Origin of the sequence: Brevundimonas sp. DC300-4 (assembly GCF_049897365.1) — a bacterium.
GTDB lineage: Bacteria > Pseudomonadota > Alphaproteobacteria > Caulobacterales > Caulobacteraceae > Brevundimonas.
In genome coordinates this window covers 1-54,683 of record NZ_JAFCWC010000002.1, presented here as the reverse complement: position 1 = coordinate 54,683, position 54,683 = coordinate 1, and the positions used below count along the sequence as shown (strand labels likewise).

The window sequence follows — 54,683 nt, the reverse complement described above, 5'->3', positions numbered from 1 at the left end:
TGGGCTACGCGTCCGAGGAGTTGTGGTTCACCGAGTGGGAATACGGCAGCACCGTCTACGACAACCCCGAGGGTTATGAGCGCTTCAACCCGGTGAATCACGTGTCGGAATGGAAGACCCCGATGCTGGTGGTCCAGGGCGACCGCGACTACCGCATCCCGACCGCGCAGGGCCTGTCGACCTTCACCGCCCTGCAGCGTCGTGGCATCGAGAGCCGCCTGATCGTCTTCCCGGACGAGAACCACTGGGTGCTGAAGCCGCAGAACAGCCTGCAATGGCACAACGAGGTGTTCCGCTGGCTGGACCAGCACCTCCAGCCCCAGGACTGAGCAGGTGACCGCACCCTCCACCGAAACGCCCGACGGCCAGCTCGTCGGGCGGGTGATCGCCATGCCCGCCGACACCAACCCCGAAGGCGACATCTTCGGCGGCTGGCTACTGGCGCAGATGGACCTGGCCGGCTCGACGCCCGCCTTCGACCTGGCCCAGGGGCGCTGCGCCACCATCGCGGTCGACGCCATGGTGTTTCACCAGCCGGTCTCGGTCGGCGATGAGGTGTCGCTCTACGCCACGGTCCTGAAGACGGGCCGCACCTCGATCCGCGTCCGCGTCGAGGCATGGAAACGGCCGCGCTCGACCCACGCAGTCTCCCGCGTGACGGAGGGCGTCTTCACCTATGTCGCCATCGACGAGGACCGGAAGCCGAGACCCCTCCCGGGCCAAACTTGACCCTCCCGGCCCTCGCGCCTACCTGACGCCCATGGCCATTCGACGTATCCTGACCATCGACAACGCGCCCGACCTGGCGATCCTCAAGCAGGTGTCAAAGCCCGTGGAGATCGTCGACGACGCCCTGCGCGCCCTTATGGATGACATGCTGGAGACCATGTACGACGCCCCGGGCATCGGCCTGGCCGCCGTGCAGATCGGCGAGCTGAAGCGTGTCGTGGTCATGGATCTGGGCGACGGCCCCCTGCCTGAAGGTGCCGAGGAGCCGGCCGAAGGCGAAGAAAGCCGCGTTCCCAATCCGCGCGCCTTCGTCAATCCGGAGATCCTCTGGGCCTCGGACGAGACCTATTGCTACGAAGAGGGCTGCCTCTCGATCCCCGAGTATTTCGACGAGGTCGAACGCCCCGCCCGCGTCCGGGTCACCCATCTGGATCGCGACGGAAACCGCATCGAGGAAGAGATCGAGGGCCTGTACGCCGTCTGCTACCAGCACGAACTCGACCACCTGAACGGCGTCCTGTTCATCGACCACCTGTCGCGTCTGCGCCGCGACCGCGCCATGTCCAAGGTCAAGAAGACCATGCGCCTGAGAGAGGACGCCTGATGTCCCGCCGCAAGTCCTACGTCATCGATCCCACCGGCCGCCGTCGCCTGACCCGATCCGAAAAGATCGGCATCGGCTCCGTCGCCACCCTGATCGGCGTCGCCGCGCTCGGCATCATCGCCGGCGTCCTGCTGGACCGTCTGCTGGTGTTCGACGACGCGCTCGACGCCGGCGGCGAATGGGACGAGGGCGGCGGCGTCTCCACCCGCTGGCAGTAAGCGTTTCGACAGAAATCGCTTTCGTGGTATGATCCAGACATGGCTCAACCTGAACCTGAATATGTCCCTCTGCTTCTGCGACCCGATCTGATCGAAGAGGTCAACCGGATGGCGGCGCACGTTCGTTCGCCTGAGGGCCAGGCGGAAATCGCTGCATGGGTGAAGGCTTGCCGAGAAAGCCCGGAAGAACGTCATCTGATGGAGGATTGGCAGTCGATCGCTGACACGTCGGGTTGGGAATGGGACGGGGAACTTTAGTCGTCGCGGTTTTCCCGCGCGATTTCGGCAAGCCGCGACCGGCTCTGATCGTGCAGGCCAATGCCTTTGATCAACTTCAAAGCATCACTCTGTTGCCGCTCACGAGCGACCTGAGTCGAGACGCGACGTTCCGGGTGACTGTGCTTCCATCCGATTCGAATGGGTTGAAGCAGCGATGCCAAGTCATGGTCGACAAGGCGCAGACCGTCTATGCCGACAAGATCGGCCGCCGCATCGGGCATTTGGATAAGCGCACGCTCGATCAAGTCGATACCGCGCTCGCCCTGTTCCTCGGCCTGGCCTGACGCTAAAGCCCCTGTCATGCGCCTCGCCTTCATGGGTACCCCCGACTTCGCTGTGCCGTCCCTGGCCGAGCTCATCGCCTCGGGCCACGAGATCGTGGCCGTCTTTTCCCAGCCGCCCCGACCCAAGGGGCGCGGTCAGAAACTGACGCCGTCGCCGGTCCACGCCTTCGCCGAGGCCATGGGGCTGCCGGTCTTCACGCCGGAGTCGATGAAGGCCCCCGAAGCCATCGAGACCTTCGTCAGCCTCGACCTCGATGCGGCCTGCGTCGTCGCCTACGGCCAGATCCTGAAGCCCGCCGTGCTGGAGGCTCCCCGTCTCGGCTGTTTCAACCTGCATGGGTCCCTGCTGCCTCGCTGGCGTGGCGCCGCCCCGATCCAGCGCGCCATCATGGCCGGAGACCGCGAGACCGGCGTCCAGATCATGCGGATGTCCGAGGGGCTCGACGAGGGCGCGATCCTGCTCAGCGAGATCCTGCCGATCCAGCCGGACGACACGGCCGCCAGCCTGGCTGAACGCATGTCGATGGTCGGCGCCACCCTGTGGACCCGGGCCCTCGCCGCCATCGAACGCGGCGGCGTCACCGAGACCCCGCAGACCGGCGAACCGACCTACGCGAAGAAAATCACCCCCGCAGAGGCCCGTATCGACTGGACCCGTCCGGCCGCAGAGATCGACTGCCACATCCGCGGCCTGTCCCCCTTCCCCGGCGCCTGGTTCGAAGCCTCTGGCCCTGACGGCCCCGTGCGCGTGAAGGCGTTGCTGTCCTGTCTGTCCAGCGAGGGCGCCGGCGAACCCGGCGAACTGCTCGAGGGCGGCCTGGTAATTGCCTGCGGAGACGGAGCCGTCCGGCTGCTCCGCGTCCAGCGCGAGGGCAAGGCGCAGTCGTCGCCCGCCGACTTCCTCAACGGCTTCGCCCTGCCGCTCGGGACGATCCTGGGCTGATGCCGCGCTATCGGCTGGACATCGAATACGACGGCGGCCCCTACAACGGCTTCCAGGCCCAGGACGGCCTGCCCACGGTTCAGGGCGCGATCGAGACGGCCATCCACGCCTTCTGCGGCGAGACGGTGCGCATCGCCGCCGCCGGCCGCACCGACAGCGGGGTCCACGCCACCGGCCAGGTCGCCCATGTCGACCTCGACAAGCACTGGCCCGCCGCCACGGTGATGAACGCCCTGAACGCCCATCTGAGCAGGGAGGGCGTCGCCGTCCTCGATTGCCTGGCCGTACCCGACGACTGGCATGCCCGCTTCTCGGCCACGGGCCGCAAATACCTGTACCGCATCCTCAACCGCCCCGGCCGCCCGGCGCTGGAGCGCGGCCGGGTCTGGCACGTCCGCAAACCGCTCGATGCCGGGGCCATGCAGGCCGGCGCCAACCATCTGGTCGGCCACCACGACTTCACCACCTTCCGCGACCTGGCCTGCCAGTCGAGGTCGCCGGAGAAGACGCTCGATGTGGCGACGGTCCGACGCGTGGGCGCGGAGGTGCATCTGGTTTTCGAGGCCCGCTCCTTCCTGCACCGTCAGGTCCGCTCCATGGCTGGCACCCTGGTTGAAGCCGGCCTCGGACGCTGGACGCCCGACGACGTGAAAGCGGCGCTTGAGGCCAGCGATCGCACCGCCTGTGGACCGGTCGCGCCGTCGGATGGGCTCTATCTGACCGGCGTCAGCTACGGTTCTTGACAAGGTTTGCCATCGGGCAGACGCTAACGTAATGGCCACGATGAACATATCCCTCCCCGACCAGATGAAGGCTTGGGTCGAGGCCCAGTCCTCAGATGGCCGCTATGCCAACTCCAGCGACTACGTCCGCGACCTGATCCGCAAGGAGCAGGTGAAGGCGGAGAAGATCGCCAGCATGCAGCGACTGGTCGATGAAGCCTATGCGTCCGGCGTTAGTGAAAAGAACTTCGACGAGATCATCACGGAGGCGCGCGCGGAAGCCGGGAGCCGCGCAGGTTCGCGGGCGGCCTGACCATTGCGGGTCCGCTACGCCGGGGCGGCTGAAGCCGATCTGAAATCGATCTATCTCAGCAGCTCGGAAATGTTCGGACGACGGCAGGCTGAAGCCTATGTTGCCGGCCTTCGGCGAGCTGTCCAACAGATCGCCGACTATCCTCTGGCGTCGCGATTGAGGGAGACGATCCAGCCGCCGATCCGCGCCCGTCCTTTCCAATCCCACGTGATCATCTACACGGTCGATGAGGCGGGCGTTCTGATCCTGCGTTTTCGCCACGGGCACGAGAATTGGCAGGATAACGCCATCGACGGCGAGGAGCACACCCCATGACCCACCCCATCCATGTCGGCATCGGCGGCTGGACCTTCGAGCCCTGGCGTGGCGTCTTCTATCCATCGGACCTGACACAGAAGCGCGAGCTGAAATATGCATCGCGGGCCCTGACCTCCATCGAGATCAACGGCACCTACTATTCGACGTTCAAGCCTGACAGCTGGATGAAATGGCGCGACGAGACGCCGGAGGGCTTTGTCTTTTCCGTGAAGGCCAGCCGCTACTGCACCAACCGGAAGGTCCTGTCCGAGGGCGGCGAGAGCTTCGCAAGGTTCCTCGACCAGGGCCTGACCCTGCTGGGCGACAGGCTGGGCCCGATCAACTGGCAGTTCATGGGGACCAAGAAGTTCGATCCCGAGGATTTCGAGGGCTTCCTGAAGCTGCTGCCCATGGAGCAGGACGGGGTCCGCCTGAGGCATGCGCTCGAAGTCCGCAACCCGACCTTCGCCACCGCGCAGTTCTACGACCTGGCCGCCAGATATGGCGCCGCCATCGTCTATGCCGTCGACGACGAGGAACCGACCTGGCCGCAGATCGATGAGCCGACCGCCGACTTTACCTACGCCCGTCTGATGTCCAGCCGCGAGGCCGAACCGACGGGCATGACCTCGGGCGAGCTGGACGCGGTAGCGCAGCAGACGAGGGCCTGGGCCGAACGCGGCGCGGTGTTCGCCTATTTCATCTCGGGGGCGAAGGTGCGGAACCCGGCTGCGGCGCAGGCCCTGATCGCCCGGCTTGCCTAGCTGCAGATTAATTGTAACCGCAGTTGATGCGAATTTGCTTGAACCAGCGCGATGCCATCCCTTTATATGAAACCGCTGCTGATGCAGTTGTAGATTTGCAGGGATTTCCCAATGGCTTTCGACTCTCTTTCCGCCCGTGACATTCCCCTGACGGACGCCGCGCTGGCCCAGGTCTTCACCGAGGCCCGCACGCGCAACGGCTGGACCGACCGTCCCGTGCCGACCGAGCTGTTGCACCGCCTGTATGACCTGACCAAATTCGGCCCGACGGCGGTGAACAACACCCCGGCCCGGTTTGTCTTCGTCACGTCGCCCGAGGCCCGGGCGCGCCTCGTGCCGCTGATGAGCGAGGGCAACCAGGCCAAGACGGGCCAGGCGCCGGTCACGGTCATCCTCGGCTACGACATGAATTTCCACGATCACCTGCCGCACCTGTTTCCGCATGCGCCGGGCGCCCGCGACTGGTTCGGCGAAGAGACCGGACGTCGCGAAAGCGCCTTCCGCAACTCCTCGCTGCAGGGCGGCTATTTCCTGCTCGCCGCCCGCGCCCTGGGTCTCGATGTCGGTCCCATGTCCGGCTTCGACCCGGCCGGCGTGAGGGCCGAGTTCTTCCCCGACGGCGATATCGAGCCGAATTTCATCATCAATCTCGGCTACGGCAACGACGACAATCTCTTCCCGCGCAGCCCCCGGCTGACCTTCGACGAGGCTGCGAAGATCGTCTGACGGATCAGGCGTGCAACCACGGCTTTCCGCGCAACCCGCCACAGGCTAGTGATTTCCCTGACAAAGGTTCGGCGCCAGACCGGACCGTCAGGGAAACAGGAACGCACATGGCTCGAGTGGCTCTCGTCACGGGTGGAACCCGCGGTATCGGCAAGGCGATCGTTCAGCGCCTGAAGGAAGACGGCATGTCCGTCGCCGCCGGCTATTCCGGTAATGCGGAGGCGGCCGAGGCCACGGCCCGCGAGCTGGGCGTCATGGTCGTGAAGGGCAATGTCGGCTCCTACGAGGACTGCGCCCGCGCCGTCGCCGACGTCGAGGCGAACCTGGGTCCCATTGATGTCCTGATCAACAATGCCGGCATCACCCGCGACGGCTTCTTCCACAAGATGAGCGCCGACCAGTGGTCCGACGTCATCCGCGTCAACATGGACAGCGTCTTCAACATGACGCGCCAGGTGATCAACGGCATGCGCGACCGCGGCTTCGGCCGCATCGTCAACATCTCCTCGATCAACGGCCAGAAGGGCCAGATCGGCCAGACCAACTATTCCGCCGCCAAGGCCGGGATGATCGGCTTCACCAAGGCCCTGGCGCTGGAAAACGCGCGCAAGGGCGTCACTGTGAACTGTATCGCGCCCGGCTATATCGACACGGAAATGGTAGGAGCCATGGACGAGAAGGTCCTGGCAGCCATCGTCGCCCAGATCCCCGTGGGCCGTCTGGGCAAGGGCGAGGAGATCGCCGACATGGTATCCTGGCTGTCGGGCGAGCGTGCCGGATATGTCACAGGCTGCACGCTGTCGCTGAACGGCGGTCAATACTTGGTCGGCTGACCTTTTCGTCGCCCAAAATCCGCCGCGGCTCCCGCGCAACGCTTTCGGCCATGAGTTCAAGGGTCAAGCACGAGACGGCGCGATCGCCGGTCCCGGCGACGATGGCGTTCGCCGTCGTCGTTCTGGCGATCATGGTCGCTTCGGCCGCCGAGGCCCAGGTGCGCGGCAACGCCCAGGCCGAGCAGAATGAGACCTTCCAGAACGACAGCCAGCGCGGCCTCCCTGCCAACGGCCTCTATGCGTCCGACGTCGGTGAGCGGTTCATCTTCGACGGCCGGGGCACGCGTCCGCTGTTCCGGTTCGAGCGCCGGGAAGAGACCTGGGTGTTGCGCTCGACACCCGCGCCGCGCGGCGACGTCATCTATCGCAACGACGGCGGGGCCCAGATCCTGCGTGTCACGCCGGACGGCGGCCTGACCCTTTACACGACCCGCACGCCGAACGGCTCTCCGGCCTCGCGCATCGGGGTGGCCCCGCCGCTTGAACTGCCGACGCTGGGCCCGATCCGGCTGTTCACCCTGATGAACCAGCGCGGAAGTCTGGTCAGCCAGGCCCTGGGCCGGCTGATCGTCGTCAACCTGACGGGCGGACAGTCCGAGGCCCTGATGGTCGACGCCCTGATCGTGACCACCGAGGCGGTCATCCGCATGGCCCGCACCCCGACCTTCCGCGACCGTGTCAACGGCCTGCGCAGCATCACCCTGGTCGAGGGTGCCCGCAGCTCCGTGACCTTCTCGCGCGGCGATCTGCGGGTCGTCGTCGATCCGCGTCAGGGACAGGCCGGACGCCCGTCGTCCTCCAGCATCATCCAGGCCGTCGCAACGCGGGACTAGCCGGCGAACGAATCCTTCGCTGCGCGACGCCGGGCGAACTCTTCCGCGTTGCCGGCGGTCAGGAACGGATTGAAGGCCCGCTCGATCTTCATGCTCGTCGGCACCGTCGGCTCGTCCCGTTGGCGCCCCGCGAAGATCGCCTCCGCATGCGCCTTCACCTCCAGCCGATCATCAATGCTGAGGGTGAAACGGGCGTTGGCAGCCGTATATTCGTGCGCCCCGTACAGCACCGTCTCGTCGGGCCAGGCCAGCAGGCGGCTCAGGCTGTCCCACATCTGCTCCGGCGTGCCCTCGAACAGCCGCCCGCAGCCCAGCGGGAACAGGGTGTCGCCGGTGAAGGCGATGGCGTCCGCCGCCGAACGGAAGACCACATGGCCCAGCGTATGACCCGGCGTCGCGGTCACATGCAGAGGCGTCTTGCCGATCATGACCATGTCGCCCTCCTCGACCACCCGGTCCAGCGGCGCGACCTTTCGCACCTCCTCCGGCCCCCAGATGTCGCAACCGGTCTCGGCCTGGAGCCGCGCGTTGCCCTCGGTGTGGTCAGGGTGCCAGTGGGTATTGATGATCCGGTCCAGCCTGCCCCAGCCGAGACTGGCGATCCCGTCCAGGATCACCTGGGCGTCTGGCGTGTCGATGGCCGCGACCGTCCCCGTCGCCTCGTCCCGCGCCAGAAAGGCGTAGTTGTCGGTCCGCGCCGGAAACAGGTGAACAGTCAGGGGCATGGGTCGTCCTTGGTTCGGTAAGCCTCATCGCCATATAGTCAGGACCATGCGCCGCGCCATCGAAGACCTGCGATCCTTCTACGGCGAGCCGACCGGTGCGCTGGTGCGTCGGCTGCTGGCGAAGCGGCTGGAGGATGCCTGGGGCGAGGCGACGGGCTGCGACGTGCTCGGCATCGGCTACGCCACGCCCTGGCTGGACGCCTTCGTCGGCGCCCGCCGGGTCATCGCCGCCATGCCCTCGGGCCAGGGCGTCGAGGTCTGGCCCGCCGCCGGGCGCAACCGCACCCTTCTGGTCGACGACAAGCGGCTGCCCTTCCCGGCCGGATCGTTCGACCGCGTGCTTCTGGTCCATGCGCTGGAGGAGGCGGACGATCCCGCCCAGCTGCTGACCGAAGCCGTACGCGCCCTGGCCCCGGCCGGACGGATTATTCTGGCCGCCGCCGCGCGGGGCGGGATGTGGGCCCGGGCCGAAAGCACCCCCTTCGGTCATGGCCGTCCCTTTACCCGGGGCCAGCTGGAACGACTGGTCCGCGCCGCCGGCCTGGAGCCGACCGCCTGGTCCCAGACCCTCTATGTTCCGCCATGGACCCCGCTGCTGGGCCTCGCCGACGGATTCGAACAGATCGGTCGCCGTATCGCGCCGGGCGCCGCCGGGGTGATTCTGCTGGAGGCGACCCGTCAGGCCTACGCCCGCATCCGGCCCTCGGGCGCGACCCTGCGCGTGCGCGCCGAGGCGCCCGGGCTCCAGCCCCAGCCCGTCACGCGTGGGCCGATCACCAGCAATCCTCTGTCTCGAAGACTGGATACAGACGCCGAACCTCTTTAAGCGCGGGCCCATGCACCGCCTGATCCTGATGCGCCACGCCAAGACCGAGCGGGCCGCCGAAAGCGGCCTCGACCGTGATCGCGCCCTGACGCCGCGCGGGCTGGACGACGCCGCCCTGATGGGCCGCATTCTGGCCGACAAAGGCCTGCGGCCCGACCTCGCCCTGGTGTCCTCGGCCACCCGGACGCGACAGACCTGGGAGGCGATGCACGACCCGCTCGGGGACGTCGAGGTCCGCATCGAGCCGCGCCTCTATGACGCCACCACCGACATCATCCGTCGCTTCGTCGAGGATGCGGAGGACAAGGCGGGATGTTTGCTGGTCATGGCCCACAATCCCGGCGTCCAGTTGCTGGCCATGGAATATCTGACCGAGAGCGCCGCCTCCCCGTCGGTGCTCGACCGGATGGCGGGTGGTTTCCCAACGGGCGCGGCGGCGATCTTCGAGGTCGATGTCGCCGGTCGCTGCGCCTACGACGGCTTCCTCACGCCCAAGGCCTTCGGCGGCGGGGCCGAGGACTGATGACCGAGACCGTCGCCTACAAGATCATCGACGCCGCCGAATGGCGCGAGGCTGTGGCCGAGGGCGTCTATGCCGGGTCCGCCGTCGATCTGGCGGACGGCTACATCCACATGTCGACCGCCGATCAGCTGGATGAGACCGCGCGCAAACACTACGCCGGGCGCGAAAACCTCGTGCTGCTGACCGTCGACCTGGCGGCCCTCGACGACACGATCGTCTGGGAGGCCTCGCGCGGCGGCGCCTTGTTCCCGCATATCTACGGCCTCCTGCCTGTGAAGGCGGTCACCGAGGCTGTGGCCTATTCCTCCCCCATCGGGGGAGGCGGACCGCGAAGCGGTGGAGGGGGCCAACCCCAGACACCGAATCCGGATCGGGCCCCCTCCGTCACGGCGCAAAGAAGCGCCGCGCCACCTCCCCCCACGGGGGAGGAATAGATGCCCGTCCCTGACTTCGGCGCCGCGATCCTGCGTCGGCTTGACCCCGAGACGGCGCACGGCCTCGCCATCCAGGCTCTGAAGACCATCCCCCTGCCCGCGCCGCGTGCCGACGACCCGATCCTGGCGACCCGGATCGCGGGCCTGAACCTGTCCAACCCGATCGGCCTCGCCGCCGGATTCGACAAGAACGGCGAAGCCCTGGGCGGCCTCGCCCGCCTCGGCTTCGGCTTCGTCGAATGTGGCTCGGTCACCCCCCTGCCCCAGGCCGGCAATCCGAAACCTCGCCTGTTCCGCCTGTCGCAGGACCGGGCCATCATCAACCGGATGGGCTTCAACAACACCGGGCTTGAGGCCTTCGCGGACCATTTGTCCGCCCGCCCCTCGGGCGCTGTGATCGGCGCCAATCTGGGCGCCAACAAGGACACAGACGATCGCGCGGCCGACTATGTCACCGGCCTCAGACGCCTCGCCGGCCTCAGCGACTATTTCACCATCAACATCTCCTCACCCAACACGCCCGGCCTGCGCGCGCTGCAGGGTCGGGAGGCGCTGGACGACCTGCTGGGCCGCATCGCCGAGGCCCGGACCACCGCCGCGCCCGTCTTCCTCAAGATCGCGCCGGATCTGACCTTCGCGGAGATCGCCATGATCGTCGAGGCGGCCCTGGTCCACCGGATCGACGCACTGATCGTGTCGAACACCACGCTCGACCGTCCCGACAGCCTGACCTCGCCCGACCGCGCCGAAGCCGGCGGCCTCAGCGGCGCACCCCTGCGCGGCAGGGCCCTGGCCGCGCTTCGGGACGCCGCCGAGGCCGCCGAGGGCCGCCTGCCCCTGATCGGCGTCGGCGGCATAGCCTCGGGCCAGGACGCCTGGGAACGGCTCCGTGCGGGCGCATCGGCCATCCAGATCTATTCCGCCCTGATCTACGACGGCCCCGGTCTGGTCGGCCGGATCAAACGCGATCTCGCGGCCCGACTGCGCGCCGAAGGTTTTTCCAGCGTCGCCGAGGCGGTTTCGGCGGGTCCGTTGACGGAGCGTTAGGGGCAAGCCGGGCATAGTCTTGCGATGCGTGGCGAAGACCGCGCGTTTTGTCGGGGGCAGAATGTCGGAGGCCAGTAAGATCACGTCGCCGACGTGGGCCCCTGCGGTCCGTCGCCGGCGCAAGGCTCTGCTGCAGCGCCTGGGCATGGGCGCTGCCACCGCCATGGTCTTCAGCCCCCTGTTCGGCTGGACCTTCTCGAGCATCTGGGTCGGAACCTACTTCATGGTCCAACTGCTGGACCTGATCGTTTTCGCCCCCATCAACAGCGGCAAGGTCGAGCGGATGGGACCGGTCCGGTCTACCGCCGGCGTCGCCATGCTGTTCCTCAACGCGGCGGCTTTCGGCAGTCTGTCGATCCCTCTCTGGCTGACCGGCGGCCCGATGGGCGGGGTCTGCGCCGCCGTGCTGGCCGCCTCGGGCGCCATCTATGGGGTGATCAATTCGCCGCGCTCCAAGACGGTGCTCGCGATCACCGTGACCCCGCACTTCCTCTACATGCTGGCCACGCCCGTCTGGATGGCCTGGTACGGCGCTTCGTCGTCGTTCGTCACCGCCGCCGCCGTGGCCTTCGTGGTCTTCGGCGTCTACTGCCTGTCGACCTGGCAGCGCATGAACCAGGCCGCCGACGCGGAGATCGCCGCTCGCCTGGAAGCGGATCAACGCCGGGCCGACGCCGAGCGCATCATGGCGGGTCGCTCCATCTTCCTGGCCACTGTGGGCCATGACCTGCGCACCCCCATCAGCGCCATTCTGACCGGCGCGGCCGAGCTGGAGCGCGGCGCGACCGACGGCGCCGCCCGCGCCCAGGCCGCGCTGATCACCGACGCCGGGATCATGATGAAGGCGCTGCTCGACGATCTTCTGGATCACTCCAAGCTCGACGCCGGCCGGATGACGGTCGAGGCCGTCGACTTCAACCTTCGCGGCCTGATCGCCCAGACCCTGATGTTCTGGCAGGGCGAGGCCCGCGCCAAGGGGCTGAACCTGCGCGTCGAGGGCGCGTCCAGCATCCCGCACTCGGTCAAGGGCGACCCCATGCGCCTGCGTCAGGTGCTGAACAACCTCGTCTCAAACGCGATGAAGTTCACGGCCGAGGGCTCGGTCACCCTGCGCCTTTCGGCCTGGCTGGAAGAGCCTGCGCACTATGCGATCCTGATCGAGGTGGCCGACACCGGCCCCGGCATGACGCATCAGCAGCTGACCCGGCTGTTCACGCCGTTCGACCAGACTGCGGAGGGTGTCAGTGCCCGCCACGGCGGCACGGGCCTGGGCCTCAGCATCAGCCGCGACCTGGCCGAATTGATGGGTGGCCGCCTGACCGCCCGCAGTTGTCCGGGAGAGGGCGCCGCCTTCACCCTGTCTCTTCTTCTGCCACGCGGCGACGCCAACGTCCTCGCACCGAAGGGTTTCAACCAGGAGAGCCGGGGCGACATCGTCCGCAGCCTGGCCCCACGGACGCCACGTCCGGCTACGTCCGCGCCCACCCCCTCCACGCCCTCCACGCCGGTCTTCGAGACCGCTCCTGCATCCCTCGACCCCGAGATCGGCCACGAGACCGGCAACGATCCCGAGCAGGTGGCGGACCGTCCCCTGCGCGTGCTGGTCGTCGATGACCACGACATCAACCGCCGCGCGGTGGAGCTGATCCTCGCTCCGCTGGGCTGCGACATCGCGACCGCCGCCGACGGCCTGCTGGCCCTGGCCCAGTGTGAGACCGCCGAGTTCGACGTCATCTTCATGGATGTGCGGATGCCCGAGCTGGACGGCCGCGAAACCACCCGCAGGCTCCGCGACGGCGGCGGATTGAACGCCGCGACCCCCGTGATCGCTGTCACGGCCGACACCTCGCCCGACGACATCGCCGCCTGCATGGCCGCCGGCATGACCTATTTCGTGTCCAAGCCCCTGACCCCGACCGCGCTGCTGGGCGCCCTCAGTCACGTCCTCGAGGGCGAAGAGCCTGAAGCCAGCGAGGCCGAGACCGTCGCCGCCTGACCGGTCACCTCGGCGAGCAGTTTCGACGCGGCGTCCGGCGCCTTCAGCCCACATTCCCAGACCGTGACGACATGCCAGCCGTCGTTGGTCAATTTGGCGGCGACTTGACGATCCCTGGCGACATTCCTCGCCAGTTTGGCGGTCCAGTAACCGGCATTGGCCCTGGGCTTTCGCGAGCCCCTCGCGCAGTCGTGGCCATGCCAGAAACAGCCGTGGACAAAGACCACCGTCCGCCGCCCCTGCATCACAATATCCGGCTTGCCGGGCAGACCTGAGCCGCCCAGCCGATAGCCGACCCCTGCCGCGCGCAGCATCCGCCGCACCGCGATCTCTGGCGCGGTGTCGCGCCCCTTGACCCGACGCATGACGGCGCTGCGCTTCTCCGAAGAGAAGACGTCCGTCATGCGCCGCTCGGCTTTAAAGCTGCGCCAGCAGGTGTTCCGCCGCCGACACCTTGAACTCGCCGCCCTGTTCGATGTTCAGCTGAGTGACGACGCCGTCCTTGACCAGCATCGAATAGCGCTGCGAGCGCTCGCCCATGCCGAAGCCGCGCGCGTCCAGCACCAGGCCGAGCGTGCGAGTGAAGTCGCCGCTGCCGTCGGCCAGCATGATCACGTCGTCCGGGGTCAGGCTCTGGCTCTCGGCCCAGGCGTTCATCACGAAGGCGTCGTTGACGGACAGGCAGGCGATCACGTCCACGCCCTTGTCCGCAAGCGCCGACTTGTTGTCGACATAACCGGGCAGGTGACGCGCCGAGCAGGTCGGGGTGAAGGCGCCGGGAACGGCGAAGAGGGCGACGGTCTTGCCTTTGAAGAACTCGTCGGTCTGGACCGGCCTGGGGCCTTCCGGAGTGCCTTGCGACAGGGTGGCCGAGGGGATGCGGTCGCCGATCTGGATCGTCATGGGAGGCTCCGGGAGGTCTGTGAGAGAGGCGCGTGCGCCGACTTCGGTCAGATAGGCGCACCCGTAGCCCTCGCCAAGCGTGATCGTGACCGCTGTCGCCTTGCGTAACGCCCCCCGCGCACCGATCATTCAGTCATGGACGACTTCCAATCCCTCGCGGGCCGGCTGCTGGTGGCCATGCCCGGCATCGGCGACCCCCGTTTCGAGCATGCGGTGATCCTGGTCTGCGCACACGGGCCCGACCATGCGATGGGCGTGCGCGTCGATCGCCCGGCCCCCGGCGTCGACCTGAAGGCCGTCCTGACCAAACTGTCAGTCAACGCCCCCGACGCGTCGAGGGGTCGCCCCGTCATGGTCGGCGGCCCGGTCGAGCGCGAGCGCGGCTTCGTGCTCCACACCGACGACTGGATGATCGACGACACCTCGACACCCTTCGGCGCGGGCCTTGCCCTGACCGGCACGCGCGAGGCGCTCGCGGCCATGACCGACCCCCTTACCGGCCCGCGCCGTTCAACCCTGCTGCTCGGCTATGCCGGATGGGGCGACGGCCAACTGGAGGAGGAACTGGGCGAGAACGTCTGGCTGACGGCCGACGCCGACCTCGACCTGCTGTTCGATACGGATTTCGACACGAAGTGGGCGCGGGCTCTGGCCGGCCTCGGCGTCGATGCGGCGATGCTGTCGGGACAGTCCGGCCGGGCCTAACCCGATCGCGCCTTCAGCGGCGCGACGCCGTCGGAAAGACTTTCGTTGAGATAGACCTCGGCCTCCTGCGCCGGCAGGGCGGGCGCATAGCCGAAGCCCTGGCCGTAGTGGCAGCTGGCGTCGAGCAGCAGGGCCGCCAGCCCGGCGTTCTCCACCCCCTCGGCCACGACCTCCAGGTTCAGGTCGCGACCCAGGTTGACGACCGACTTGACGATCTTCGCCGAACCCTCGTCCTTATCCATCGTCAGCACGAAATAGCGGTCGATCTTCAGCGTATCGAACGGCAACCGCGCCAGATAGGACAGCGACGAGAAGCCCGTGCCGAAGTCGTCGAGCGCAAGCGACGCGCCCACATCCTTGAGCTTCTGCAGGATGATCGCGGCCGAGGCCGTGTCCCGCATGATGTCGCCCTCGGTGACCTCCAGCTTCAGCGCGCCCCAGGGCAGGCCGGTTTCCTGGATTACGCGCGCGACATCCTCGACCAGGTTCGGCCGCTCGATCTCACCGACCGACAGGTTGACGCTGCAGAACAGCTTGCCGGCCGAGGGATGGCGCTTCAGCCACTCCGCCAGTTGGCGCGCCGACTGGGTCATCATCATCAGGCCCAGATCGTTCATCAGGCCCATCTCGTCGGTCAGGCCCAGGAACTCGTCCGGCGGCACCAGACCGCGCTTGGGGTGACGCCATCGGGCCAAGGCCTCGAACCCGGCCACCGCGCCGGTGTTCAGGTTCACGATCGGCTGGAAGAAGGGTTCGATCTCCCCTCGCACGAAGGCGTTGCGCAGGTCGGCCTCAAGCGCCAGGCGACTGAGGCTGTCGCTCTCCATCGCCCGTCCATAGGCGGCGGCCCCGCCGCGTCCGGCCTTCTTGGCGGCGCCGACAGCCAGTTCAACCCGGCGCAAAAGCTCTGCGGCGTCCGGCGCGTCCGGCCCACCCTCGAAGGTCACCGAACCGATCGAGACGGTCGGATAGATGTCGAAGCCCGCGACGCGGAGCGGCTGTTCCAGCGCATCCCTGAGCCGATCGGCGGCGTTGCCGACCCCGCGCGGCACCAGCACGGCGAATTCGTCCTCGCCGATCCGTGCCGGATTGGCGTCGAACGAGAAGGCGGCGGCCATGCGCGATCCAAGCGCGGAGATCACCATGTCTGTGCGCTCGTGGCCCAAGGCCTCGTTGAGGCGGCGCAGGCGGTCGATATCGGCGACGACCATGTCGTATTCGCCCGGCGCGGTCAGGGTCTCGGCGGCGCGATTGAGGAAGCTGCGGCGGTCCAGCAGGCCGGTCAGGACATCCTTGTCAGCGCCCGCGATCTTGGTTTCCAGCGCCACCATGCCGGCGGCGCGGAGGCCATCCTCAAGCCAGACGCCACGCCACAGACAGGTCTCGGCTCCACGCATGCGCAGACGCAAGGCGACTTCGGTCCCTTCGGCGGCGGGTTTCAGCACCCGTTCGGCCAGTGACCGGTCCTGGGGCAGGGCGAGGGCGATGAAGGCGGCGCCCGAACATTCCGGCGCCAACGGGCCCAGTCCCAGCGAACGGGTCGCGCCGGTGAAACGGATCTGATCTTCGCTCGGGGTCCATATCCACAGGGCGGAATCAGCGGCGGCCAGCGCCTCGATGGCCGTGGTCGCGTCCCAGGTCATGGTACGGGGTCGCGGGGTCACGGGTGCAGGCATTCCTTCAGGACACAGCGACGTCGTCCGCTACGAGGCCGAACAGGATATGATCTGCCCATGCGCCGTTAATTTTAAGATAAGCCCGCGCCTCGCCCTCCTTCAGGAACCCGGCTTTTTCCAGAACCCGGCGTGACGCCATGTTGGCCGGCAGGCAGGACGCCTCCAGCCGATGCAGGCGCACCGAGCGGAACGCGAACCCTGTCATGGCTCGCACGGCGGCGGTCGCCACGCCAAGCCCGGCGAACGGTTCCCCGACCCAATAGCCGAGGGTGCCGGTCTCTGCGACGCCGCGCCGCACGTTCGACAGTGTGATGGCCCCCATCAGGGTCCGCCCGGACAGATCGAAGACGAAGAACGGCCAGGCGTGGCCCAGCTCCATCTCGCGCGCATAGACGCCCAGTCTGCGCCGATAGGCAGCCCGGGTCAGGTCGTCGTCGGGCCAGGACGGCTCCCACGGTTGCAGGTAGTCCCGCGAATGCTCCCGGAGGTCGGCCCAGGCCGAATAATCGCCCGTGCGCGGCGGCCGCAGCAGCACGCCCGCGCCCTCGACCACGGGACCGGTCGCATCCGTCATCCAGTCCAGCAGGGCCATGGCCCACCCTAACCTTCCGCTCATCCCCGCGAAAGCGGGGACCCAGTGCTTTCGTGAGGTGCGGTGCGTTGGAGTGAGGGTCGGTTATGTCCGGTGGGGTCAGTTCGCCCAAAGAGCTGGGTCCCCGCTTTCGCGGGGATGAGCGGAGTTAGTGGGAAACTCTCTCAACAAACGCCCGCCCCGCCGGCACCGCCAGCTTGGGCCCCAGCACCGCCGTCGAGGCCTTGCCCGAGGCGAGTATCCGCTCGCCGACGGCCTTCAAGTCCGCGACCGTCGCCGCCTCCATCCGGGCGGCCGTGTCGTCCGACGGCACCGGCGCGCCGAACATCAGGGTCTGGGCGGCGTTGCGCCCCGCGCGGCTGGCCGGGCTCTCGTCCGACATCCATAGCCCGCCCTTCAGCACCGCCTTGGCGCGCGACAGTTCGGCGTCGGTCGGCCCCTTCAGCGTCAGGTCGCGGATCTCGTCGGCGCAGACCTGCGCCAGCTCCACCGCCCGGTCCGCCGCCGCGCCCGCATAGATCCCCAGCACCCCGCCGTCCTCATAGGGTTCCTGATAGGCGTCGATGGCGTACGCCAGTCCCCGCTCCTCGCGCGCGCTCTGGAACAGGCGGGACGCCATCCCCCCGCCGAGGATCTCTGTGAACAGCCGCAGCGCCGGAATGCCCGTATCGCCCGTCGCCAGCGACGGAAGCTGGAACACCAGATTGGCCTGTTCGATCTTGCGCGACAGGGCCGCCGTGCCGCCGACGAAGGTCGCGGGTTCCGGCGCATCTGCGGGCTGGGCCACAGCGTTGGCGAACCAGCGCTCGGCCAGGGCCAGCAGCTCGACCTCGTCCACCGCGCCGGACACCGCCACCACCATCCGGTCGGGCGAATAGAGCCGCGCGCGCCAGTCGCTGATGGTCGTGCGATCGACCGGCTTCAGGCTGGCGATCGAGCCGAGAATCGGGCGGCCCAGCGGCTGGCCCGAGAAGGCCTTGGTCTGGGCCATTTCGAAGACATGGTCGTCGGGCGTGTCGAAGGCCTCGGCGATCTCTTGCGCGACGACGTCCTTCTCGCGCTCGATCTCGGCGGCGTCGAGCGTGGGGCGGAATACCAGGTCCGACAGCACCTGCATCGCCAGCCCCAGCGATCCGTCGAGCGCCCGGATCTCGAAACTGGTCCGCTCATAGCCGGTGGCGGCGTTGATCGAGCCGCCCTCGGCTTCGATCCGTTCGACGATGTCGCGCGCGCCCATGTCGCCGGCGCCCTTGAATACGAGGTGTTCGAGCAGGTGCGACCAACCGGAGCGGCTCTCGCTCTCCCACCGTGCCCCGCCCTTGACCGCAACGGTCAGGGCCAGGGTGCGCAGGCCGGGCATGGGATCACAAACGACGCGGACGCCGTTGGACAAGGTATGAATAGAAGCGGTCAGGGGATGGGCTTTCGGTAGCGTCGGACGAGCACGGCCACATAGAAACCCATGAGGGCCAGCGCCAGCCCGTACCAGGTCAGGGCGTATCCCAGGTGGCTGTTCGAGAAGGCCGCGGGGGGGGCCGAAGCGACCAACGCCCCGATCTCTGGATTGGGCGATGCCAGGGCGAACAGGGTGAACTCGGACGGCGCGGCGGCCCTGAGCTGCGTGGCGATGGCGACGTTGTCGCGGCCGTAGAACCGCCCCTGCGACGGCGCCGGCGTCATCGCTCCGGGCGGAGGCGAACGTCGCAGCTCCACCGCCATGGCCAGAGGCAAGGTCGAGGCCAGCACACGGGGCCGCGCCGAGATGCTGTCGGCCACGAAGCCCCGATCGACGAGGAAGGTCTGGGTCATCCCCTCGGGCACGCAGGCCGAGATCAGCCGGCTGCCGGGCTGGCCGTCGTGGATCGACTGCAACTCAACATAGGCCGCGGTCGGCAGGCCGCGACACACGACCAAAGCCTTGCGGAACTCCGGATCGGCGGCGGTCAGAACCTCGGGCAATGGCGCGGGCGGCAGTCGGGCCGCCGCCTCGGCCTGCGCGATCAGCTGTTCCTTCCAATGCATCCGCTGCACCTGCCAGGTCCCGAGCCCGCACAGTACGAGCACGCACGCAGCGATGAACGCGGTCAGCAGGACGGGGAACCGCGCACGAACCAGATCCTCCGCCGTCGGGGGAGGCGGCTCGGAGCGAAGCGGAGGGACGGAGGGCGGCCGCTCCACGTTCGGCGTCCGGGGTTGGCCTCCTCCCCCCATGGGGGAGGATTGTGGATCTTGCTCAGTCATTGTTGCGCGTCTGTCCCGCCCGGTGGCGCATCTGCAGGGCGATCATCACCCCCTTGCCCGGCCGCATCAGTCCCAGCGACAGCCCCACGACCAGTGGCAGGGCGACGACCAGCATGGCCCAGATCGGCGGATCATAGGCGATCTGGACGAACAGCGCCGCGAACACCACCAGGCCGCCGGCGATCTGCATGATAAAAATGGCGGCCCCGTCGCCGGTGTTCAGCCGGGTGAAGTCGAAGCCGCAGACCGCGCAGCGCTCGACTACCTTCAGGAAGCCCGAGAACAACGGCCCCTTGCAGCAGTTCGGGCAGCGGCAAAGCAAACCGGCGCGGATCGGGTCGATCCGCGCCGGCGCAGGAGTGTCAGGTTGGAGTGGACCGCTGTCCAACGCCGTCCCTAGCCGAACGTCACATAGACGAAGGCGAACAGGAACAGCCAGACCACGTCCACGAAATGCCAGTACCAGGCGGCGGCCTCGAAGCCGAAATGCTTCTGAGGCGTCATCTGGCCGGCCAGCAGGCGCAGCAGGCAGACGGCCAGGAAGATGGTGCCGAGCAGGACGTGGAAGCCGTGGAAGCCCGTGGCCATAAAGAAGATCGAACCGTACAGGCCCGAGTTGGCGGCTTCCGCGTTGAAGAACAGGTTCTCGTGGATGATGTGCTGGTATTCGTAGACCTGAACCGCGGTGAACAGCGCGCCCAGGACCACGGTGATGATCAGGCCCATCTTGGCGCCGTTGCGGTCTCCGACCTGGAGGGCGTGGTGCGCCCAGGTGACGGTCGTGCCGGACAGCAGCAGGATGACGGTATTCAACAGCGGCAGCTGCCACGGATCCAGAACCTCGACGCCCTTTGGCGGCCAGGTCGACCAGGCGGCAGCGGTATCGGCCCAGTTGGAGATTTCCGGGATGTGGGCGCGGGCTTCGTTGAAGACCGCCATCTCGAAGAACATCCAGAAGAAGGCGGCGAAGAACATGATCTCCGACGCGATGAACAGCACCATGCCGTAGCGCAGGCCGATCGAGACGACCGGGGTGTGATCGCCGCGGCGGCTTTCCTTGATCACGTCCGACCACCAGCCAAAGGCCGAGTAGAGCACGCCGGCCAGACCGGCGAAGAACAGCCACGACGTGCCTTCCGGCAGGCCGAAGAGGCCCTTCATCCAGGCCACGGCGCCGACCATCATGACGGTCGTCGAGATCGAGGCGACCAGCGGATAGGGGCTGGGATCGACCAGGTGATAGTCGTGGTGTGGAGCGGCGTTGGCCATGCGTCGTGTCTCTGAATCGGCGAGAGAGGAGAAGTTCGAACGGGCTATAGCGTCGGCGTTCAGCCCGCGCCAGTGCCCCCGCGGGAGGCGTTCTGATTAGGAGCCCCCTGATCGTCCTGCACGGGATAGAAGGTGTAGCTCAGGGTGATCTCGTTGACGCCCGCAACCTCGCGGTCATCGACCATCTCTGGCGCGATGAAATACTGCATCGGGAACTTGCGGGTCTCGCCCGCCGCGATCGTCTGATCGTCGAAGCAGAAGCATTGCAGCTTCTGGAAATAGGCTCCGGTCTGCTCAGGCACGACATTGTAGCTGGCCCGGGCCAGGATCGGCTTGTCCGAAGTGTTGGTGACGTCGAAATACGCGATGCCGGTCTCACCGATCTTCACCCGCTGAGTGACCTGTTCAGCCTTGAAGACCATGGGTAGGCCCCGGACATTGGTGTCGAAGCGGATGGTGACTTCCCGGTCCAGCGTCTCCGTCGGAGCCTTGTCCGCCTTCATCGTCGTGCCGTTGAAGCCGGTGACCTGGCAGAACATGCGGTACAGCGGCACCGCCGCGAAAGCGGCGCCGGTCATGGTCACGACCACCCCGGCGCACAGCAGGGCGATCAGTTTTGCGGATCGGGGCGCGGCCATCAGTTGGAGGCCTCCGCCATCGACGCAGCCTGTGCAGGCGCGGACGCCAATGCGCGGTCCTGGGCCGTACGGGCCGTCATGTTCGCCTGCATCCGCATGAAGGTCGTGGTGAAGATCAGCACGATGAAGGCGACCAGCCCCACAGCGATCCACAGACTGCGCTTGTTGCGGGCCGCGAGTTGTTCAGACGTCAGATAGACGGGCATGGGCTCAGGTTCCGGGAACGACGAAGCTCTCGACCAGAAGGGCCGCGAACAGCGCCATCAGATACAGGATCGAGAAGGCGAACAGGTTCCGTGCCGGTTTGGCCTCGGCGCGGACATCATACAATGCGGCCTCTCGCCCCACGGCCTCGGCCTTGTCTGGCGCGTCCCCGGCCCGGGAGCGCCACAGGCGGGCGGCCAGGGCGAGGAAGGCCAGGCCGCCGACGATCGAGACGACCTTGTAGATCATCCCGCCCATGCCGACGAAGCCCGGCGCGATCGCGACCGGCACGAAGATCATGCTGTAGATCAGGATCTGCAGCCGGGTCGATTTGGCGCCCCGCGCTACCGGCATCATCGGGATGCCCGCCTTGGCGTAGTCGCCGGCCGAATAGAGGGCGAGGGCCCAACTGTGCGGCGGGGTCCACAGGAAGATGATCAGGAACAGCAGCCACGCCTGCCACGGCGCCGATCCGGTCGCGGCGGCCCAGCCGATCACGGGCGGGAAGGCGCCCGCCGCCCCTCCGATGACGATGTTCTGCGGCGTCCGGCGCTTCAACATCATCGTGTAGAATACGGCGTAATAAACGATGGTCATGGCCAGCAGACCGGCCGCGAACCAGTTGGTGTTCATGCCCAGGAGCATGACCGAAAAGACCGAAAGGACGATGCCGAAGGCGACGGCGTCGTTGCGCTTCAGTCTCCCCGCAGCGACGGGACGCCCTCGCGTGCGACGCATCAAGGCGTCGGTCTCGCCCTCGATAGCCATGTTCAGCGCGCCCGCCGCGCCCGCGCCGATGGCGATGCACAGGATGGCGATGGCGGCGACCAGCGGGTTGATCGAACCCGGCGCGACGACCAGGCCGGTTGCGGCGGTGAACACCACCAGCGACATCACGCGCGGCTTCAGCAGCTGGAAGAAGTCTTCCGGCTGGGTTGTCGACGGGACGTGGACCTGGATGGGGGCTGGGGCTTGAGTCATCAAATGAGAGGGGCCGCCTCCCGGGGTCGGAAGGCGGCCCTCATCCTAACACGGACGGGAGGGGTTAGTGGCTGTCGCCCTTCACCACCGGCAGTTCGTTGAACTGGTGGTGCGGCGGCGGCGAGGACAGGGTCCACTCCAGGGTCGTGGCGCCTTCACCCCAGGGGTTGGCGACACCCGGACGACGACGAACGGCGGCCTCGACCAGCATGATCAGGAAGACCAGCACGCCGACAACCGTGATCGCATAGCCGACCGAGGAGACCTGGTTCCAGAGGGTAAAGGCTTCCGGATAGTCGACGTAGCGGCGCGGCATGCCCTGAAGACCCAGGAAGTGTTGCGGGAAGAAGACGATGTTCACGCCGATGAACATGATCCAGAAGTGCGTCGCACCCAGATATTCGTTGTATTTCACGCCGAACATCTTCTCGAACCAGTAGTAGAAGCCCGCGAAGATCGCGAACACGGCGCCCAGCGACAGCACATAGTGGAAGTGGGCCACCACGTAATAGGTGTCATGCAGGCTGTAATCGATGCCCGCATTGGACAGGACCACGCCGGTCACGCCGCCGACGGTGAACAGGAAGATGAATCCGATGGCCCACAGCATGGGGGTCTTGAAGCTGACCGAACCGCCCCACATCGTGGCAATCCAGCTGAAGATCTTCACCCCCGTCGGCACCGCGATGATCATGGTCGCGGCGATGAAATAGGCGCGCAGGTTCACGCTCATGCCGACCGTGTACATGTGGTGGGCCCACACGATGAATCCGACGAAGCCGATGGCGACCATGGCGTAGGCCATGGCGAGGTAGCCGAACACGGGCTTCTTCGAGAAGGTCGAGACGATGTGCGAGATGATGCCGAAGCCTGGCAGGATCAGGATGTAGACCTCGGGGTGACCGAAGAACCAGAACAGGTGCTGGAACATCACTGGATCGCCGCCGCCCGCCGGATCGAAGAAGTGGGTGCCGAAGTTCCGGTCTGTCAGCAGCATGGTGATGGCGCCGGCCAGCACGGGCAGCGACAGCAGCAGCAGGAAGGCGGTGACCAGCACCGACCAGGCGAACAGGGGCATCCGGTGCAGGGTCATGCCCGGCGCGCGCATGTTGAAGATGGTCGTGATGAAGTTGATCGCGCCGAGGATCGACGAGGCGCCCGCGACGTGCAGGGAGAAGATCGCCAGATCCATGGCCGGGCCGGTGTGGCCGACGGTCGAGAGCGGCGGATAGATGGTCCAGCCGCCGCCGAAGCCCTTGCCCGGGCCGCCGTCGACGAACATCGACAGGCACAGCAGCACCCAGGCCGCAACCAGCAGCCAGAAGGAGATGTTGTTCATGCGCGGGAAGGCCATGTCCGGCGCGCCGATCATGATCGGAACGAACCAGTTGCCGAAGCCGCCGATCATGGCGGGCATGACCATGAAGAAGATCATGATCAGGGCGTGGGCCGTCACGGTGACGTTGTAGCCATGCTTGGAGGCTTCAACGATGCCCAGCTGCTCGATCAGGCCGCCTTCGACGAAATACTGGATGCCAGGTGCGGCCAGTTCCAGCCGAATCAGGCCGGACAGGAAACCGCCGACCAGGCCCGCCATGATGGCGAACAGCAGGTAGAGGGTGCCGATGTCCTTGTGATTGGTGGACAGGAACCAGCGGGTGAAGAAGCCCGGCTTGTGGTCATGCTCCGCATGGGCATCGTGGCCCGGATTGGAATGCGTGTCAGCGGTGATGTCGGTGGCCATTTCGGTCTCTGGCTCGCGGTTACTGGGCGGCCGGGGCCGCGGCGGCGGGGGCCGTCGCAGCGGAAGCGGTTCCGGCGGCGGGAGCCGTCGGCGTGGTTGCAGTCTGGGCGGTCGGGATCGCGCCGGCGACGGGAGCGGCCGCGTCGGTCGTGCCGATCGCGACCTGGGCAGCGGTGCCGCCCGGCGCTTCAGCGGCCGTGGCCGGGGTCATCGAGCCGCCCTTGGAGGCGACCCATGCCGCGAACTCGGCCTCCGTCACGACATTGATCTGGATCGGCATGAAGGCGTGGTCAACGCCGCAAAGTTCCGAGCACTGGCCGTAGAAGACGCCCGTACGCTCGGCGCGAAACCAGGTCTCGTTGACCCGGCCGGGGACGGCGTCGGTCTTCAGGCCGAAGGCCGGCAGGGCGAAGGCGTGGATCACGTCGGCGGCTGTCACCAGCACGCGCACGGTCTTGCCGACCGGCACCACGATCGGCTCGCTGGCGGCCAGGCGGTACGGGACGTTCTGGGCGCGGGCCTCGTCTTCCGGAAGCATGGCCGAGATGTATTCGGCGATGCCTTGGTCCGGGTACTCATAGGCCCAGTTCCACTGGTTGCCCGTGGCTTTCACCGTCAGGTCCGGCGTCGGCATGTCGTGATAGGCGAACAACAGGCGGAACGAGAACAGCGAGATGCCGACCAGGATCATGACGGGCAGGACCGTCCAGATGATCTCGATCAGGGTGTTGTGGCTCCACTTCGCCGGAACCGGATTGGCCTTCTCGTTGTAGCGGATGGCGATCCAGATGATCAGGCCCAGCACCAGCACGCAGATCGCGGTGATGATCGGCATCAGGATGGCGTCGTGGAAGATATGCGCCTGATGCTTCAGCGGCGACGCGGCCGGCTGCAGGCCGATGCCGCCCGGCGTCGGCTGGCCCATCAGGTCCTGCGCCCACGTCGGGGTGGCGAAGAAGACGGCGAGCGATGCGGAGGCCAGAATGCCACCGGCCTTGCTCAGGGCTCGAGTGCCCAGTCCCATGCGAGAAATCCTCATCAAAGTCATCTGCATCAAGTATTTGCGATCCACTCGCATATACTTGGCCGGGCTCTCTGGAGACGCGGCGTTTAAGGGCCGGTCCATATCGCCCCGGTTCGCGGTTGCCAAGCGATTGGGCGTCGCAGGCGCGATTTCGTCGCGGCGGCGCTGCGGAGCAGGATTCTTAAATCGCTGCCATGTTTGAACAGCTACCTTGCGCCGCAAGATACCTTGCGATAGCCTGTGGAAATCAAAGGAGGTGTTCGGACATGCCCGAAACCATAGAGATCCAGTTGAAAAAGGGAGTGCTCGGACTTTGTGTCCTGGCCCTCCTTGCCCGCGCCGACAGCTATGCCTACGAGATCGCCAGCCGCCTGTCGGATGCGATCGACATGGGCGAAGGCACCATCTACCCGCTCATGCGCCGCATGCAGACCGACGGGCTGGTGGAGACCTATCTGGTCGAATCATCGTCGGGGCCGTCACGCAAATACTATCGGCTCAGCCCGGCCGGGCGCGACGCGCTGGTCGCCCAGTCCGCCGAATGGACCCATTTCACTCGCGCCGTGGATGCGATCGTCGCCAACGACGAAGCACCCGTGGCTCCTGCTCCGGGAGAAGCAGCATGACACAAACCGAATTCCTCAGTCGCCTGAGGCAGGGCCTCGTCGGCCTGCCGATGTCCGTGGCCGCCGAGATCGTCGCGGACTACGAGACGCATTTCGTCGACGGCATAGCCGCCGGCCGCTCGGAGGCCGAGGTGGCGACCGCGCTCGGTGATCCGGCCCGCCTCGCTCGTGAACTCCGCGCCGAGGCCGGCGCCCAGCGCTGGCATCAGGAGAAGAACCCCTCCGCCGCCGCCGCCGCCGTCTTCGCGGTGCTCGGCCTGGGCGCCATCGACATCCTGATCCTGCTGCCCATCCTGATGGGCGTGATCGGCACTCTGTTCGGCATGTTCATCGCTGTGATCGCGCTGTTCGTTTCAGGTGGCGCCATCATGGTTGCGGGACCGTTCGCCGGGTTCCCGGGTGGCGTCGCCGCAGCACTGCTGGCGGGTCTGGGCCTGATGGCCGGGGCCGCCTCGTCCGGGGCCTTGCTGGCCATCCTCACCATCTGGCTGGTCAACGGCATCGTCTGGTTCGCCCGCCTGCACTACCGCCTGCTCAAGCCTGCGCTTGAGCCCCAAGCCAACGCTGTCACGGGAGACCCCGCATGATCCGTACCCTTCTCATCATCGCCGCCGCCGGTCTCGTCCTGGCCACGGCTTCCCTCGGCGGCGCCTTTGCACTCGGGGGCCGCGACATGGCTCGCCACGGCTGGGAGTGGACCTTCCACGACAAGGATGGCGACACCGTTTCCTTCGAACGCGACGACGGCACGCGCGGTCCGGATGTGACCCGGACCCTGGAATGGACCGGCGGCCAGACCCTGACCGTCGACCTGTCCGCCGACGTCGACTACGTCCAGGGCGCCACGCCGGGGGTCACCATCACCGGCCCCGCCCAGCTGGTCGAGCGGGTCCGGCTGGTCGATGGCCGCCTGAGCTGGGCGGATCGTGACGGCCCCAACCACGAGACGGTCGTCTTCGGCCGCCGCGAACATGGTCGGGGTATCTGGGTTCAGTCGGAAGCGGTGAAGATCGTCGTCACCGCGCCGAACATCAACACGTTCAACCTGGAGGGTTCGGCCAACCTGATGCTCCGCGACTACGACCAGGATACGCTGGCGATCGACATCTCCGGTTCGGGAGAGGTTACGGCGATGGGCCGCACCCGGGCCCTGGAAGTCGACATCTCCGGCTCCGGCGACGCCGATCTCGGAGCGCTCGCAGCCATCGACGCCAATGTCGCCATCGCCGGATCGGGGGACGCCGTCGTCGCCCCGACCGGCCGGGCCGACATCTCCATCGCCGGTTCCGGCGACGTGCAACTGAATACCCGGCCCGCGACGGTCAACCAGCAGGTCTCGGGCTCCGGCGAGGTGGACTACGCCAGCGTTTCGGAAGAGACCACCGTCACGACCAGACGTCAGATCGCCCAAGGCCCCGGCGTCTCGGTCAGCACCAGCACCACGGTTCCCGCGCCCTGATCGCCAAAATCCTCCCCCGTCGGGGGAGGTGGCGCGGCGCTTCTTCAGCGCCGTAACGGAGGGGGCCCGCCACAGACCCGGTGTCTGAAGCCGGCCCCCTCCATCACCTCGTGGTCGATGGCTCCCCCGACGGGGGAGGATTGGCGTCCGACGCCCCAGCGCCTACCTATATGAGATGACCGTCCACATCCCCCCGCCGCCTCTGCTCGAAACTTCGGGCGTCGATCCTGACGAAGCCCTGTCGATCCTCCGGGGGGCGCTGCACGGCGCCGACGACGGCGAACTGTTCCTCGAACGCTCCGAGTCCGAATCGCTCGTCTTCGACGACGGCCGCCTGAAGGCCGCCGCCTATGACGCCACCGAGGGCTTCGGCCTGCGCGTCGTCGCTGGTGAGACCGCCGGCTACGCCCACGCCAACGAGATCAGCTCGGCCGCCCTCCGACGCGCCGCTGATTCGGCGGCGCTGGCCAAGTCCGGCCATGCCGGCGTCTCCGCCGAGGGGCCCCGCGCCACCAACCAGAAGCTCTACGACGCGGTCGATCCCCTCGCCTCGCCCGCCTTCTCCGCCAAGATCGCCCTGCTGCAGGAGATCGACGCCTGGGCCCGCGCTCGCGACCCGCGCGTCGTCCAGGTCTCGGCCTCGATCGTCGGCGAGCGTCGCGCCATCGAGATCCTGCGGGCCGACGCCCTGACCGTGCGCGACGTGCGCCCGCTCGTGCGGCTGAACGTCTCCATCACGGTGGAGAAGGACGGCCGGCGCGAGACCATGTCCAACGGCGCGGGCGGCCGCGCCGGCTTCGAAAACTGGATCACGCCCGACCGCTGGCAGGCCCAGGTGGATGAGGCCCTGCGCGGCGCCCTGGTCAATCTCGAGGCCGTCGACTGCCCGGCCGGAGAGATGGATGTCGTTCTCGCCGCCGGCTGGCCCGGCGTCCTGCTGCACGAGGCGATCGGCCACGGCTTCGAGGGTGATTTCCACCGCAAGGGCTCGTCGGTCTTCTCCGGCATGATGGGCCAGCGCGTCGCCGCCCCCGGCGTCACCATCGTCGATGACGGCTCCATCGCGGGCCGTCGAGGATCACTCAGCGTCGATGACGAAGGCACCCCGACCTCGCGCACTGTGCTGATCGAGGACGGCATCATGGTCGGGCTGATGAACGACCGTCTGTCGGCGCGTCAGCTGGGCCAGCGCGCCACCGGCAACGGCCGGCGCCAATCGTTTGCCCACCAGCCCATGCCGCGCATGACCAACACCTTCATGGAGGGCGGCAAGGATAAGCAGGCCGACATGATCGCCTCGACCAAACGCGGCCTCTATGCCGCCAACTTCGGCGGCGGCCAGGTCGACATCACCAACGGCAAGTTCGTCTTCCAGTGCACCGAGGCCTATCTGATCGAAGACGGGAAGATCACCGCCCCCGTGCGCGGCGCGACCCTGATCGGCGACGGCGCAACAGCCCTGACCAATGTCTCGATGATCGGCGACGACTTCGCCTTCGACCCCGGCGTCGGCGTCTGCGGCAAGGCAGGCCAGGGGGTGCCGGTCGGCATCGGCCAGCCCTCGCTCAAGATCGGCGGCCTGACCGTCGGTGGCACGGCGGTCTGAGACGTCCCGAACACACCCGTCTTCGCCTTGCGGTTCCCCGATGTTCACTAAATGTTCTATGATCCTGCAGGTCGGCCCGAATGCCTCGGGACGCGGCGCGATGCGGGGCTTGAACAATGCAGGACTGGAAGGAACGACTGGATCAGGCGCTGAAAGCGCAAAGGATTCACAAGTCATACGCGCTGGCCGTCGAGCTGGGCGTCGATGAGAGCGCCATTAGCCGCTGGCGCCGGGGTCCGTCGATCTCGCTGGACAACGCCGTCAAACTTTGTCGCGCACTGGATGTCTCCCTGGACTGGCTCCTGACCGGGCGCGGCCATGTCCATGCCCACCGGGACGAGGAGGCGAAGCTCGATCGGCTGACCCGGGAACTTCTGGCGGATCTGTCCGAAGATCGGGCCTCTGAAGCGATCGACGCGCTGGTCGGCCTCGTCAAAATTCTCAAACCCGTCCTGGACCACCCCTGACGCGCCGCGCGCAAGAGGTCGCCCGCTTTCGTGTGTGGGACACAAGGAACAACTCTACCTAAGGTAGTAAATAGCGGCGAGTATTATCGCATGGATTGCATTTCGCCATCCACGCCCGGCCCTGCCGGGGCGACCTTTCGCCACGAGATCCTCCATGTCCACGCCCTACGAAATCGATATCTCCCTGTCCCCCGAGACCGTCAAAGAGCTGAAAGATGGCGGCTACGCCCTGTACGGTTTCAAGGCCGTCAAGAGCACCGTGGTCGGCGCCGCGCCGCTGGTCTGGTTCACCGATCTGAATTTTCTGAACACCACCAGGGTCAAATGGACCGAGCAGTATCAGGCCTACATCTCGACGGATCAGATCATCTCGAACGGCGTCATCGACGCCAGCGCCAATGTCGACATCAATCTGGGCCAGACCGCCAATGTCGATGAGGACCAGAACCTGACTCCGGTCAGCGAAGGCACGCCGCTGGCGATTTCCATCTTCAATCAGTCCAGCATGGCCCTGACGGCCGGCATCTCCCAGATGAACAACGGGTCCGCCAATCCGATGTGCGCCATCCCCCTGCACGGCAACATGCTGGATGTCGTGGTGCCGATCGAGAAGGTCCTGCTGACGTTCGCCTCCAACACCGTCAACACCGGCACGGTGATCTACAAGGCCTATGCGTCGGGCCTGCTGATCGACCTGACCGCCGACAACACCCGCGCCGTTTCCTTCGACATCAACAAGGGCTGGGCCTGGGACGGCGGCACCTGGGGCGTGCCGGTCAAGGCGAACGAGAGCTTGGTGCCCCTCTTGATCGAGGACTCCTGACCCCTGCTGCCCAACCTGGCGCGGGCGGCCGCCCCCATCGGACGTCCGCGTCCTTTTTCTCTCCCTCTCATCAAGGATCACGACCATGCCCCAAACCATCATCCTCAAGGGACATCAGCACGCCTTCGCCGGCGGCATCATCCCCGGTAACATCACGGCGACCACGACCAATCCTGCGACAGGCAACGTCACCTACACCCTGGCCGCCCAGGGGCCGGTGGTCGTCCCGTTTGCCGGCAATCAGGTTCACAGCTTCGTCCTGCCGGTGAACGGAAACACCCTGACGATCTTCAACAACTCAACCTCCGGCCCGTCCTGCGTCTACTGAGGTCGGTCGGGGCGGGCCTGATCCGCCCCGACGCTCTCGCTTCCATGTCCTTCCGGAGAGCGCTGTGACCCGCCATCTGACGATCACCCTGTCCCCGCACACGGTCCAGTCGCTGAACCGGGAGGACATGGCCCTCTATCTGTTCGCCGCCGTCCGACACGGCCCCTTCGCGTCTGGCGCCCCGGGGACGGCGGGCGGCGCGCCGCTGGTCTGGCTGAGGCGAACGCACCTGTTGCAGACGACGACGCTCACCTTCGAAGACACGCTGAACATCTATCTGTCGTCTACCGAGATCGAGCCGAACGCCGTCGTCGTGGTCGGCGCGCAGGTCGATACCGCGCTGGGCCAGACGGCCCTGCTGAACGACGGCCGGCAGTTGACGGCCACCGCCTCGGGCCTGCCTGACACCGCCGCCCTGATCAACAGGGACGATCAGTCCTGGAGCTGGGGGCTGTGCCGGACGATCTCGGACCAGATGGCTCCCTTCTGCGTCTTCCCTCTGCACGGTCACGCCATGGGGATGCTCGCCCCGACCGACCGGATCCTGGCGCTCTTCGCTACCGATTCGACGCCGCCCGGCTCGATCGTGGAGACCGCCTTCGGACCTGGCCTGCTGATCGATTTCGTCGCCGCCGCCACACGGGAAGTCGCCTTCGACATCGACACCGGCTGGCGATCCGACGGCTCCGTCTGGGCCAGGCCGGTCCCGGCCGGATCGGCTCTGGGGCCGTTGCTGATCGCACGATAACGTCGACCGGACGGACGATGGTCCAGGGGCCCACGACCGGATCTGACGCCGCGACCTGCTAGGAGTGACCGGTTACGGTCTTTGACATCGCCATCCCCTCGAATGTTCGGTCGCTTCGGACGTTTCGGACTGTGTTTTGGAGTCCGGTCAGGGTTCCGCCGTCCAGTCCGGCCCCCGCACGTCCAGGCCATCCGCCTCCAGCCCGTCCAGCACCCCGCCGGGCTCTGCGAGCAGGCGCAGCGGGGCGACGGCCAGGGTCACGCCCGGCGCGTCCAGCGCCGTCGACAGGGCCGTCAGCCATTGCCCTCGCAGTTGCGGCCCGATCGTCGGATCGCCCCAGGGCCAGCACTGGCCCAACGCCACATCCAGAGGGTTGGCGATCACCTCGGCCACGCGCAGGCTGCGCCAGTCGTCGGCCCGTTCCGCGAACAGGCCACCGCCCGCCTCGGCCGCCGCAATGCTGGCGGCCATGCAGGGCTCATAGGCGGACGGCGACTGGGTGATCAGATTGTCGATGATTTCGTCGCCCCGCACGAAGCCGACCGCCTCGCCCTCAACATCGGCGCGTCGGGCCGCGCCCCGGACGACATCGTCGGCGTCGCGGCCGCCCCGCACCAGCCCCGCCCGCTTCAACAGGTCGTCGCTGGTGATCAGGAAGCTCCGGCGGCGCCAGTCCTCGTTCCTTTCCCCGACCATGACGGCCTCGAGACGCGCCTGAAGACCGACCGGCAGATGGTCCGCCGATGTCGTGTCGTCCGGCAATCGCGTGATCGTGCGGCTTCGCCAGAGCAGACGCATGAGGTCACCGGCGGAGACACGGGCATAGGGTGGGTAGAGGATTCGGTCAGCCCGTCCGGTCGCCTCTTCCAGCGCCTCGGGCCGCCACTGGAAGTCGCGCGGCAGGCCGCGGATTGATCCGACCAGGATCACGGTGCTGTCGCCCCGTTTCACCGTCCACATCGGCGCGCCGGCCCGGCGCGCGATGACCACGACATCCTCGACCCGGTCTTCGTCCCGGGAGACGGGATCCTGGGCAAACGCAGGCGCGGCCCCCGCGAGGGTCGCAAGCAGCGCCAGCCCTGTGAGCCATTTCCGCATGTCCGAATTCTCTCCGTATGTCCGAACTGGAATATCGGGATCGGTTGTGGCTCAAGCGTGGCCTTGGTGGCGGAACCGCGCCGCCGCCGCCGTGTTCCGCTAACGCCGCATCCGTCCGTCAGGTCCCGACCGCCATGGCCCATCCCCTGTCCCGCACCGAGGTTCGCCTCGGCCTCGCCGCCGTCGCCATGGTCGGCGTCATCGGAACCGGCGCCTTCATGCTGGGCGGATCGGAAACGGGTCGGGCGCTCGGCCGGGGCCTGGCCATCGCCGTGGTCCCCCCTGTCGAACACGAGGTCCTGCCCGGCGAGACCATGGAGGTCGGCGCCCTCAATGACGGCTTCGACCGCGCCGCCCTGGAACGGATCGTCGAACGGCCACTCGACGATACCCTGCCGCCGCCCGCCTGGATCGGCGATGAGTCCCTGGGCGACGCCACCCCTCGCATGCCCATGCCGACACCGGTCATCGACAGGGAGGGCATCGAGGTCGCCACCCCGCCCGCCGATCCCCTGGCCGACGGATCCCGCGCCTTCGGCTTCGACACTCCCCGCCCGGACTACGCCGGGGAGCGCGCGCTACGCTGGAACCGGCTGGAAATCGCCGCTACGCAAAGTCCTGCATCGCCGGCCGCCAATGACGACACTGGACCGGTTCAGTATTCGCCAGATTAAGCCACGAAGATTGCGGCCCTGTAATGCTGTCGGAGATTTAATCCACCTGTCCAGCTTGTAACTGGAGATGAATGCGGCCGGTCGTCACACCTCTCACCAGCAACGAGGGGAACCCCAGGCGATGACCAAGACCATTCTTCTGGCCACGACGGCCATCATGTTCAGCGCCGGCGGCGCCCTGGCGCAGACCGCGCCTCAAAGTGCGCCCCCTTCCACGGCTTCGGCCACTCCGGCTCCCGCTGCGGACCCCAGCCAGCAGGGCGTGCTGGTCTTCACCCCCGACTTCTTCGCCGGCCAGCGCCCGAACACGGCGCTCGACATGGTCAACCGCATCCCCGGCTTCTCGGTCCAGGATGGCGACGGCTCGCGCGGCTTCGAAGGCGCCGTCGGCAATATCCTGATCAACGGAGCCCGCCCCGCGTCCAAGAACGACGCCGGCTCCAACGTCCTCGGCCGCACCCTGGTCGCCCAGGTCGAGCGTATCGAGCTGATTCGCGGCGGCGCGCCCGGCATCGACATGCAGGGCTATTCGGTCGTCGTGAACGTGATCACCAGGACCCAGTCCAGCCGCGAACATATCCTGACCGGTACGGCCTTCCTGTTCGAGGGGGGCCAGGACGCCGCCAACGGCAGCTATCAGTTCACCGCCCGTGACGGCCAACGGGTCATGGGCTTCACCCTGTCGGACGGCGTCAGTGTCAGCGACTCCAACGGCGTCGGCCGCGTCATCCGCACCCGCCCCGACGGCACGGTCTTGCGCGACGAGGGCTATTTCAACGACCAGCAGGGCGGCGGACAGAGCATTCGCGGCAACTATGCCAACGCCTTCCTGGGCGGCAAGATCGACCTGACGGGCCGGGTCGGCCAGAACGACTACAGCCAGTGGAGCCGCCAGGACGCGCCCGGCACCCTGCGCGAGAACCGCTTCGACGAGGAAGGCACGAGCGGCGAGGTCGGCGCCGTCTTCACCCGTCCGATGCGTCAGGGCCTGGTTTCGGAAACGCGTTTCATCCGCGAATGGGGGGATTTCGAAAACGCGTCGCTTTCCAACAACCGCGTCGGCGCCGTCGTCAGCCCGGAGCAACGGTTCGAATCCGAAGGCAGCTCCTCGGAGACCATCCTGCGCTCGCTGCTGCGCTGGGAACGGTCGTCGTCGATGACCATCGAGGGCGGCGGCGAGGTGGCTTACAACATGCTGGAGGTCGATCAGGCCTTCCTCCAGGGCGGCGTCGCTGTTCCGCTTCCGTCCGACCAGATCAAGGTCGAGGAGACCCGGGGCGAGCTGTTCGCCAAGACGACCTGGCGCGTCCGGCCGAACCTGACCATCGAGGGCGGTCTGCGGCTGGAAGCCTCGACCATCACCCAGTCGGGCGATGCCGATCAGGAGAAGAGCTTCTTCTTCGCCAAGCCACGCGTTCAGGTGACCTGGACGCCCATGCCCCAGAACCAGCTTCGCTTCCGCTTCGAGCGTGAGCTCGGCCAGCTCGACTTCGGAGACTTCGCCGCATCCGCCGACCTCGGCGACGACCAGGTCTTCGGCGGCAACGTCGATCTGGAGCCGGAACAGCGCTGGATCTCCGAACTGGTCTACGAACGCCGCTTCCTCGGCGACGGCATCGTGTCGGTCGGCTATCGCCACGACGAGATCATCGACGTGATCGACCGCCTGCCCCTGCCCGGCAACCTGTCGGCGACCGGCAATATCGGTGACGGCACACTGGACCAGCTGGCGGTCAATGTCGTCGTGCCGCTCGACTGGACCGGCTTCTCGGGCGGACAGTTCGCATTCCGCAACACCTGGAACAACACGGCCGTCACAGATCCCACGACAGGCCGAGAGCGCCAGATCTCCGGCGTGCGCGCCTCGCAGCCCGGCTTCACCATCTCCCAGGACATCACCAGCTGGAAGGTCAACTGGTCGGCCACCTATCTCGAAGGTTTGCGCCAGTTTTCATACGACCCCGACCAGACCTCGGGCTTCACCGGCAGCGACTATTTCGAGGGCTTCGTCGAATACAAGCCGACCCCGACCCTCTCGGTCATGGTCAAGGTCAATGTCTGGAACGACTTCCAGCTCGAACGTATCCAGTATGCGGACCGGACTCCCGCGCGGCCCATAGCCTTCACCGAAGTGCGCCCGATCGACCCCAGAACCTTCTGGCAGATCCGCGTGCGCAAGACTTTCTGAGCGCTCCGCCACAGCATCGCCGCGACTGTTTCGGCAATCTTTTCCATCTGAACCGCTTGTAACTGGCGCTGAACGAAGCTGGCCGTAAGGGTCTTCCGAGGGAGACGATTCCATATGACCAAGACGCTCTTGCTGGCGACGACGATACTCGTCGCGGCTCCGTTCACCGCCGCCGCCCAAAGTGGCGCGCCAGCCGTCGATACGGTGCAACAGGGCGTCCTCGTCTTCGAACCCGCCTTCTTCGCCGACGGCAGTCCGAATACGGCGCTGGACATGATCGCCCGCCTGCCGGGCTTCGGCCTGGACACGGGCAACAACAACACCCGGGGCTTCGCGGGCGCCGCCGGCAACGTCCTGATCGACGGGGACCGCCCCTCCTCCAAGTCCGACGGTCTGGATGGGATCCTGCGTCGGATCTCCGCTGCGAGCGTGGAGCGAATCGAACTCATCCGGGGCGGGGCTCCTAGCATCGACATGCAGGGCCGCTCGGTCGTGGCCAATGTCGTGCTGAAGCGCACGGTTCAGATCCAGACCGTTCTGGAAGCCAATACCTACGTCTATCCCGACGGCCACCTGGGGCCGCTGCTTCAGGCGTCCTGGTCCCGCCGTGAGGGCGAAAGCCAGCTGGAGGCCTCGCTGAGCGCCACCACAGACCGGACCGACGACACCGGCGACGGCTATCGTCGTCGCTACAACGCCGCGGGCGTCCCGATCCAGACCGCCGATCTCGACCGCTGGGACCGGTTCCGCGATGTGCGGGGCACAGCCGCCTGGCAGGGACTAAGCGGCGGCGGCCGGTTGAGGGTCAACGGCGTGCTGGGCTGGCATAAGGCTGAAAACTCGATCGACACCTTGATCCGCACCGGAGCCGGCCGGAACGAGAGGGTCGAGAACGAAGGCGACGAGGTCGAGGCGGAACTGGGCCTGAACTGGGCGCGTGCCCTGGGCGAGCGCGCGGAGCTCGAACTGACCGGTCTGCAGCGCTTCGAGGTCGACAACGACGAATCGCGCTCCTTCTCCGGCCTGAACAGCGTCGCCTTCGGTGGCGAAGGAACAGCCGGTGAAACCATTGGCCGGGCCGTCCTGCGCTTCCGCCCGTCAGATCGCTGGGCCTTCGAAGGCGGCGGGGAGGCGGCCTACAACTTCCTCGACAGCGCCACGACCTATGTCGAGAACGGCGTCCCCGTGGCGCTGCCTTCCGCCTCGGTGAAGGTCGAGGAGTTGCGCGGCGAGGTCTTCGGCCAGACGAGCTGGCGGCCCGATCCCAGGCTGACCGTCGAGGCGGCCCTGCGGGTCGAGGTGTCGGAGATCAGCCAGTCGGGCGACAGCGACCTGACCAGGACCTTCATCTATCCCAAGCCGCGCCTGCAGGTGACCTGGACCCCGGTCGCCGACCACCAGGTGCGCCTGCGGCTCGAGCGTGAAGTCGATCAGCTGAATTTCGAGGATTTCGTCGCCTCGGCCGACGTCGATCTGAACCAGGTCGAGGGCGGCAACCCCGAACTGGAGCCGGCCAAGGCCTGGGTACTTGAAGCCGTCTACGAGCGCCGTTTCTGGGGCGAGGGCGCCCTGACCCTGACGGCCCAGTTCAAGCGTTGGGAAGACCTGATCGACGTCATTCCCCTGACCGGCGGCTTCGAGGCCGTTGGAAATATTGGCGATGGTTCGTCCAGCTATCAGCAGATTGCGGTCACGCTGCCGATGGATCGGCTGGGCCTGCCCAATGCCCGCCTCGTGGCCAGGGCCACCATCTCTCAGTCCAGCGTGACGGATCCTCTGACCGGCGAAGGGCGCCGCTTCTCGGGCCAGATCGCCTTCGGGTGCGGCATCAACTTCAATCAGGATCTGGGGGGCGGCCGCTGGTCGTATGGGTTCCAGCACGGCTGCAATCTCGACGACCAGGTCCAGTACCGGATCCGCGAAGTGCGCAACATCGAGGAAGAACCGTTCGTGACCGTCTATGGCCAGTGGAAGCCCCGGCCCGACCTGACCGTCCGTCTCGACCTGGGCAACGCCACCGACCGCGAGCAGCGCCGCGAACGCCTCGTCTATTCCGGCCCGCGCAACAGCGCCCCTCTTTCGTTCCGCGAGGAGCGGGGCACGAGGATGAGCCCCTGGCTGTTCATCCAGATTCGCAAGACCCTGTAGGGTCGGCAGGCGATGTCAAAGACCGTCACCACAAATGGCGGCCCGGCTTGGAGACAAAAGGGCTGTGGACCGAATTAATTCCTACCTCCTTGCGTGAAAAAGGGCGACGCCCGCGAGGACGCCGCCCTTTGTCTTGCCGACAGGCGGTCAGCCCGTCGTGGTGGCTCCGGGGCGAGCGACGCTGCCGTCTTCCGTACCCCGATCGGTCAGCGACGGTCCCGGGTGGTTGTCCGGGTCATTCACGCCGTTCGACCATTTCGAGATGAAGAAGCTGGCGACGATGAAGGCGACGCCGATGCCGACACCCCACAGGCCCAACAGGTTGAAGGACGCCAGGGACGTGTTCAGCGCCACCTCCGGATCCAGCACCTGGCCGCCGACGGTTTCGGTCCCGGCGGCGCCCGCGATAATGCCGCCGACAAAGTGGGCGATCGAAGACGCCATGAACCAGACGGCCATCATGAAGCTGACGATGGCCGGCACCGACAGCTTGGTGATCTCCGACAGTCCGACCGGCGACAGGAACAGCTCGCCCAGGGTGTGGAACATATAGAGTAGCGCCAGCAGCACGATCGGGGTGCGGAAGGCGTCGTCCACCAGGCCCGACTGGGCGCCCCAGACCACGATCAGGAAGCCGAGGCCGACCTGGATGATGCCCAGGCCGAACTTGACCACCGGGTTGGGGTCCATCTTGCGTTTGGCCAGCCAGACCCACAGCGCCGCGAAGACCGGCGCGAAGATCAGGATGAAGCCCGCGTTGAACGACTGGGTCTGGGAGGCCGACATCGAGGTGTCGATCCAGCCCCACCACTGCGTGGTCGAGAAGCCCGCGGCGGCCACCTGGTCCGGCGAGCCCACCGGGATGCCGAGGAAGGTGTAGGCCTGGCTGGTCAGGGACAGGTCGACGTTTCGGTCGGCGAACAGGTTCAGCGAGGTGCCCGCCTGTTCGAACAGGGTGAAGAAGATCACCGAGCCGAACACCAGGACCATGGCCAGCATCATCCGCTCACGCGCGACCTTGTCGCCCTTGAGCTTGAAGACGATGAACCAGGTGATGAAGGCCAGCGAGGCGATCGTCGAGAGGATCAGGCCTGCTCCGACCAATTGGTGGTTCGGAACGATGAACCACAGGGCCGCGACGCCGACGAAGCCCAGGATATAGATCAGCCCCTCGCGGTTGATCGGACCGAGGACAGGCTTCTTGATCAGATCGGGGAAAGGGCTTTCGCCCTTGCCCTGAAGCAGGGGTTTGCCCAGCCAGAAGACGATCAGGCCGGCGAACATGCCGATGCCGGCCAGGCCAAAGCCCCAGCTCCAGCCGAAACGTTGGCCCAGCAGGCCGCACAGGACGGCGGCCCAGAAGGCCCCCAGATTGATGCCGTAGTAGTAGAGGGTGAAGCCGGAATCCCGACGTGGATCGCCTTGCGGATAGAGCTGTCCGACCAGGGTCGAGATGTTCGGCTTCAGGAAGCCGACGCCCATGATGATCAGGGACAGGGACAGGTAGAAGATGTTGACGCCCATCGGATCGCGCGTGGCGGTCAGCTCGTAACTGCCTTCGGCGAGCGTGCCGGGGACGACCGATCCGGCCGGCAGGTCGGTGATGGTCAGGCCGCCGCCGTCCGCGGGGGTGAAGTGGTACGGCTGTCCGCCGACCACGACCTGGGACGTCTGGGTTTCGCCGCGTCCGTCGATCTGGATCTCATAGACGGCGCCGCCATAGGTCAGGCTCTGGGTCGCGGGATTGCCTTCGAAGGCCATCATGCCGTGACCGGCGACCAGCAGGACCGCCCCGAACATGATCGCCTTGCGCGTGCCGATGTAACGGTCGGCCACAATGCCGCCGATCAGCGGCAACAGGTAAACGAGGGAGGCGTAGGAGCCGTACTGGCCCGAGGCGAAACCGTCATCGAACAGGAAATGCTGGGTCAGATAGAAGATCAGCAGACCGCGCATGCCGTAGAAGGAGAACCGTTCCCACATCTCGGCGAAGAAGCAGACCAGCAGCCCCTTGGGGTGGGTCTTGAGGATTTGAAGCAGGACCGGAAGCCCGGTCGCCAGGGTGATGATCACCCCCAGAAGGATGACGATGTTCACGCCTGACCCCCTGCACTGTTCGTAAGTCGTCGAAGCCCTTTTACGGCTCCCTCGTCGGTCTTGATCAACCGCCCACTCCCTAACACCGCGCCGAACGGGCGCGCACAAGCCCGCATAAGCAGCACGCCGGGCAAGACCGGACAAGCCTTATGGATAATCGAACCGTCACAAGGCGGCGATGAACGCAGGTGAACCGGGGTCGCGGGCGCTTTCCCTCCCCCGAGGGGGAGGGTCACCGCGCAGCGACGGGGTGGGGGCGGCAGGGCTCCGTCGCGCTCGATTGGACGTGAGCAGTCGATGGCGGGCTTCGTCGCGGCCTGTCGGGTGTGGCCGATTTGCCCCCGACGCTTGTCGCCGTTTAATCCCAGAAAGACTTAAGCCCACGATGAGCGGCAAGAGGGAGATGGAACCTCTTAGTGAAAATCCCGCGATCCCGGCAGGATGCGCACGTCCCGCGGATGCCGTCCCCGTGTCGGGGCGTGGCCCGATCCCGGCGTCTGGTCCGTGGACAGATGGCCCAGCATGGGTGTCCAGTCGACCATGTCCTCGACCACCAGATGGGCCACCCCCTCGGCCCGCTGGACCTTGCCGGTGACCAGAACCATGCGCGCGCCCATGACGACGGGGCGCAGCCGCTCGAACACATCGGGCCAGACGACGAGGTTGGCGACGGCCGTCTCGTCTTCGAGCGTCAGGAACACCACCCCCTTGGCCGATCCCGGCCGCTGACGCACCAGCACGACTCCCCCGACCGAAACGCGACGGTTGTCCTTCGCCGCCCTGTAGGCCTCGGCCGTCATCGCCCCGGCCCGCGTCAGCCGTTCGCGCAGGAAGGCGACGGGGTGGCCCTTCAACGACAGCCGGATGGTCTGATAGTCGCCGACCACCTCCTCCGCATCGGTCAGGCGCGGCAGGGCGGCCGGGGGCGCCCCGTCCGCCTCGTCCAGCCCCATGGCCGCGAACAGGGGCGCCGTCGACGCCGGCGCCGCCCCCCTGGCCGCCCACATTCCCCGGCGCCGCGACAGGTCTAGCGAACCATAGGCGTCCGCCTCCGCCAGCCGGTCGAGGGCGGGAGGGGAAAGATCGGCGCGGATGCGAAGGTCCTCCAGATCGCGGAAGGGGGCGATGGCTCGTTGCTGAACGATGGTCTCGGCCCACGCCTCCCGGAAACCGTCGATGGAGCGGAAGCCGAGGCGCATGGCGCAGGCCTCACCCTCGCCCCGAGCCTCGAGCGACGCGTCCCAGCCGCTCGCATTGACGTCCGGGTGTCGCACCTCGACCCCGTGCTCGCGGGCGTCACGCACGAGCTGAGCCGGGGCGTAGAATCCCATCGGCTGGCTGTTCAGAAGACAGGCGGCGAAGACCTCCGGGTAGACGCATTTCACCCAGGCCGAGATGTAGACGAGGAAGGCGAACGAACAGGCGTGGCTTTCGGGAAAGCCATACTCCCCGAAGCCCTTGATCTGGTCGAAACAGCGCCGGGCGAACTCGGCCTCATAGCCCCGCCCGATCATCCGGCCGACCATCATATCCTCATAATGACCGATCGTGCCCATGTGCCGGAAGGTGGCCATGGCGCGGCGCAGACCGTTGGCCTCTCCGCCGCTGAACTCGGCCGCGACCATGGCGATCCGCATCGCTTGTTCCTGAAACAGGGGGACGCCCAGGGTCTTGCGAAGTACGTTTCTCAACTCGTCCGGATCGCCGCCTGCGGGACCCGGCATGTCGAACTCGTAGACATGACCGCGCGCCTCCGCCGCCCGACGCTCCGTTCGTCGCTTGAGATAGGGGTGGACCATGCCGCCCTGGATCGGACCGGGTCGGACGATCGCAACCTGGACCACCAGATCGTAGAACTCGCGCGGCTGCAGCCGGGGCAGCATGGCCATCTGGGCCCGGCTCTCGACCTGGAAGACCCCGACGGAATCCGCCTTGCAGAGCATCTCGTAGACCTCGGGGTCCTCCCTCGGCACCGTGTGCAGTTGCAGGGATCGCCCGTAGCTCTGCGCGATCATGCCGAAAGCCCGCTTCAGCGCCGTCAGCATGCCCAGGGCCAGAACATCGACCTTCATCAGTTGCAGATGATCGATGTCGTCCTTGTCCCATTCGATGAAGGTGCGGTCCTTCATCGCCGCATTGCCGATGGGGACGATCTCGCACAGCGGCCCCTGACTGAGAACAAAGCCGCCGACGTGCTGCGACAGGTGGCGGGGGAATTGAATCAGCTCGGCGGTCAGGTCGAGCGCCAGCTTCATGCGGACATCGTCGCGGCTGACGCCGGTATGATCGACGTGTTCGTCCTTCACCTCCGCGCCGTAGGAGCCCCAGACGGTGTCGGCGAGACGGGCGGTGACGTCCTCGGTCAGCCCCAGGGCCTTGCCGACGTCGCGGATGGCGGAGCGCGGCCGGTAGTGGATGATGGTCGCCACGATGCCGGCCCGGTCGCGGCCGTAGCGGTCATAGACATGCTGCATGACCAGCTCGCGCCGTTCGTGTTCGAAATCGACATCGATGTCAGGCGGCTCGGAGCGTTCGGACGAGATGAACCGCTCGATCAGCATGTCCTGAGCGGTGGGATCGACGTTCGTGATGCCGAGGCAGAAACAGATGACGGAGTTGGCCGCGGAGCCCCGTCCCTGACAGAGAATGTCGCGATCGGGATGCCGCGCCCAGGCGACGATCTCGTGGACGGTCAGGAAATAGGGCGCGTATTTCCTTTCCCGAACCAGACGGAGTTCCTTGCGGATCGTCTTGACCACGGAGGTCGGAACCGGCCCGTTTTCCCGCGGCCATTTTTCGCGGGCGCCCCTGCAGGTCAGGCGGATCAGCCAACCCTGCGGCGACCAGCCCCCCGGCACAGGTTCGTCCGGGTACTGATAGCTGAGCTCACGCAGGGAGAAGATGCAGGCCCGCACCACCTCCATGGTCCGGGCCAGCGCCGCCTCGTGGCCTTTGAACAGGCGGCCCATTTCGGAGGCGGGCTTCAGATGGCGTTCGGCATTGGCCTGGAGGCGCAGGCCGGCGGCGTCGATGGTCGTCCCCTCGCGGATGCAGGTCAGGACGTCCTGAAGCGGGCGCCGGTCGGGGTGATGGTACAGAGCCGCATTGGTGGCGATCATCGGGGCGCCGGTCCGGTTCGCCATCGCCGCTAGCCGGTTCAGCCGCGCCCGGTCGTCGCCGCGCCACAGAGGCTGGGCGGCCAGATAAAGGATGTCGGGCCAAGCCTTGCGCCACGTCAGGAGGCGGGACTCGAACGCCGTGTCGGGAGCCTCGGGCGCGACGGCGAGGGCGATCATCCCCTCGCCGTGGGCCGCGGCCTGTTCGAAGGTCAGCCGGGTCTCGCCCTTGGCGGTACGGTCGGGGGCGGGCTCATGCGGCTCGCCGTCCACGACGACATCCGGTCGCAGAGGGACGACATTGGTCGAGGGCCCGTCCAGCACCTCGCTCTTGCCCAGGGTCAGCAGGCGGCACAGTCGGCCGTAGGCGGCGCGGTCGCGGGGGAAGACGATCAGTTCGGTCCCGTCGAGAAAGCCCAGCCGGACCCCGACGACCAGACGGATGGCGTGGTCCTCGGCCCCCATCAGGGCACGGACCATTCCGGCCAGGGTGTTGCGGTCGGCGACGCCGACGGCGGCGAGGCCCAGGGCTTTCGCCTGCATCGCCATCTCCCCCGGATGGGAGGCGCCCTCCAGGAAGCTGAAGTTGGTCATGGCGCCGAGCTCGGCGTACTCGCCGTTCCAGTCGGGGTGGGGCCGGCCCGTCACGGGAACATCCCGTGCATCCACCATGAGGGGGCGCGCTCGTCCTCCGCGCCTGTGTATTCCGCGCCGTAGAGGCCTTCGCGGAACAGCCAGTAGCGGAGGCCCTGGTCGTCCTCGATGCGGTAGTAGTCGCGGGTACGGGACTGGCGGCCGTCCGGGCGGGGACGCCACCATTCGGGCGACAGGCGTTCGGGGCCGTCGGAGCGGGTCACGCGGCGGGTCACGCGCCGCCAGGTGAACCGGGCCGGGGCGCCGTCGGGCAGGTCGGCGAGGGTCTCAACCGGCTCGGGCGGGTCGAGCAACAGCAGGGGGCGGGCCCGGCCGGGATCGTGCCTGTCCCTGACCGGGGCGGACGTCAGGGCCGGCGCCCAGCGTTCGGCCCGCTCCGGCATCCACGACCCCTGCGGCGTCGCGACCCGCACCGAGGCCTCGCCCAGACGCGCCGACAGCCGGTCGATCAGGGCGGCCATGCCCTCGGCGTGACGCGCCTGCGGCTCCTCGCCCATGGAGACCTGGAGCGCGACCATGGGCTCGGTCACGTCGGCAGTGAGCATCAGGGCGTCGATGCCGAAGCCGGGGTCGATCCGCTCGATCCCCGTCTCGCGGAACAGCCGCATCCAGATGGAGACATCGCGCAGCGCCCGCCCCATGCGCACCGAGACGGCGCTGGCCCGGCCGTCGACACGGAAGGCGGTCAGGGTCAGGGCCCTCGCCCCCTGCCCGTCGCTCTCCATGGTCCGGGCCAGGCTCTCGGCGAGCCCGGGCAGGCGCGCCTCGATCCCGGCCGTGTCGGTCAGGGGATCGGCATAGGCTTCCCAGCCGCGATAGCGAGGCGGGGCGCGGGTGGGGATCAGGGCCTCGGCCGTGGCGCCCAGGGCCTGATCCAGACGGCGGACCAGACCGACCCCGGCGCCGTCGCGGAAGCGGCGGGCCAGACCTGCGCGTGGCATGGGATAGAGATCCCCGATCCGCTTCAGCCCGAACCGCCGCGTCTGTTTCAGGGCGGCGTCGTCGATGCGCAGGGAGTCGACCGGCAAGGGGGCCAGAGCCTCGCGCACGTCCGCGTCGGAGGCGATGCGGGTCGCATTGCCCCAGCGCGCCAGGGCCCAGGCCGCGCCGGGAGACGGGGCCATGGCGGCGCGGGCGCGAATGCCGGCCTCGGCCAGACGCTGCTCGATACGGGCGATCACCCCGTCCTCGCCGCCGAACAGATGGGTCGCGCCGGTCAGGTCGAGGAACAGCCCTTCCAGCCCGCCTTCCGAGGGATCGACGGTAACGGCCGGAGACCAGCGCTCGCCCCAGACGGCCAGGGCCTCCAGCGCGCGCAGGTCGGCGGCGGGATCGGCGGGATGACAGGCCAGATGCGGGACCATGGCGAGGGCGTCGGCCTGGGTCTGGCCGCGCGACAGGTTCAGGGTCCGGGCGGCCGGGTTCAGGGCATGGATCACCGCCCCCCGCGCCGTGCGCAGGATCAGGGCCAGCGGCCCTGCCCCCGCCGCGAAAGGGTCAGGCCGGGAAGACTCAGGCGTATTGGGTCCGGCCGATCGGGTCCAGACCGTCACCGGCCAGTCGATCAGCCAGACGGAGACGATGCGTCTCATCATCCTGCTCCAGCATCCAGACGCCCGGTCGCTCCATCCGGCTGCGGGTCATTTCGGCACGGATCGTCATCCGCCCCGGCGCGCGCTCGTCGAAGGCGTCGCCATTGCCCGCAAGAGTTGTAATGCGCCAGCGCCGACGCGCGGCGCTGAGGTCGCCGGAGCGGGCGCGCAGCAGAAGGCCGGAACAACCCCCGTCGCGGGCGGCGAATTCCAGCCGCCGGGTCTGGGCCAGTTCGGCTCCGTCGACCGTGCCGATCACCAGGGCGGCGCCGCCGGACCGCAGCGCCTGTTCCATGGCCCACAGAGCCAGCGCCTCCGTCCGGGTCTCGATCAGGACGAAGGCGTCGCGCGTCCGAAAGCCCGCCAGACCGGGACCATAGGGCCGTCCGTTCTCACCCAGCCACGCCCGGGTCGCGCTCATGACAACGCCCCGCCCCTCGCCGACCACAGCCCTGCCAAGGGTGAAGGCCAGGGCCGCCGCCATGTCGCGCGCGCCCGCCGCGCACACCTCCTCCAGCCCTTCGGACAGTCGCGAAAGGGGCGGCGGGACGGCTTCTGACTCTGGCGGCGGACGGGCGGACATGGCGATAGAAAACTCCATGTTCATTATTTGTTCCGTCGTCGCCGGAGTCAAACCGGAATCGCTCCGCTAGGAAGATTCCCCGCCCGCTCTACTTAAGCATGTCTTTGTTGGCCTGCCTCGTGCAGGACTTTCGGTGGAGGGGGCGGCCTGTATCGCTCTGGAACCAGACCAATGAGTTTTTCAGTTCGACCCATCGACTCGAAGGACCACGGCGCCGTCAACGCCCTGCATCATTCCGTGGGCTGGCCCAATCGCTCGGAGGCCGGCTGGGTCTGGCTGGCGAGCAATCCGGCGCTGCAGGAGACGAACGCGCCGGCCGGCTGGCTGCTGGAGGCCGAAGATGGGGAACCCTGCGGCTTCACCGGCAATTTCGTTCAGCGCTTCCACTACGGCGACCGGACGATCCACGGCGCCACGGGATTCTCGATCATCGTTACGCCACGGGCGCGTGGCCACAGCCGGAAACTGCTGGCCGCCTTCGCGAAACAGAGGAACCTGTTCGCCCTCTACACCTTCAACGCCAATCCGGCATCCAGCCCGCTCTACAGGCGCCACGGCCTGGTCGCCTGGCCGCAGGAAACGCACGATGTGAAACTGTCCTGGCGGGTCGATGCCCTGGCCTGCGCCGGCGGACGGCTGTGGCGCGAGATCGACCGTCACGCCCCGCGTCTGACGCAGGCGCGACACGAGCGACTGTTGAACCCGCGCCTGCGAGATCCCGACGCCCTAGACCTGCCGACGGGCGTGACCGCCCTGACCGACCTGGCCGACCTGTCGCGATACGCGGACTTCTGGGAGGCGTTGAAGGCCGAGGGCCGACTGATCGCCGACCGCAGTCCGGCCATGCTGCGCTGGCGGCTGGCGGATCCCGACCTGACCCTGCGGCCCCTGTTACTGGCCTTCAGCCGCGGCGAGACCATCGGCGGCTATGCGATGGTAGTAATGTCCAAGGGCAATCCGATCGAGCCGCCGATGCTGGAGATCCTCGACCTGGTTGCGCGGGAGGATGAACCGCGCGCCGTCCCGGCCTTGATGCAGGCCCTCCTGGCCAATGCGCGAAACCTCGGGGCGGCGAAGCTCCGCATACAGATGGTCAGCCCGGACCTGCTGCGTCGCCTGGGCCCGCTGGCCGATATGGCCCGTCGCGAGGGCGGCTGGGGGCATTGTCATGTGAAGTTCGACCCCGATACGCCGGGCGTCGACACCTGGTCCCCGACGCCTTTCGACGGCGACTACGGCATCTGTTTGAGACCTGTGCCCGTGACCGGGGATGAGCGGCGGGCGGCCTGACGAAGGGTCCGATATCATCCTGCAAGCGTTGCGCGTTAGGATCACGACGGAGGACGACATGACGCCACGCCGTGCGACCCTGCCCTGTCTCGCTGTAACGAGCCTGCTCGCGGCCGCGACGCCGTCCCTCGCCCAGTCCGATGACGACTGGGATCTGGCGGGAGACGCCGGTCAGGATCTGACCGTGGCGTCGGTCGAATACGCGACGGGCGTGACCGTGGTCGCTCAATGCCGGTCCCGGGTGCTGGAGGTCGCGATCCTGGGCCTGCCCCGAGCCGCGCCGGGTCAGGCCTGGTACGATGTTCGCCTGTCCGACGGCCCGGCGAGAAGAGCCTCCTGGACCCGCCATGACGATGGCACGACGCTCACTGCGGGCAGCGATCCACGTCTACTTCGGCTCCTCAAAGGCGGCGGGCGGCTCACGCTCAGTGCGGACGGCGGCGCATCCACATCCGTGCGCCTGCAAGTCGACCTGCCTGCCAGTTCACACGGTCTCGACGCCGTTCTCGAGGCTTGCGGCTATCCGACAACGAACGACCGGGACCTGGTTCCCAGCGTGGGGGAGCTCCTGACCGACTTCCCTCGACCTATCGTGCCGGATCGCGTGATCGAACGCCGGGCGTCACCGACATTCCAGGTCTCGATCAGCTGCCTCGTCTCCGGAGGCCGATACACAGCCTGTCGGTCTGAACACCAGATCCCACCACACCCAGAAGACGGGCAGATCGTCGCCGGCGTCGTCGACGGCGTCAGGGTTCACGCGACTGATATGGCGGCGGCCGAAGGACGCGTGCTTGATCTGGTGGTCACGGGCAGCAGAACCCGCCGCCCGCGCTCAGGGCCGGGCCTTTAGCTCGTCGCGGATTTCGGCCAGCAGGGCCTCGGTCGGGGTCGGGGCGGGCGGCGTCGCCGGTTCGGGGGCGGCCACCTCGGCGCGGCGCATCCGGTTGATGCCCTTCACCACCAGAAAGACCACGAAGGCTACGATCACGAACTGGATCAAGGTGTTGATGAAGGCGCCATACTGGATGGCGACCTCCTCGACCGCTTCCGTGGCCGGATTTTCGGGCGCCAGCACCCATTTCAGTTCGGAGAAATCGACCCGGCCGAGCAACAGGCCGATCGGCGGCATCAGAACCTGTTCGACCAGACTGGTGACGATCTTGCCGAAGGAGGCGCCGATGATCACGCCGACCGCCAGGTCGATGACGTTGCCGCGTGCGGCGAACTCCTTGAACTCGCTCAGCAGGCTCACGGCGTCTCCCCTTCAGTTTCGTCGGGCGGGCTCGTGACAGACCGGGCTCAGTCGTCCCCGGATGCATTGAGCCGCTCGCGCAGCTCCTTACCGCTCTTGAAGAACGGGACCGACTTGGCGGGAACGTCCACGGTCTCGCCGGTTCGCGGGTTGCGTCCCGCCCGCGCAGGCCGGGCGCGAACCGAGAATGCCCCGAAGCCGCGAAGCTCGACACGGCCACCCTCGGCCATGGCCTCGGTCATGCGTCCGAGCACGACATTGACCACGCGCTCGACCTCGGCGTGGGTCAGATGCGTGTTCTCAGCCGCCAGCTTCTCGATGAGCTCAGACTTAATCATCGCCAGGCCCCCGACCCTTCCTGCTCACGCGAGCAAATTTGGTGCAACTTCAATCGGGTTGCGGGGACACCCTAGCCTTCGCCCGGCGAGCGAAAAAGGCCTGATCGTCAGTTTCCGTCAGGGAAGATCATTAAATGTCGGCAACCGTACACGGAGAGCCCGGCCAGGTCGGGTTGCAACCGCTTGCGGAAATGGCATTTTCGCCGGCGCGAACACACACGAAAAAGGGCAGCCGGATCGCTCCGGCCGCCCTTCTTTCTTGGTGAGCCTGACGCCCGATCAGATCGGAAGGATTACTCCTTACCGGCCTTCTCGCGCAGGGCCGCGCCGAGGATGTCGCCCAGCGAGGCGCCCGAGTCCGAGGACCCGAACTGATCGATGGCTTCCTTCTCGTCGGCCATTTCCAGGGCCTTGATCGAGACCGAGACGCGGCGCGTGGCCTTGTCGATGCCCGTGATCTGAGCGTCGACGCGGTCGCCGACGGCGTAACGCTCGGGGCGCTGCTCGTTGCGGTCGCGGCTGATGTCCGACTTGCGCACGAAGGAGGAGACCGGCGCGTCGTCTTCGCCGAACTTCACTTCGATGCCGCCCGACTCGATGGACGTGACGGTCAGGGTGACGGTCTGGCCCTTCTTGTAGGTGTCGCCTTCGCCGACGGGATCGCCGCCCAGTTGCTTGATGCCGAGCGAGACGCGTTCCTTCTCGACGTCGACGTCGAGAACCTTGGCCTTGACCATCTCGCCCTTGCGGTAGCGCTGGATGGCTTCCTCACCCGAGACCGACCAGTCGAGGTCGGACAGGTGCACCATGCCGTCAATGTCGTTGTCCAGGCCGATGAACAGGCCGAACTCGGTGGCGTTCTTTACCTCGCCCTCGACGGTCGAGCCGATCGGGTTGGCGGCGACGAAGGCGTCCCACGGATTGTCCTGGGCCTGCTTCAGGCCCAGCGAGATGCGGCGCTTGGAGGCGTCGACATCCAGAACCACGACGTCGACTTCCTGCGAGGTCGAGACGATCTTGCCGGGGTGGACGTTCTTCTTGGTCCAGGACATTTCCGAGACGTGCACCAGGCCCTCGACGCCGGCTTCCAGCTCAACAAACGCGCCGTAGTCGGTGATGTTGGTGATGCGACCCGTGTATTTGGCGCCCGGCGGGTATTTGGCTTCGACGCCGTCCCACGGATCGCTTTGCAGCTGCTTCATGCCCAGCGAGATGCGCTGGGTGTCCGGGTTGATCTTGACGATCTGGACCTGGACGGTGTCGCCGACGGCGAGAACCTGCGACGGGTGGGAGACGCGCTTCCAGCTCATGTCGGTGACGTGCAGCAGGCCGTCGATGCCGCCCAGGTCCACGAAGGCGCCGTAGTCGGTGATGTTCTTGACGACGCCGTCGCGGACTTCACCCTCTTGCAGCTGGCCGACCAGCTCGGTGCGCTGTTCGGCGCGGGCTTCTTCCAGGATCGCACGACGCGAGACGACGATGTTGCCGCGCGGGCGGTCCATCTTGAGGATCTGGAACGGCTGTTCCTTGCCCATCAGCGGACCGACGTCACGCACCGGGCGGATGTCGACCTGCGAGCCGGGCAGGAAGGCCGAGGCGCCGCCCAGGTCGACGGTGAAGCCGCCCTTGACGCGACCGACGATGGCGCCGTTGACCGGATGACCTTCGGCGAACACGACTTCCAGACGGGTCCAGGCTTCTTCGCGACGCGCCTTGTCGCGGCTGATGACGGCCTCGCCCAGGGCGTTCTCGACGCGCTCCAGGTAGACTTCGACGTCATCACCGATCTTGGGGATGACGGCGCCTTCACCCTGACCGAACTCGCGGGCGGGGATGCGGCCTTCGGTCTTCAGACCGACGTCGATGATGATGATGTCTTTTTCGATGCCGACGACGCGGCCGTGAACGACCTGGCCTTCGCCGAGGTCGCGGCCTTGCAGCTGCTCGTCGAGCAGGGCGGAGAAGTCGTCGCGGGTGGGGTTGAGGGTATCAGACATGAAGCTCTGGTATTTCCGATAGGGCTGTGGCGCGCGACCGAACGGCCCCGCGCGAGGTGAAAGTTGGAATGGGAAGTCGGTCGTGGGACGCGAGGCTCAGCTGAACCAGAGCGCCCGCGGAAGCCGAGGACGGAGCGCTGGATTTGCGAAACGAGCCTAGAGGCCGTGTTTCGCTCGCGCCGCCTCGACGATACGGCGGGCCGCATCGAAGGCCGCCTCTATATCCATATCGGTCGTATCCAGCAAGACCGCGTCCCCGGCCTGGACCATGGGGGCCGAGCCGCGGCCCGCGTCGCGTTCGTCGCGGCGCTGGATATCGGCCAGCATGGCCTCGTAGGTGATGGGATCACCGCGACCGTTCAGCTGCAGCCAGCGGCGTCGCGCGCGGGTTTCGGGCGTGGCGGTGACGAACAGTTTGGACTGGGCTTCGGGGGCGATGACCGTGCCGATGTCGCGCCCGTCCAGCACCGCCCCGCCCGCCTGACGCGCGAAGGCCTGTTGCAGATCCAGCAGGGCCGCGCGGACGCCGGGGAAGCCCGCGACCCGGCTGGCGGCCTCGCCGGCGTCCCCGCTCGTCAGGGCCGCATCGTCCGAAAGCCGCCCGGCGTCTAGGGCGCGGGCTGCGGCCTCCGCCGCCCTGGCGTCGCCGAGGTCGCCTCCACCGGTCAGCACGTCCAGACCCACGGCGCGGTACAGCAGGCCCGTGTCGAGGAACGGCAGGCCATACTCGCGCGCCAGACGCGAGGCGATCGTGCCCTTGCCCGAGGCGGCGGGCCCGTCGACGGCGATGACGAACGGATTGCTCATTCCGGTGTGACGAAGCACAGACCGACGGCGGACGCCAGTGAACGCTGTGTCACCCGACGTCGCCGCCAAGCCCCTGCATCATCTCGACAAAGCCGGGGAAGGAGGTGGCGATCATGTCGGGCTCATCGACCGTGACGGGGTTCGCGGCAGCGAGGCCGAGCACCAGATGGCTCATGGCGATGCGGTGATCGTGGGCGGTGTGGACCGTCGCCCCGCCCGGGACTGGGCCTCCGGCGACAATGAAACCCTCAGGTTCTTCCTCCACGGCGACGCCGCAGGCCCGCAGTCCGTCGACCATCAGGCGGATGCGGTCGCTTTCCTTGACCCGCATCTCGCCGACGCCGCGCATGACGGTCCGGCCCGTTGCGAAAGCAGCGGTGGCAGCCAGGATCGGATATTCGTCGATCATCGAGGCGGCGCGGCTCTCCGGCACGATGACGCCCTTCAGCGCGGAGTGACGCGCGGTGATGTCGCCGACCTCCTCTCCGCCCGAGAGGCGGCGGTTGGCGATGGTCAGGTCCGCGCCCATCTCGACCCAGGTGTCGAACAGGCCGGTGCGGAGCGGGTTCAGCATGACCGCTTCAACGGTCACTTCCGATCCCGGAACGATCAGCCCCGCCGCCAAGGGGAAGGCGGCCGAGGAGGGATCGCCCGGCACGGAGACGGTGGTCCCCGTCAGGGGCTGGCCGCCTTTGAGACGAATGACCCAGCCCTCGGCGTCGTCCTCGACATCGACGGTCGCGCCGAAGGCCCGCAGCATCCGCTCGGTGTGGTCGCGGCTCTTCTCCGGCTCGGTCACCGAGGTGACGCCGTCTGCGTTCAGCCCGGCCAGCAGGATGGCCGACTTCACCTGGGCCGAGGCGACGGTCTGGACATGGTCGATGGCGTGGAGCGTTCCGCCAGTCAGGGTCGCCGGCAACAGGCCCGGCTTGCCGCTCCAGGCGAAGCGCGCGCCCATCCGGGTCAGGTGGTCGGTGACGCGGCCCATCGGCCGCGACCGCAGCGAACCGTCGCCGTCGAAGGTGGCCGAGATCGGATATCCGGCCGCCGCCCCCATCAACAACCGCACGCCGGTGCCGGCATTGCCGCAGTCGATGACGCCGGCCGGGGTCTGGAAGCCGCCGCGCCCGGTGATGCGCCAGCGCCCGCCGCCCAGCGTCTCGACCGTCGCGCCAAAGGCCTCGGCCGCGCGGGCGGTGGCCAGGACGTCGTCGCCTTCCAGCAGGCCGTCGACCTCTGTCACGCCGGTCGCCATGGCGCCCAGGATCATCGAGCGGTGAGAGATGGATTTGTCGCCGGGGGCGCGCACGATCCCTCGCAAGGGATGGCCGGGACGCGCGGTCAGATGGGGGGCGTTGGAGGCCACGGAGGCTCCGCAGGATGCAATGTGGGAGGGAGCGGACCACGGCCACGCCAAAGACGGCTTTTGACAGCGGCCCCCCATGGTGGCAAGGGACGCGGCCGAAATCCCCTCCTCCATCCAAAGGTCTCCATCACCCGTGGCCGATCCCAAACTTGGCGCCAAGCAGGTCTGCCCGAACTGCCAGGCCAAATTCTACGACCTGGGCCGTCGCCCGGCGCACTGCCCGAAGTGCGAGCACGAGTTCGATCCCGAAGAAGCCATCAAGCTGCGCAGCCGTCGCGGCCGTCCGGGCGGCTATGCCGCCGATGACGCCGAAGATCAGGTGGTCGAGAAGAAGCCGACCGATGACGAGGATGAAGAAGAGGAAGTCGTCACCCCCGAAATCGATCAGGAAGGCCACGAGCCGATCCTGACGCCCAACGACGAGGACGACACGACCGCAGACCCGTCCGAAGAAGCCGGCATGGGCACGACCGATGGCGACGACGACGTCCTGGCGGACGACGACGATGACGACGACTCCGTTCCCTTCATCGAGGACGAAGACGACGACGCCTTCGACGGCGACATCGCCAAGGGCAGCAAGGACGACGATCACTAGATCGGCCTGAGGCCTGTTTTCCAAAGGATTTCGGGGGCGGATTTCGGTCCGTCCCCGGGCCTTCGCGAAAGTCGAAAATAAAATCCGGAACCGGGTTGATCTGAAAAACGACCCGACATAGGTTCCGCCGCCTCGCCGGGGGCCACACCAGACCCGGCGGACCAACCGAAAGACCTAGCGTCTTAAGGTCTGGGGCTTTAGCTCAGCTGGTAGAGCGCTTGCATGGCATGCAAGAGGTCAGCGGTTCGACTCCGCTAAGCTCCACCAATCAGTCTCCCTCTTTTTCCGGTAATCCGGGGAAGAGGGAGACTGGCCACTCTTTTCAGCAGCGGAGGCGGTTAACTCGGCGGCCTTCGTGTCCCCAGAGAGCGTTTCTGTGCGGCTCTCTCCGCGAATTAAGTCGCCATTCTCCAGGCCGTCATTCCGACTTCCGGTTTCGCCGCGTCTTGCCCACAGAGACTATTGCGCCAGAACTGAGCCGCCGCCGGCGAGCCGGCGGCGGATGTAATGTCTCTCCGGCTGTGAGAGTCGGCTTTTAGCCCACGGCGCCGATCGCCATGAATACGCGGCGCTGCTGCTCCCAATCCGTTGGGAAGGGCTTCGCGATTAGGGCGCCCAGCGAGAGCGCCTGAGGTTGGCGTCCTTCAATAATCTGCTCGACCAGGTCCGGCGCCATATAGGCTAGGGGCAACACCTGTCCCAGATATCGAACGCAGAGCTTCTCGGCCTTCGCCAGATCGGCGCTGGATGCATACCTACCGCTCCGGAGGTCGGCAGCCCACCGCCGCGCCATTGCGACACTCCTCAGCAGCGTCCTGTCGATGCGGTTCGCCGACGACGGCGACTGACCGATCGCTTGGATCAAGGTCGCATTGTGCCGATGCTTCAGTTGAACCGGGACAACCCACTCAAGCTGGCCATCGGCCTGCTCGCTGCACTCGGCGCCGGTAATCGTCTGGCCACCCGCCATCGTGCCTTTGCCCATCAGCATCCTGATCTGGGTTTCGCCGAGCGTCACCTTGACCAGGGCGGCGCGCAACCGCTCATCGCCGGGCAAGGTTGCCTGCCAAATTGGCGAGAGGTTTGGCATCACCAGATCCGAGACGAAGGCCTCGATCACACCGGCTGAGATCCGGCTCACGCTTCCGACGTCGTCTCGCTTGCCATTCTCAAGAGCCACCGAGGAGTAGAAGCGGTAACGCTGGCCAGTCTTACCCTTGGTGTGCACCGGCCTCATGGTATGACCGTGGTCATCCTTGAGGAGGCCGCATAAGAGGCCGCTCGTTCCCTTGGCCTTGTCGTCAGACAGCGAGCCGCTGCGGGTTTGCAGTGCGGCGTTCACCGACTCCCAGAGCGCCGGATCAACGATGGCCTCATGCGCGCCCTCGACCAGCTTCTCCTTGTGCTTGAGCGCCCCTTTGTAGACGGGGTTCATCAGGATGCCGCGCAGTGCGCCCGGCGTGATGATGGCTCCTCCGCGAATCGTCCCTGTTTTAGTGGTCCGGAGCTTCGACCGAACGCCTTGACGGCGAAGCTCGGCCTGAAGGTCCATGATCGACCCTAGCGCCTGATACCGCTCAAAAATCAGCCGCACCGTCTCGGCTTCGGCGGGGTTCGGGATGAGCTTGTGGTCTGTACGTCGTCAGATGTTTTGGGACAGTCGGGGTGCGGATTTAGTGGAGAGTTGGCCTTGTCTGGGTTCGATATTTAGGCGGCGATTTTGCGGTGCTGCAAGCGCCGATGTTGGAGGGT

Annotated in this window: 59 protein-coding genes and 1 tRNA gene (1 of these 60 running past the window's edge); 35 read left to right on the top strand and 25 right to left on the bottom strand. The window is 67.1% G+C overall.

The features are described from left to right. The 14 genes from ACP7AZ_RS03740 to ACP7AZ_RS03675 all read left to right on the top strand — a co-directional run. Positions 1–329 carry the 3' end of a prolyl oligopeptidase family serine peptidase gene (locus ACP7AZ_RS03740; protein WP_426036195.1) on the top strand. It extends 1,756 nt beyond the left edge of the window, so 329 of the gene's 2,085 nt are visible here — the last part of the coding sequence; the start codon falls outside the window, past its left edge; the stop codon is at positions 327–329. A 61-nt stretch (positions 330–390) separates the two neighbouring features. Beyond that, complete coding sequence (locus tag ACP7AZ_RS03735; RefSeq protein ID WP_426036898.1) at positions 391–729, top strand: acyl-CoA thioesterase; 339 nt, start codon at positions 391–393, stop codon at positions 727–729. Between the two features lie 31 nt (positions 730–760). After that, a complete protein-coding gene (gene def, locus ACP7AZ_RS03730) occupies positions 761–1,333 on the top strand; it encodes a peptide deformylase (protein ID WP_426036193.1) in 573 nt (190 codons plus the stop codon). After that, positions 1,333–1,551 carry a hypothetical protein gene (locus tag ACP7AZ_RS03725; RefSeq protein WP_425991762.1) on the top strand — a complete coding sequence of 73 codons (219 nt, stop codon included), beginning with the start codon at positions 1,333–1,335 and terminating at the stop codon, positions 1,549–1,551. Before def ends, ACP7AZ_RS03725 begins: the two co-directional genes overlap by 1 nt. 39 nt (positions 1,552–1,590) lie before the next feature. After that, entirely contained in the window at positions 1,591–1,809 is a 219-nt protein-coding gene (locus ACP7AZ_RS03720; protein WP_426036191.1) for a hypothetical protein, read from the top strand. Beyond that, a complete protein-coding gene (locus tag ACP7AZ_RS03715; protein WP_426036189.1) occupies positions 1,791–2,114 on the top strand; it encodes a type II toxin-antitoxin system PemK/MazF family toxin in 324 nt (107 codons plus the stop codon). Before ACP7AZ_RS03720 ends, ACP7AZ_RS03715 begins: the two co-directional genes overlap by 19 nt. A 16-nt stretch (positions 2,115–2,130) precedes the next feature. Beyond that, positions 2,131–3,057 carry a methionyl-tRNA formyltransferase gene (gene fmt, locus ACP7AZ_RS03710; RefSeq protein ID WP_426036187.1) on the top strand — a complete coding sequence of 309 codons (927 nt, stop codon included), beginning with the start codon at positions 2,131–2,133 and terminating at the stop codon, positions 3,055–3,057. Then, complete coding sequence (gene truA / locus ACP7AZ_RS03705; RefSeq protein ID WP_426036185.1) at positions 3,057–3,800, top strand: tRNA pseudouridine(38-40) synthase TruA; 744 nt, start codon at positions 3,057–3,059, stop codon at positions 3,798–3,800. Before fmt ends, truA begins: the two co-directional genes overlap by 1 nt. Positions 3,801–3,831: 31 nt before the next feature. Continuing rightward, the gene (locus tag ACP7AZ_RS03700) at positions 3,832–4,092 is read left to right on the top strand and encodes a type II toxin-antitoxin system ParD family antitoxin (RefSeq protein ID WP_426036183.1); all 261 of its coding nucleotides are present in this window, start codon (positions 3,832–3,834) and stop codon (positions 4,090–4,092) included. A gap of 3 nt (positions 4,093–4,095) precedes the next feature. After that, positions 4,096–4,407, top strand: a complete 312-nt coding sequence (locus ACP7AZ_RS03695) for a type II toxin-antitoxin system RelE/ParE family toxin (RefSeq protein WP_426036181.1) — start codon at positions 4,096–4,098, stop codon at positions 4,405–4,407. Beyond that, entirely contained in the window at positions 4,404–5,153 is a 750-nt protein-coding gene (locus ACP7AZ_RS03690; RefSeq protein WP_426036179.1) for a DUF72 domain-containing protein, read from the top strand. The genes ACP7AZ_RS03695 and ACP7AZ_RS03690 overlap by 4 nt, the downstream gene beginning before the upstream one ends. Before the next feature lie 111 nt (positions 5,154–5,264). After that, complete coding sequence (locus ACP7AZ_RS03685) at positions 5,265–5,879, top strand: malonic semialdehyde reductase (protein ID WP_426036177.1); 615 nt, start codon at positions 5,265–5,267, stop codon at positions 5,877–5,879. Positions 5,880–5,986: 107 nt separating this feature from the next. Next, entirely contained in the window at positions 5,987–6,712 is a 726-nt protein-coding gene (gene phbB, locus ACP7AZ_RS03680) for an acetoacetyl-CoA reductase (protein ID WP_426036175.1), read from the top strand. 50 nt (positions 6,713–6,762) lie between these two features. Beyond that, positions 6,763–7,545: a DUF4908 domain-containing protein gene (locus ACP7AZ_RS03675; RefSeq protein WP_426036173.1), complete on the top strand. Its 783-nt coding sequence runs from the start codon at positions 6,763–6,765 to the stop codon at positions 7,543–7,545. Here ACP7AZ_RS03675 and gloB read toward each other — a convergent pair. Further along, on the bottom strand, positions 7,542–8,270 hold the full coding sequence (gloB, locus tag ACP7AZ_RS03670; RefSeq protein ID WP_426036171.1) for a hydroxyacylglutathione hydrolase: 729 nt from the start codon (positions 8,268–8,270) through the stop codon (positions 7,542–7,544). The genes ACP7AZ_RS03675 and gloB overlap by 4 nt on opposite strands. Positions 8,271–8,316: 46 nt before the next feature. Between gloB and ACP7AZ_RS03665 the strand changes: the two genes are divergently transcribed. The 5 genes from ACP7AZ_RS03665 to ACP7AZ_RS03645 all read left to right on the top strand — a co-directional run bounded on the left by ACP7AZ_RS03665 (position 8,317) and on the right by ACP7AZ_RS03645 (position 13,096). Further along, positions 8,317–9,096, top strand: coding sequence for a class I SAM-dependent methyltransferase (locus ACP7AZ_RS03665; protein WP_426036169.1), 780 nt, complete (start codon positions 8,317–8,319; stop codon positions 9,094–9,096). Positions 9,097–9,106: 10 nt separating this feature from the next. Next, on the top strand, positions 9,107–9,619 hold the full coding sequence (locus tag ACP7AZ_RS03660; protein WP_426036167.1) for a SixA phosphatase family protein: 513 nt from the start codon (positions 9,107–9,109) through the stop codon (positions 9,617–9,619). Continuing rightward, complete coding sequence (locus ACP7AZ_RS03655; protein WP_426036165.1) at positions 9,619–10,053, top strand: DUF952 domain-containing protein; 435 nt, start codon at positions 9,619–9,621, stop codon at positions 10,051–10,053. Before ACP7AZ_RS03660 ends, ACP7AZ_RS03655 begins: the two co-directional genes overlap by 1 nt. Then, positions 10,054–11,100 carry a quinone-dependent dihydroorotate dehydrogenase gene (locus ACP7AZ_RS03650; RefSeq protein WP_426036163.1) on the top strand — a complete coding sequence of 349 codons (1,047 nt, stop codon included), beginning with the start codon at positions 10,054–10,056 and terminating at the stop codon, positions 11,098–11,100. 61 nt (positions 11,101–11,161) lie between these two features. Further along, the gene (locus ACP7AZ_RS03645; RefSeq protein ID WP_426036161.1) at positions 11,162–13,096 is read left to right on the top strand and encodes an ATP-binding protein; all 1,935 of its coding nucleotides are present in this window, start codon (positions 11,162–11,164) and stop codon (positions 13,094–13,096) included. Here ACP7AZ_RS03645 and ACP7AZ_RS03640 read toward each other — a convergent pair. Both ACP7AZ_RS03640 and ACP7AZ_RS03635 read right to left on the bottom strand, forming a co-directional pair. Continuing rightward, on the bottom strand, positions 13,039–13,500 hold the full coding sequence (locus tag ACP7AZ_RS03640) for a very short patch repair endonuclease (protein WP_426036159.1): 462 nt from the start codon (positions 13,498–13,500) through the stop codon (positions 13,039–13,041). The genes ACP7AZ_RS03645 and ACP7AZ_RS03640 overlap by 58 nt on opposite strands. Before the next feature lie 13 nt (positions 13,501–13,513). Then, entirely contained in the window at positions 13,514–13,999 is a 486-nt protein-coding gene (locus ACP7AZ_RS03635; protein ID WP_426036157.1) for a peroxiredoxin, read from the bottom strand. Positions 14,000–14,134: 135 nt separating this feature from the next. On the opposite strand from ACP7AZ_RS03635, the gene ACP7AZ_RS03630 reads away from it, so the two are divergent. Next, complete coding sequence (locus ACP7AZ_RS03630) at positions 14,135–14,704, top strand: YqgE/AlgH family protein (RefSeq protein WP_426036155.1); 570 nt, start codon at positions 14,135–14,137, stop codon at positions 14,702–14,704. Here ACP7AZ_RS03630 and ACP7AZ_RS03625 read toward each other — a convergent pair. The 11 genes from ACP7AZ_RS03625 to coxB form a co-directional block, all read right to left on the bottom strand. Continuing rightward, complete coding sequence (locus tag ACP7AZ_RS03625; protein ID WP_426036153.1) at positions 14,701–16,347, bottom strand: putative bifunctional diguanylate cyclase/phosphodiesterase; 1,647 nt, start codon at positions 16,345–16,347, stop codon at positions 14,701–14,703. The genes ACP7AZ_RS03630 and ACP7AZ_RS03625 overlap by 4 nt on opposite strands. 37 nt (positions 16,348–16,384) lie before the next feature. Continuing rightward, entirely contained in the window at positions 16,385–16,972 is a 588-nt protein-coding gene (locus tag ACP7AZ_RS03620; protein ID WP_426036151.1) for a GNAT family N-acetyltransferase, read from the bottom strand. A 148-nt stretch (positions 16,973–17,120) separates the two neighbouring features. Beyond that, the gene (locus ACP7AZ_RS03615; protein ID WP_426036149.1) at positions 17,121–18,332 is read right to left on the bottom strand and encodes a M16 family metallopeptidase; all 1,212 of its coding nucleotides are present in this window, start codon (positions 18,330–18,332) and stop codon (positions 17,121–17,123) included. Positions 18,333–18,382: 50 nt separating this feature from the next. Beyond that, positions 18,383–18,994, bottom strand: a complete 612-nt coding sequence (locus ACP7AZ_RS03610; RefSeq protein ID WP_426036147.1) for an SURF1 family protein — start codon at positions 18,992–18,994, stop codon at positions 18,383–18,385. Positions 18,995–19,205: 211 nt separating this feature from the next. After that, entirely contained in the window at positions 19,206–19,601 is a 396-nt protein-coding gene (locus tag ACP7AZ_RS03605; protein WP_426036145.1) for a DUF983 domain-containing protein, read from the bottom strand. An 8-nt stretch (positions 19,602–19,609) separates the two neighbouring features. Beyond that, positions 19,610–20,482: a cytochrome c oxidase subunit 3 gene (locus tag ACP7AZ_RS03600; RefSeq protein WP_426036143.1), complete on the bottom strand. Its 873-nt coding sequence runs from the start codon at positions 20,480–20,482 to the stop codon at positions 19,610–19,612. A 59-nt stretch (positions 20,483–20,541) separates the two neighbouring features. Next, on the bottom strand, positions 20,542–21,120 hold the full coding sequence (locus ACP7AZ_RS03595) for a cytochrome c oxidase assembly protein (protein WP_426036141.1): 579 nt from the start codon (positions 21,118–21,120) through the stop codon (positions 20,542–20,544). Beyond that, complete coding sequence (locus ACP7AZ_RS03590; protein ID WP_426036139.1) at positions 21,120–21,326, bottom strand: hypothetical protein; 207 nt, start codon at positions 21,324–21,326, stop codon at positions 21,120–21,122. The genes ACP7AZ_RS03595 and ACP7AZ_RS03590 overlap by 1 nt, the downstream gene beginning before the upstream one ends. 4 nt (positions 21,327–21,330) lie before the next feature. After that, complete coding sequence (cyoE, locus tag ACP7AZ_RS03585; protein ID WP_426036137.1) at positions 21,331–22,305, bottom strand: heme o synthase; 975 nt, start codon at positions 22,303–22,305, stop codon at positions 21,331–21,333. Between the two features lie 64 nt (positions 22,306–22,369). Beyond that, the gene (gene ctaD, locus ACP7AZ_RS03580) at positions 22,370–24,049 is read right to left on the bottom strand and encodes a cytochrome c oxidase subunit I (protein ID WP_426036135.1); all 1,680 of its coding nucleotides are present in this window, start codon (positions 24,047–24,049) and stop codon (positions 22,370–22,372) included. Between the two features lie 19 nt (positions 24,050–24,068). After that, a complete protein-coding gene (gene coxB, locus ACP7AZ_RS03575) occupies positions 24,069–25,073 on the bottom strand; it encodes a cytochrome c oxidase subunit II (RefSeq protein ID WP_426036133.1) in 1,005 nt (334 codons plus the stop codon). 266 nt (positions 25,074–25,339) lie between these two features. Between coxB and ACP7AZ_RS03570 the strand changes: the two genes are divergently transcribed. The 8 genes from ACP7AZ_RS03570 to ACP7AZ_RS03535 all read left to right on the top strand — a co-directional run bounded on the left by ACP7AZ_RS03570 (position 25,340) and on the right by ACP7AZ_RS03535 (position 31,130). Next, positions 25,340–25,699 (top strand): PadR family transcriptional regulator, encoded by a 360-nt coding sequence (locus ACP7AZ_RS03570; RefSeq protein WP_425991817.1) that lies wholly within the window; start codon positions 25,340–25,342, stop codon positions 25,697–25,699. Beyond that, positions 25,696–26,286, top strand: a complete 591-nt coding sequence (locus ACP7AZ_RS03565) for a DUF1700 domain-containing protein (protein ID WP_426036131.1) — start codon at positions 25,696–25,698, stop codon at positions 26,284–26,286. Before ACP7AZ_RS03570 ends, ACP7AZ_RS03565 begins: the two co-directional genes overlap by 4 nt. Further along, positions 26,283–27,158, top strand: coding sequence for a GIN domain-containing protein (locus ACP7AZ_RS03560; protein WP_426036129.1), 876 nt, complete (start codon positions 26,283–26,285; stop codon positions 27,156–27,158). The genes ACP7AZ_RS03565 and ACP7AZ_RS03560 overlap by 4 nt, the downstream gene beginning before the upstream one ends. 175 nt (positions 27,159–27,333) lie before the next feature. Beyond that, positions 27,334–28,764 carry a metalloprotease TldD gene (gene tldD / locus ACP7AZ_RS03555; protein WP_426036127.1) on the top strand — a complete coding sequence of 477 codons (1,431 nt, stop codon included), beginning with the start codon at positions 27,334–27,336 and terminating at the stop codon, positions 28,762–28,764. A gap of 116 nt (positions 28,765–28,880) precedes the next feature. Continuing rightward, entirely contained in the window at positions 28,881–29,231 is a 351-nt protein-coding gene (locus ACP7AZ_RS03550) for a helix-turn-helix domain-containing protein (RefSeq protein ID WP_426036125.1), read from the top strand. A gap of 154 nt (positions 29,232–29,385) precedes the next feature. Continuing rightward, positions 29,386–30,054, top strand: coding sequence for a hypothetical protein (locus ACP7AZ_RS03545; protein WP_426036123.1), 669 nt, complete (start codon positions 29,386–29,388; stop codon positions 30,052–30,054). An 85-nt stretch (positions 30,055–30,139) separates the two neighbouring features. Beyond that, complete coding sequence (locus tag ACP7AZ_RS03540; protein ID WP_426036121.1) at positions 30,140–30,382, top strand: hypothetical protein; 243 nt, start codon at positions 30,140–30,142, stop codon at positions 30,380–30,382. Positions 30,383–30,446: 64 nt separating this feature from the next. Next, complete coding sequence (locus ACP7AZ_RS03535) at positions 30,447–31,130, top strand: hypothetical protein (RefSeq protein WP_426036119.1); 684 nt, start codon at positions 30,447–30,449, stop codon at positions 31,128–31,130. A gap of 147 nt (positions 31,131–31,277) precedes the next feature. Here the strand turns inward: ACP7AZ_RS03535 and ACP7AZ_RS03530 are convergent, their stop codons facing one another. Beyond that, entirely contained in the window at positions 31,278–32,228 is a 951-nt protein-coding gene (locus tag ACP7AZ_RS03530) for a TraB/GumN family protein (protein WP_426036117.1), read from the bottom strand. A 134-nt stretch (positions 32,229–32,362) separates the two neighbouring features. Between ACP7AZ_RS03530 and ACP7AZ_RS03525 the strand changes: the two genes are divergently transcribed. The 3 genes from ACP7AZ_RS03525 to ACP7AZ_RS03515 all read left to right on the top strand — a co-directional run bounded on the left by ACP7AZ_RS03525 (position 32,363) and on the right by ACP7AZ_RS03515 (position 37,238). Next, on the top strand, positions 32,363–32,902 hold the full coding sequence (locus ACP7AZ_RS03525) for a hypothetical protein (protein ID WP_426036115.1): 540 nt from the start codon (positions 32,363–32,365) through the stop codon (positions 32,900–32,902). A gap of 121 nt (positions 32,903–33,023) precedes the next feature. Beyond that, positions 33,024–35,090 carry a TonB-dependent receptor plug domain-containing protein gene (locus ACP7AZ_RS03520; protein ID WP_426036113.1) on the top strand — a complete coding sequence of 689 codons (2,067 nt, stop codon included), beginning with the start codon at positions 33,024–33,026 and terminating at the stop codon, positions 35,088–35,090. 114 nt (positions 35,091–35,204) lie between these two features. Continuing rightward, positions 35,205–37,238 (top strand): TonB-dependent receptor plug domain-containing protein, encoded by a 2,034-nt coding sequence (locus tag ACP7AZ_RS03515; protein ID WP_426036111.1) that lies wholly within the window; start codon positions 35,205–35,207, stop codon positions 37,236–37,238. A 147-nt stretch (positions 37,239–37,385) separates the two neighbouring features. Here the strand turns inward: ACP7AZ_RS03515 and ACP7AZ_RS03510 are convergent, their stop codons facing one another. The 4 genes from ACP7AZ_RS03510 to ACP7AZ_RS03495 all read right to left on the bottom strand — a co-directional run bounded on the left by ACP7AZ_RS03510 (position 37,386) and on the right by ACP7AZ_RS03495 (position 45,304). Beyond that, a complete protein-coding gene (locus ACP7AZ_RS03510; RefSeq protein ID WP_426036109.1) occupies positions 37,386–39,335 on the bottom strand; it encodes a peptide MFS transporter in 1,950 nt (649 codons plus the stop codon). Between the two features lie 413 nt (positions 39,336–39,748). Beyond that, a complete protein-coding gene (locus ACP7AZ_RS03505; protein ID WP_426036107.1) occupies positions 39,749–43,099 on the bottom strand; it encodes an error-prone DNA polymerase in 3,351 nt (1,116 codons plus the stop codon). Continuing rightward, positions 43,096–44,697 carry a Y-family DNA polymerase gene (locus ACP7AZ_RS03500; protein ID WP_426036105.1) on the bottom strand — a complete coding sequence of 534 codons (1,602 nt, stop codon included), beginning with the start codon at positions 44,695–44,697 and terminating at the stop codon, positions 43,096–43,098. Before ACP7AZ_RS03500 ends, ACP7AZ_RS03505 begins: the two co-directional genes overlap by 4 nt. Then, positions 44,618–45,304, bottom strand: coding sequence for an ImuA family protein (locus tag ACP7AZ_RS03495; RefSeq protein WP_426036103.1), 687 nt, complete (start codon positions 45,302–45,304; stop codon positions 44,618–44,620). The genes ACP7AZ_RS03500 and ACP7AZ_RS03495 overlap by 80 nt, the downstream gene beginning before the upstream one ends. 147 nt (positions 45,305–45,451) lie before the next feature. Here ACP7AZ_RS03495 and ACP7AZ_RS03490 point away from each other — a divergent pair, with 147 nt between their 5' ends. Then, complete coding sequence (locus ACP7AZ_RS03490; protein WP_426036101.1) at positions 45,452–46,570, top strand: N-acetyltransferase; 1,119 nt, start codon at positions 45,452–45,454, stop codon at positions 46,568–46,570. Positions 46,571–46,628: 58 nt separating this feature from the next. Then, positions 46,629–47,423 (top strand): hypothetical protein, encoded by a 795-nt coding sequence (locus ACP7AZ_RS03485; protein ID WP_426036099.1) that lies wholly within the window; start codon positions 46,629–46,631, stop codon positions 47,421–47,423. On the opposite strand, the gene mscL is transcribed toward ACP7AZ_RS03485, so the two are convergent. The 5 genes from mscL to aroA form a co-directional block, all read right to left on the bottom strand. Next, entirely contained in the window at positions 47,406–47,825 is a 420-nt protein-coding gene (gene mscL / locus ACP7AZ_RS03480) for a large-conductance mechanosensitive channel protein MscL (RefSeq protein ID WP_426036097.1), read from the bottom strand. The two genes, ACP7AZ_RS03485 and mscL, sit on opposite strands and share 18 nt — an antisense overlap. Before the next feature lie 47 nt (positions 47,826–47,872). Next, complete coding sequence (locus ACP7AZ_RS03475) at positions 47,873–48,163, bottom strand: integration host factor subunit beta (protein WP_426036095.1); 291 nt, start codon at positions 48,161–48,163, stop codon at positions 47,873–47,875. A 293-nt stretch (positions 48,164–48,456) separates the two neighbouring features. Then, the gene (gene rpsA / locus ACP7AZ_RS03470) at positions 48,457–50,160 is read right to left on the bottom strand and encodes a 30S ribosomal protein S1 (RefSeq protein ID WP_425991855.1); all 1,704 of its coding nucleotides are present in this window, start codon (positions 50,158–50,160) and stop codon (positions 48,457–48,459) included. 156 nt (positions 50,161–50,316) lie between these two features. After that, positions 50,317–50,967: a (d)CMP kinase gene (gene cmk, locus ACP7AZ_RS03465; RefSeq protein ID WP_426036093.1), complete on the bottom strand. Its 651-nt coding sequence runs from the start codon at positions 50,965–50,967 to the stop codon at positions 50,317–50,319. 49 nt (positions 50,968–51,016) lie between these two features. Further along, positions 51,017–52,333 carry a 3-phosphoshikimate 1-carboxyvinyltransferase gene (aroA, locus tag ACP7AZ_RS03460; protein ID WP_426036091.1) on the bottom strand — a complete coding sequence of 439 codons (1,317 nt, stop codon included), beginning with the start codon at positions 52,331–52,333 and terminating at the stop codon, positions 51,017–51,019. A 133-nt stretch (positions 52,334–52,466) separates the two neighbouring features. Between aroA and ACP7AZ_RS03455 the strand changes: the two genes are divergently transcribed. Together ACP7AZ_RS03455 and ACP7AZ_RS03450 are read left to right on the top strand one after the other, a co-directional pair. After that, a complete protein-coding gene (locus ACP7AZ_RS03455) occupies positions 52,467–52,931 on the top strand; it encodes a TIGR02300 family protein (RefSeq protein WP_426036089.1) in 465 nt (154 codons plus the stop codon). Positions 52,932–53,122: 191 nt separating this feature from the next. After that, a tRNA-Ala gene (locus ACP7AZ_RS03450) sits at positions 53,123–53,198 on the top strand. A gap of 268 nt (positions 53,199–53,466) precedes the next feature. On the opposite strand, the gene ACP7AZ_RS03445 is transcribed toward ACP7AZ_RS03450, so the two are convergent. Then, positions 53,467–54,552: a recombinase family protein gene (locus tag ACP7AZ_RS03445; protein ID WP_426036896.1), complete on the bottom strand. Its 1,086-nt coding sequence runs from the start codon at positions 54,550–54,552 to the stop codon at positions 53,467–53,469. Positions 54,553–54,683: the final 131 nt, after the last annotated feature.

Excerpts from the sequence above, each read along its gene's own strand:
- ACP7AZ_RS03735 (WP_426036898.1), top strand. The coding sequence starts at position 391 with ATGCCCGCCGACACCAACCCCGAAGGCGACATCTTCGGCGGCTGGCTA.
- def (WP_426036193.1), top strand. The coding sequence starts at position 761 with ATGGCCATTCGACGTATCCTGACCATCGACAACGCGCCCGACCTGGCG.
- ACP7AZ_RS03725 (WP_425991762.1), top strand. The coding sequence starts at position 1,333 with ATGTCCCGCCGCAAGTCCTACGTCATCGATCCCACCGGCCGCCGTCGC.
- ACP7AZ_RS03720 (WP_426036191.1), top strand. The coding sequence starts at position 1,591 with ATGGCTCAACCTGAACCTGAATATGTCCCTCTGCTTCTGCGACCCGAT.
- ACP7AZ_RS03715 (WP_426036189.1), top strand. The coding sequence starts at position 1,791 with ATGGGACGGGGAACTTTAGTCGTCGCGGTTTTCCCGCGCGATTTCGGC.
- fmt (WP_426036187.1), top strand. The coding sequence starts at position 2,131 with ATGCGCCTCGCCTTCATGGGTACCCCCGACTTCGCTGTGCCGTCCCTG.
- truA (WP_426036185.1), top strand. The coding sequence starts at position 3,057 with ATGCCGCGCTATCGGCTGGACATCGAATACGACGGCGGCCCCTACAAC.
- ACP7AZ_RS03700 (WP_426036183.1), top strand. The coding sequence starts at position 3,832 with ATGGCCACGATGAACATATCCCTCCCCGACCAGATGAAGGCTTGGGTC.
- ACP7AZ_RS03690 (WP_426036179.1), top strand. The coding sequence starts at position 4,404 with ATGACCCACCCCATCCATGTCGGCATCGGCGGCTGGACCTTCGAGCCC.
- ACP7AZ_RS03685 (WP_426036177.1), top strand. The coding sequence starts at position 5,265 with ATGGCTTTCGACTCTCTTTCCGCCCGTGACATTCCCCTGACGGACGCC.
- phbB (WP_426036175.1), top strand. The coding sequence starts at position 5,987 with ATGGCTCGAGTGGCTCTCGTCACGGGTGGAACCCGCGGTATCGGCAAG.
- ACP7AZ_RS03675 (WP_426036173.1), top strand. The coding sequence starts at position 6,763 with ATGAGTTCAAGGGTCAAGCACGAGACGGCGCGATCGCCGGTCCCGGCG.
- gloB (WP_426036171.1), bottom strand. The coding sequence starts at position 8,270 with ATGCCCCTGACTGTTCACCTGTTTCCGGCGCGGACCGACAACTACGCC.
- ACP7AZ_RS03665 (WP_426036169.1), top strand. The coding sequence starts at position 8,317 with ATGCGCCGCGCCATCGAAGACCTGCGATCCTTCTACGGCGAGCCGACC.
- ACP7AZ_RS03660 (WP_426036167.1), top strand. The coding sequence starts at position 9,107 with ATGCACCGCCTGATCCTGATGCGCCACGCCAAGACCGAGCGGGCCGCC.
- ACP7AZ_RS03655 (WP_426036165.1), top strand. The coding sequence starts at position 9,619 with ATGACCGAGACCGTCGCCTACAAGATCATCGACGCCGCCGAATGGCGC.
- ACP7AZ_RS03650 (WP_426036163.1), top strand. The coding sequence starts at position 10,054 with ATGCCCGTCCCTGACTTCGGCGCCGCGATCCTGCGTCGGCTTGACCCC.
- ACP7AZ_RS03645 (WP_426036161.1), top strand. The coding sequence starts at position 11,162 with ATGTCGGAGGCCAGTAAGATCACGTCGCCGACGTGGGCCCCTGCGGTC.
- ACP7AZ_RS03640 (WP_426036159.1), bottom strand. The coding sequence starts at position 13,500 with ATGACGGACGTCTTCTCTTCGGAGAAGCGCAGCGCCGTCATGCGTCGG.
- ACP7AZ_RS03635 (WP_426036157.1), bottom strand. The coding sequence starts at position 13,999 with ATGACGATCCAGATCGGCGACCGCATCCCCTCGGCCACCCTGTCGCAA.
- ACP7AZ_RS03630 (WP_426036155.1), top strand. The coding sequence starts at position 14,135 with ATGGACGACTTCCAATCCCTCGCGGGCCGGCTGCTGGTGGCCATGCCC.
- ACP7AZ_RS03625 (WP_426036153.1), bottom strand. The coding sequence starts at position 16,347 with ATGACCTGGGACGCGACCACGGCCATCGAGGCGCTGGCCGCCGCTGAT.
- ACP7AZ_RS03620 (WP_426036151.1), bottom strand. The coding sequence starts at position 16,972 with ATGGCCCTGCTGGACTGGATGACGGATGCGACCGGTCCCGTGGTCGAG.
- ACP7AZ_RS03615 (WP_426036149.1), bottom strand. The coding sequence starts at position 18,332 with ATGCCCGGCCTGCGCACCCTGGCCCTGACCGTTGCGGTCAAGGGCGGG.
- ACP7AZ_RS03610 (WP_426036147.1), bottom strand. The coding sequence starts at position 18,994 with ATGCATTGGAAGGAACAGCTGATCGCGCAGGCCGAGGCGGCGGCCCGA.
- ACP7AZ_RS03600 (WP_426036143.1), bottom strand. The coding sequence starts at position 20,482 with ATGGCCAACGCCGCTCCACACCACGACTATCACCTGGTCGATCCCAGC.
- ACP7AZ_RS03595 (WP_426036141.1), bottom strand. The coding sequence starts at position 21,120 with ATGGCCGCGCCCCGATCCGCAAAACTGATCGCCCTGCTGTGCGCCGGG.
- ACP7AZ_RS03590 (WP_426036139.1), bottom strand. The coding sequence starts at position 21,326 with ATGCCCGTCTATCTGACGTCTGAACAACTCGCGGCCCGCAACAAGCGC.
- cyoE (WP_426036137.1), bottom strand. The coding sequence starts at position 22,305 with ATGACTCAAGCCCCAGCCCCCATCCAGGTCCACGTCCCGTCGACAACC.
- ctaD (WP_426036135.1), bottom strand. The coding sequence starts at position 24,049 with ATGGCCACCGACATCACCGCTGACACGCATTCCAATCCGGGCCACGAT.
- coxB (WP_426036133.1), bottom strand. The coding sequence starts at position 25,073 with ATGGGACTGGGCACTCGAGCCCTGAGCAAGGCCGGTGGCATTCTGGCC.
- ACP7AZ_RS03570 (WP_425991817.1), top strand. The coding sequence starts at position 25,340 with ATGCCCGAAACCATAGAGATCCAGTTGAAAAAGGGAGTGCTCGGACTT.
- ACP7AZ_RS03565 (WP_426036131.1), top strand. The coding sequence starts at position 25,696 with ATGACACAAACCGAATTCCTCAGTCGCCTGAGGCAGGGCCTCGTCGGC.
- ACP7AZ_RS03560 (WP_426036129.1), top strand. The coding sequence starts at position 26,283 with ATGATCCGTACCCTTCTCATCATCGCCGCCGCCGGTCTCGTCCTGGCC.
- tldD (WP_426036127.1), top strand. The coding sequence starts at position 27,334 with ATGACCGTCCACATCCCCCCGCCGCCTCTGCTCGAAACTTCGGGCGTC.
- ACP7AZ_RS03550 (WP_426036125.1), top strand. The coding sequence starts at position 28,881 with ATGCAGGACTGGAAGGAACGACTGGATCAGGCGCTGAAAGCGCAAAGG.
- ACP7AZ_RS03545 (WP_426036123.1), top strand. The coding sequence starts at position 29,386 with ATGTCCACGCCCTACGAAATCGATATCTCCCTGTCCCCCGAGACCGTC.
- ACP7AZ_RS03540 (WP_426036121.1), top strand. The coding sequence starts at position 30,140 with ATGCCCCAAACCATCATCCTCAAGGGACATCAGCACGCCTTCGCCGGC.
- ACP7AZ_RS03530 (WP_426036117.1), bottom strand. The coding sequence starts at position 32,228 with ATGCGGAAATGGCTCACAGGGCTGGCGCTGCTTGCGACCCTCGCGGGG.
- ACP7AZ_RS03525 (WP_426036115.1), top strand. The coding sequence starts at position 32,363 with ATGGCCCATCCCCTGTCCCGCACCGAGGTTCGCCTCGGCCTCGCCGCC.
- ACP7AZ_RS03520 (WP_426036113.1), top strand. The coding sequence starts at position 33,024 with ATGACCAAGACCATTCTTCTGGCCACGACGGCCATCATGTTCAGCGCC.
- ACP7AZ_RS03515 (WP_426036111.1), top strand. The coding sequence starts at position 35,205 with ATGACCAAGACGCTCTTGCTGGCGACGACGATACTCGTCGCGGCTCCG.
- ACP7AZ_RS03500 (WP_426036105.1), bottom strand. The coding sequence starts at position 44,697 with ATGAGACGCATCGTCTCCGTCTGGCTGATCGACTGGCCGGTGACGGTC.
- ACP7AZ_RS03495 (WP_426036103.1), bottom strand. The coding sequence starts at position 45,304 with ATGAACATGGAGTTTTCTATCGCCATGTCCGCCCGTCCGCCGCCAGAG.
- ACP7AZ_RS03490 (WP_426036101.1), top strand. The coding sequence starts at position 45,452 with ATGAGTTTTTCAGTTCGACCCATCGACTCGAAGGACCACGGCGCCGTC.
- ACP7AZ_RS03485 (WP_426036099.1), top strand. The coding sequence starts at position 46,629 with ATGACGCCACGCCGTGCGACCCTGCCCTGTCTCGCTGTAACGAGCCTG.
- ACP7AZ_RS03475 (WP_426036095.1), bottom strand. The coding sequence starts at position 48,163 with ATGATTAAGTCTGAGCTCATCGAGAAGCTGGCGGCTGAGAACACGCAT.
- rpsA (WP_425991855.1), bottom strand. The coding sequence starts at position 50,160 with ATGTCTGATACCCTCAACCCCACCCGCGACGACTTCTCCGCCCTGCTC.
- cmk (WP_426036093.1), bottom strand. The coding sequence starts at position 50,967 with ATGAGCAATCCGTTCGTCATCGCCGTCGACGGGCCCGCCGCCTCGGGC.